The sequence below is a fragment of the Sulfurospirillum diekertiae genome, assembly GCF_002162315.1.
Taxonomy (GTDB): domain Bacteria; phylum Campylobacterota; class Campylobacteria; order Campylobacterales; family Sulfurospirillaceae; genus Sulfurospirillum.
On record NZ_CP021416.1, the window covers coordinates 2,189,462 to 2,247,132 of the forward strand.

At 37.2% G+C, this 57,671-nt stretch carries 57 protein-coding genes and 2 pseudogenes (2 of these 59 running past the window's edge); 19 read left to right on the forward strand and 40 right to left on the reverse strand.

Annotated features, from left to right (window positions below):
* The 3 genes and pseudogenes from trpS to Sdiek1_RS11180 all read left to right on the forward strand — a co-directional run.
* Window positions 1–25, forward strand: the 3' end of a protein-coding gene (gene trpS, locus Sdiek1_RS11170; RefSeq protein WP_087439187.1) for a tryptophan--tRNA ligase. It extends 941 nt beyond the left edge of the window; only the last 25 of its 966 coding nucleotides appear in the window; its start codon lies off the left edge, out of view; its stop codon occupies window positions 23–25.
* An 8-nt stretch (window positions 26–33) separates the two neighbouring features.
* A pseudogene (serS, locus tag Sdiek1_RS11175) lies at window positions 34–1,279 on the forward strand (serine--tRNA ligase).
* A 1-nt stretch (window position 1,280) separates the two neighbouring features.
* Entirely contained in the window at window positions 1,281–3,623 is a 2,343-nt protein-coding gene (locus tag Sdiek1_RS11180; protein WP_087439188.1) for a tetratricopeptide repeat protein, read from the forward strand.
* Between the two features lie 47 nt (window positions 3,624–3,670).
* Here Sdiek1_RS11180 and Sdiek1_RS11185 read toward each other — a convergent pair whose 3' ends face one another.
* The 29 genes and pseudogenes from Sdiek1_RS11185 to Sdiek1_RS11325 form a co-directional block, all read right to left on the reverse strand.
* Window positions 3,671–5,230 carry a 2-isopropylmalate synthase gene (locus Sdiek1_RS11185; RefSeq protein ID WP_087439189.1) on the reverse strand — a complete coding sequence of 520 codons (1,560 nt, stop codon included), beginning with the start codon at window positions 5,228–5,230 and terminating at the stop codon, window positions 3,671–3,673.
* Window positions 5,231–5,436: 206 nt separating this feature from the next.
* The gene (pssA, locus tag Sdiek1_RS11190) at window positions 5,437–6,177 is read right to left on the reverse strand and encodes a CDP-diacylglycerol--serine O-phosphatidyltransferase (RefSeq protein WP_087439190.1); all 741 of its coding nucleotides are present in this window, start codon (window positions 6,175–6,177) and stop codon (window positions 5,437–5,439) included.
* Entirely contained in the window at window positions 6,167–6,826 is a 660-nt protein-coding gene (locus Sdiek1_RS11195; RefSeq protein ID WP_087439191.1) for a phosphatidylserine decarboxylase, read from the reverse strand. Before Sdiek1_RS11195 ends, pssA begins: the two co-directional genes overlap by 11 nt.
* The gene (gene ftsH / locus Sdiek1_RS11200) at window positions 6,819–8,783 is read right to left on the reverse strand and encodes an ATP-dependent zinc metalloprotease FtsH (RefSeq protein WP_087439192.1); all 1,965 of its coding nucleotides are present in this window, start codon (window positions 8,781–8,783) and stop codon (window positions 6,819–6,821) included. Before ftsH ends, Sdiek1_RS11195 begins: the two co-directional genes overlap by 8 nt.
* Window positions 8,784–9,611, reverse strand: a complete 828-nt coding sequence (locus Sdiek1_RS11205) for a 50S ribosomal protein L11 methyltransferase (protein ID WP_087439193.1) — start codon at window positions 9,609–9,611, stop codon at window positions 8,784–8,786.
* Window positions 9,612–9,616: 5 nt separating this feature from the next.
* On the reverse strand, window positions 9,617–9,982 hold the full coding sequence (locus Sdiek1_RS11210; protein WP_087439194.1) for a chemotaxis response regulator CheY: 366 nt from the start codon (window positions 9,980–9,982) through the stop codon (window positions 9,617–9,619).
* Between the two features lie 69 nt (window positions 9,983–10,051).
* The gene (gene hisA / locus Sdiek1_RS11215) at window positions 10,052–10,774 is read right to left on the reverse strand and encodes a 1-(5-phosphoribosyl)-5-[(5-phosphoribosylamino)methylideneamino]imidazole-4-carboxamide isomerase (protein WP_087439195.1); all 723 of its coding nucleotides are present in this window, start codon (window positions 10,772–10,774) and stop codon (window positions 10,052–10,054) included.
* The gene (gene hisH / locus Sdiek1_RS11220; protein WP_087439196.1) at window positions 10,774–11,385 is read right to left on the reverse strand and encodes an imidazole glycerol phosphate synthase subunit HisH; all 612 of its coding nucleotides are present in this window, start codon (window positions 11,383–11,385) and stop codon (window positions 10,774–10,776) included. Before hisH ends, hisA begins: the two co-directional genes overlap by 1 nt.
* Complete coding sequence (locus Sdiek1_RS11225; RefSeq protein WP_087439197.1) at window positions 11,382–12,287, reverse strand: PDC sensor domain-containing protein; 906 nt, start codon at window positions 12,285–12,287, stop codon at window positions 11,382–11,384. The genes hisH and Sdiek1_RS11225 overlap by 4 nt, the downstream gene beginning before the upstream one ends.
* Window positions 12,288–12,440: 153 nt before the next feature.
* The gene (locus Sdiek1_RS11230) at window positions 12,441–14,594 is read right to left on the reverse strand and encodes an STT3 domain-containing protein (RefSeq protein ID WP_087439198.1); all 2,154 of its coding nucleotides are present in this window, start codon (window positions 14,592–14,594) and stop codon (window positions 12,441–12,443) included.
* Window positions 14,591–14,776 carry a sugar transferase gene (locus Sdiek1_RS15620; RefSeq protein WP_202819554.1) on the reverse strand — a complete coding sequence of 62 codons (186 nt, stop codon included), beginning with the start codon at window positions 14,774–14,776 and terminating at the stop codon, window positions 14,591–14,593. The genes Sdiek1_RS11230 and Sdiek1_RS15620 overlap by 4 nt, the downstream gene beginning before the upstream one ends.
* A gap of 57 nt (window positions 14,777–14,833) precedes the next feature.
* A complete protein-coding gene (locus Sdiek1_RS11240; protein ID WP_226372190.1) occupies window positions 14,834–15,838 on the reverse strand; it encodes a glycosyltransferase family 4 protein in 1,005 nt (334 codons plus the stop codon).
* A gap of 123 nt (window positions 15,839–15,961) precedes the next feature.
* Window positions 15,962–16,900 (reverse strand): glycosyltransferase, encoded by a 939-nt coding sequence (locus tag Sdiek1_RS11245; protein WP_087439199.1) that lies wholly within the window; start codon window positions 16,898–16,900, stop codon window positions 15,962–15,964.
* The gene (locus Sdiek1_RS11250; protein WP_087439200.1) at window positions 16,897–17,652 is read right to left on the reverse strand and encodes a glycosyltransferase family 2 protein; all 756 of its coding nucleotides are present in this window, start codon (window positions 17,650–17,652) and stop codon (window positions 16,897–16,899) included. Before Sdiek1_RS11250 ends, Sdiek1_RS11245 begins: the two co-directional genes overlap by 4 nt.
* Window positions 17,630–18,490 carry a glycosyltransferase family 2 protein gene (locus Sdiek1_RS11255; RefSeq protein WP_087439201.1) on the reverse strand — a complete coding sequence of 287 codons (861 nt, stop codon included), beginning with the start codon at window positions 18,488–18,490 and terminating at the stop codon, window positions 17,630–17,632. Before Sdiek1_RS11255 ends, Sdiek1_RS11250 begins: the two co-directional genes overlap by 23 nt.
* Window positions 18,491–18,789: 299 nt before the next feature.
* A complete protein-coding gene (locus tag Sdiek1_RS11260; protein WP_087439202.1) occupies window positions 18,790–19,455 on the reverse strand; it encodes a glycosyltransferase family 2 protein in 666 nt (221 codons plus the stop codon).
* Complete coding sequence (locus Sdiek1_RS11265) at window positions 19,452–20,759, reverse strand: MATE family efflux transporter (protein ID WP_087439203.1); 1,308 nt, start codon at window positions 20,757–20,759, stop codon at window positions 19,452–19,454. The genes Sdiek1_RS11260 and Sdiek1_RS11265 overlap by 4 nt, the downstream gene beginning before the upstream one ends.
* Entirely contained in the window at window positions 20,753–22,099 is a 1,347-nt protein-coding gene (rfbH, locus tag Sdiek1_RS11270) for a lipopolysaccharide biosynthesis protein RfbH (RefSeq protein WP_087439204.1), read from the reverse strand. Before rfbH ends, Sdiek1_RS11265 begins: the two co-directional genes overlap by 7 nt.
* Window positions 22,100–22,251: 152 nt before the next feature.
* Window positions 22,252–23,025: an NAD-dependent epimerase/dehydratase family protein gene (locus Sdiek1_RS11275; protein ID WP_238098951.1), complete on the reverse strand. Its 774-nt coding sequence runs from the start codon at window positions 23,023–23,025 to the stop codon at window positions 22,252–22,254.
* Complete coding sequence (locus Sdiek1_RS11280) at window positions 23,026–24,777, reverse strand: thiamine pyrophosphate-binding protein (protein ID WP_087439205.1); 1,752 nt, start codon at window positions 24,775–24,777, stop codon at window positions 23,026–23,028.
* A complete protein-coding gene (gene rfbG, locus Sdiek1_RS11285; RefSeq protein WP_238098952.1) occupies window positions 24,774–25,886 on the reverse strand; it encodes a CDP-glucose 4,6-dehydratase in 1,113 nt (370 codons plus the stop codon). The genes Sdiek1_RS11280 and rfbG overlap by 4 nt, the downstream gene beginning before the upstream one ends.
* Complete coding sequence (rfbF, locus tag Sdiek1_RS11290; protein WP_087439207.1) at window positions 25,871–26,644, reverse strand: glucose-1-phosphate cytidylyltransferase; 774 nt, start codon at window positions 26,642–26,644, stop codon at window positions 25,871–25,873. The genes rfbG and rfbF overlap by 16 nt, the downstream gene beginning before the upstream one ends.
* An 18-nt stretch (window positions 26,645–26,662) precedes the next feature.
* Window positions 26,663–27,532, reverse strand: a complete 870-nt coding sequence (gene rfbD, locus Sdiek1_RS11295) for a dTDP-4-dehydrorhamnose reductase (RefSeq protein WP_087439208.1) — start codon at window positions 27,530–27,532, stop codon at window positions 26,663–26,665.
* Window positions 27,525–28,100, reverse strand: a complete 576-nt coding sequence (gene rfbC, locus Sdiek1_RS11300; RefSeq protein WP_087439209.1) for a dTDP-4-dehydrorhamnose 3,5-epimerase — start codon at window positions 28,098–28,100, stop codon at window positions 27,525–27,527. The genes rfbD and rfbC overlap by 8 nt, the downstream gene beginning before the upstream one ends.
* Window positions 28,101–28,217: 117 nt before the next feature.
* The gene (locus Sdiek1_RS11305; RefSeq protein ID WP_087439210.1) at window positions 28,218–29,036 is read right to left on the reverse strand and encodes a DNA ligase; all 819 of its coding nucleotides are present in this window, start codon (window positions 29,034–29,036) and stop codon (window positions 28,218–28,220) included.
* Window positions 29,037–30,059: a dTDP-glucose 4,6-dehydratase gene (gene rfbB / locus Sdiek1_RS11310; RefSeq protein ID WP_087439211.1), complete on the reverse strand. Its 1,023-nt coding sequence runs from the start codon at window positions 30,057–30,059 to the stop codon at window positions 29,037–29,039.
* Entirely contained in the window at window positions 30,056–30,919 is an 864-nt protein-coding gene (gene rfbA, locus Sdiek1_RS11315) for a glucose-1-phosphate thymidylyltransferase RfbA (protein WP_087439212.1), read from the reverse strand. The genes rfbB and rfbA overlap by 4 nt, the downstream gene beginning before the upstream one ends.
* A gap of 1 nt (window position 30,920) precedes the next feature.
* A pseudogene (locus Sdiek1_RS11320) lies at window positions 30,921–32,292 on the reverse strand (phosphomannomutase/phosphoglucomutase).
* A complete protein-coding gene (locus Sdiek1_RS11325; RefSeq protein ID WP_087439213.1) occupies window positions 32,289–33,077 on the reverse strand; it encodes a 3'-5' exonuclease in 789 nt (262 codons plus the stop codon). The pseudogene Sdiek1_RS11320 and the gene Sdiek1_RS11325 overlap by 4 nt, the downstream one beginning before the upstream one ends.
* Window positions 33,078–33,253: 176 nt before the next feature.
* On the opposite strand from Sdiek1_RS11325, the gene waaC reads away from it, so the two are divergent.
* The 9 genes from waaC to waaF are packed head-to-tail and all read left to right on the forward strand — an operon-like array spanning window position 33,254 to window position 40,605.
* The gene (gene waaC / locus Sdiek1_RS11330) at window positions 33,254–34,108 is read left to right on the forward strand and encodes a lipopolysaccharide heptosyltransferase I (protein ID WP_238098954.1); all 855 of its coding nucleotides are present in this window, start codon (window positions 33,254–33,256) and stop codon (window positions 34,106–34,108) included.
* Entirely contained in the window at window positions 34,102–34,992 is an 891-nt protein-coding gene (locus Sdiek1_RS11335; protein ID WP_161492037.1) for a lipid A biosynthesis lauroyl acyltransferase, read from the forward strand. Before waaC ends, Sdiek1_RS11335 begins: the two co-directional genes overlap by 7 nt.
* The gene (locus tag Sdiek1_RS15010) at window positions 34,959–35,528 is read left to right on the forward strand and encodes a hypothetical protein (RefSeq protein ID WP_202819555.1); all 570 of its coding nucleotides are present in this window, start codon (window positions 34,959–34,961) and stop codon (window positions 35,526–35,528) included. The genes Sdiek1_RS11335 and Sdiek1_RS15010 overlap by 34 nt, the downstream gene beginning before the upstream one ends.
* Before the next feature lie 47 nt (window positions 35,529–35,575).
* Window positions 35,576–36,211 (forward strand): O-antigen ligase family protein, encoded by a 636-nt coding sequence (locus tag Sdiek1_RS15015; RefSeq protein ID WP_202819556.1) that lies wholly within the window; start codon window positions 35,576–35,578, stop codon window positions 36,209–36,211.
* On the forward strand, window positions 36,198–37,277 hold the full coding sequence (locus Sdiek1_RS11345; RefSeq protein ID WP_087439215.1) for a glycosyltransferase family 9 protein: 1,080 nt from the start codon (window positions 36,198–36,200) through the stop codon (window positions 37,275–37,277). Before Sdiek1_RS15015 ends, Sdiek1_RS11345 begins: the two co-directional genes overlap by 14 nt.
* A complete protein-coding gene (locus Sdiek1_RS15270) occupies window positions 37,265–38,008 on the forward strand; it encodes a glycosyltransferase family 2 protein (protein ID WP_192866746.1) in 744 nt (247 codons plus the stop codon). The genes Sdiek1_RS11345 and Sdiek1_RS15270 overlap by 13 nt, the downstream gene beginning before the upstream one ends.
* Window positions 38,005–38,814, forward strand: coding sequence for a glycosyltransferase family 2 protein (locus Sdiek1_RS15275; RefSeq protein WP_192866747.1), 810 nt, complete (start codon window positions 38,005–38,007; stop codon window positions 38,812–38,814). The genes Sdiek1_RS15270 and Sdiek1_RS15275 overlap by 4 nt, the downstream gene beginning before the upstream one ends.
* Window positions 38,804–39,664: a glycosyltransferase gene (locus Sdiek1_RS11355; RefSeq protein WP_087439216.1), complete on the forward strand. Its 861-nt coding sequence runs from the start codon at window positions 38,804–38,806 to the stop codon at window positions 39,662–39,664. Before Sdiek1_RS15275 ends, Sdiek1_RS11355 begins: the two co-directional genes overlap by 11 nt.
* Window positions 39,661–40,605, forward strand: a complete 945-nt coding sequence (gene waaF / locus Sdiek1_RS11360; protein ID WP_087439217.1) for a lipopolysaccharide heptosyltransferase II — start codon at window positions 39,661–39,663, stop codon at window positions 40,603–40,605. Before Sdiek1_RS11355 ends, waaF begins: the two co-directional genes overlap by 4 nt.
* Here waaF and gmhA read toward each other — a convergent pair.
* Genes gmhA through Sdiek1_RS11385 form a run of 5 tightly spaced genes read right to left on the reverse strand, consistent with a single transcriptional unit; the run spans window position 40,565 to window position 44,781 of the window.
* Window positions 40,565–41,137 (reverse strand): D-sedoheptulose 7-phosphate isomerase, encoded by a 573-nt coding sequence (gmhA, locus tag Sdiek1_RS11365; protein WP_087439218.1) that lies wholly within the window; start codon window positions 41,135–41,137, stop codon window positions 40,565–40,567. The two genes, waaF and gmhA, sit on opposite strands and share 41 nt — an antisense overlap.
* Window positions 41,134–42,552 carry a D-glycero-beta-D-manno-heptose-7-phosphate kinase gene (gene rfaE1 / locus Sdiek1_RS11370; protein WP_087439219.1) on the reverse strand — a complete coding sequence of 473 codons (1,419 nt, stop codon included), beginning with the start codon at window positions 42,550–42,552 and terminating at the stop codon, window positions 41,134–41,136. The genes gmhA and rfaE1 overlap by 4 nt, the downstream gene beginning before the upstream one ends.
* Window positions 42,545–43,555, reverse strand: a complete 1,011-nt coding sequence (gene rfaD, locus Sdiek1_RS11375; protein ID WP_087439220.1) for an ADP-glyceromanno-heptose 6-epimerase — start codon at window positions 43,553–43,555, stop codon at window positions 42,545–42,547. Before rfaD ends, rfaE1 begins: the two co-directional genes overlap by 8 nt.
* An 8-nt stretch (window positions 43,556–43,563) precedes the next feature.
* Window positions 43,564–44,076, reverse strand: coding sequence for a D-glycero-beta-D-manno-heptose 1,7-bisphosphate 7-phosphatase (gmhB, locus tag Sdiek1_RS11380; RefSeq protein WP_087439221.1), 513 nt, complete (start codon window positions 44,074–44,076; stop codon window positions 43,564–43,566).
* A complete protein-coding gene (locus tag Sdiek1_RS11385) occupies window positions 44,077–44,781 on the reverse strand; it encodes a tetratricopeptide repeat protein (protein ID WP_087439222.1) in 705 nt (234 codons plus the stop codon).
* Window positions 44,782–44,932: 151 nt separating this feature from the next.
* Between Sdiek1_RS11385 and Sdiek1_RS11390 the strand changes: the two genes are divergently transcribed.
* Window positions 44,933–45,232, forward strand: a complete 300-nt coding sequence (locus Sdiek1_RS11390; RefSeq protein ID WP_087439223.1) for a c-type cytochrome — start codon at window positions 44,933–44,935, stop codon at window positions 45,230–45,232.
* Window positions 45,233–45,320: 88 nt separating this feature from the next.
* Here Sdiek1_RS11390 and ccoS read toward each other — a convergent pair whose 3' ends face one another.
* Both ccoS and Sdiek1_RS11400 read right to left on the reverse strand, forming a co-directional pair.
* On the reverse strand, window positions 45,321–45,560 hold the full coding sequence (gene ccoS, locus Sdiek1_RS11395) for a cbb3-type cytochrome oxidase assembly protein CcoS (protein WP_087439224.1): 240 nt from the start codon (window positions 45,558–45,560) through the stop codon (window positions 45,321–45,323).
* Between the two features lie 2 nt (window positions 45,561–45,562).
* Window positions 45,563–47,983, reverse strand: a complete 2,421-nt coding sequence (locus Sdiek1_RS11400) for a heavy metal translocating P-type ATPase (protein ID WP_087439225.1) — start codon at window positions 47,981–47,983, stop codon at window positions 45,563–45,565.
* A gap of 452 nt (window positions 47,984–48,435) precedes the next feature.
* Between Sdiek1_RS11400 and Sdiek1_RS11405 the strand changes: the two genes are divergently transcribed.
* A complete protein-coding gene (locus tag Sdiek1_RS11405; protein WP_238099312.1) occupies window positions 48,436–49,626 on the forward strand; it encodes an EAL domain-containing protein in 1,191 nt (396 codons plus the stop codon).
* Here the strand turns inward: Sdiek1_RS11405 and Sdiek1_RS11410 are convergent.
* The gene (locus Sdiek1_RS11410; RefSeq protein ID WP_087439226.1) at window positions 49,623–50,507 is read right to left on the reverse strand and encodes a DMT family transporter; all 885 of its coding nucleotides are present in this window, start codon (window positions 50,505–50,507) and stop codon (window positions 49,623–49,625) included. The genes Sdiek1_RS11405 and Sdiek1_RS11410 overlap by 4 nt on opposite strands.
* Window positions 50,508–50,610: 103 nt before the next feature.
* On the opposite strand from Sdiek1_RS11410, the gene Sdiek1_RS11415 reads away from it, so the two are divergent.
* The 4 genes from Sdiek1_RS11415 (at window position 50,611) to tpx (ending at window position 55,060) form a co-directional block, all read left to right on the forward strand.
* Entirely contained in the window at window positions 50,611–51,846 is a 1,236-nt protein-coding gene (locus tag Sdiek1_RS11415) for an HD-GYP domain-containing protein (RefSeq protein WP_087439227.1), read from the forward strand.
* Window positions 51,847–51,995: 149 nt separating this feature from the next.
* Window positions 51,996–53,342 (forward strand): ABC transporter substrate-binding protein, encoded by a 1,347-nt coding sequence (locus Sdiek1_RS11420; protein WP_256363555.1) that lies wholly within the window; start codon window positions 51,996–51,998, stop codon window positions 53,340–53,342.
* Entirely contained in the window at window positions 53,260–54,390 is a 1,131-nt protein-coding gene (locus Sdiek1_RS15455; protein ID WP_256363586.1) for a diguanylate cyclase, read from the forward strand. Before Sdiek1_RS11420 ends, Sdiek1_RS15455 begins: the two co-directional genes overlap by 83 nt.
* Before the next feature lie 127 nt (window positions 54,391–54,517).
* On the forward strand, window positions 54,518–55,060 hold the full coding sequence (tpx, locus tag Sdiek1_RS11425) for a thiol peroxidase (protein WP_087439228.1): 543 nt from the start codon (window positions 54,518–54,520) through the stop codon (window positions 55,058–55,060).
* 3 nt (window positions 55,061–55,063) lie between these two features.
* Here the strand turns inward: tpx and Sdiek1_RS11430 are convergent, their stop codons facing one another.
* The 3 genes from Sdiek1_RS11430 to Sdiek1_RS11440 are packed head-to-tail and all read right to left on the reverse strand — an operon-like array spanning window position 55,064 to window position 56,594.
* Window positions 55,064–55,312, reverse strand: a complete 249-nt coding sequence (locus Sdiek1_RS11430; protein ID WP_087439229.1) for a hypothetical protein — start codon at window positions 55,310–55,312, stop codon at window positions 55,064–55,066.
* Entirely contained in the window at window positions 55,309–56,022 is a 714-nt protein-coding gene (gene pgeF / locus Sdiek1_RS11435; RefSeq protein WP_238098957.1) for a peptidoglycan editing factor PgeF, read from the reverse strand. Before pgeF ends, Sdiek1_RS11430 begins: the two co-directional genes overlap by 4 nt.
* Window positions 55,986–56,594, reverse strand: coding sequence for a riboflavin synthase (locus Sdiek1_RS11440; RefSeq protein WP_087439231.1), 609 nt, complete (start codon window positions 56,592–56,594; stop codon window positions 55,986–55,988). The genes pgeF and Sdiek1_RS11440 overlap by 37 nt, the downstream gene beginning before the upstream one ends.
* A 257-nt stretch (window positions 56,595–56,851) precedes the next feature.
* Here Sdiek1_RS11440 and Sdiek1_RS11445 point away from each other — a divergent pair, with 257 nt between their 5' ends.
* Window positions 56,852–57,671: the 5' end (the start) of a methyl-accepting chemotaxis protein gene (locus Sdiek1_RS11445; protein WP_238098959.1), read on the forward strand. 1,157 nt of this gene lie beyond the right edge of the window; the window shows 820 of its 1,977 coding nt (coding positions 1–820); it begins with the start codon at window positions 56,852–56,854; the stop codon falls past the right edge of the window.

Consider the following 57,671-nt stretch of genomic DNA (forward strand, 5'->3'; position numbering starts at 1 on the left):
TGATCTTGTTGGAATTTATCGCTAAGGGAAAGCATGTTAGATATTAAATTAATACAAAATGATTTTGAAAATGTGGCACAAAGCCTTAGAAAGAAAAAAAGTCGATGAGACTCTTTTAGAAGAGTTACGTCGTATTTCTTTGGAGCTTAAAAATGCTCGTCTTGTACTAGAACCCTTGCAAGCAGAGCAAAATACAAAAAGCAAACTCGTCGGTGTTTATGCCAAAGAAGGCAAAGATGTTCATGCCCTTAAAGCTGAGCTCTCAGAAAATAAAGTAAAAATAGCCGATGCAACAGAAATTGTACGGGCATTAGAAGAGAAACTTGAAGCTCTAGCAACCGTGATCCCCAATATGCCATCCCCTCTTGTGCCTGATGGCGAAGATGAAAATGACAATGTGGAGCTCAAACGTGTGTTAGAGCCTCGCACCTTCTCCTTTACGCCTAAAGAGCACTGGGATATTGACGCGCAACAAAACTGGATCGACTTTGAACGCGGTGTAAAGCTTGCTAAAAGTCGTTTTAGCGTTTTGAAAAATGAAGCCGCAAGACTTGAGCGCGCTTTGATTAATTACATGTTAGATTTTAACCGAAGTCGTGGCTTTCATGAAGTGGCAGTTCCTTACATCGTCAACCGCGAAACCCTTATGGGCACAGGTCAATTGCCAAAATTTGAAGATGATCTCTTTAAAATTGATGGCGAAGACCTCTTTTTAATTCCCACCGCCGAAGTACCTGTCACCAATCTTTTCAGAGATGAAATCTTAACCAAAGAAGAGTTACCCCTTAAAATGACGGCGTATTCTGCATGCTTTAGAAAAGAAGCTGGCAGTGCGGGAAGAGACACACGCGGTATGATCCGCCAACATCAATTCGACAAAGTAGAACTTGTTTGCATCACGACACCGGAACAGAGTGAAGCTGTTTTTGAAGAGATGCTGGCATGCGCTTCAGACTTGCTCACTTCATTGGGACTTCCACACCGTCATTTGATGCTCTGCGGTGGTGATCTTGGCTTTAGTGCTGCAAAAACGGTTGATCTTGAAGTCTGGCTTCCAGGACAAAATCGATACCGTGAAATTAGTTCTGTTTCTAATACCTTTGACTTCCAAGCAAGACGAGCCAAAATTCGTTTTAAAGATGACGGTAAAAACCGTTTGGTGCATACCCTTAATGGCTCTTCTTTAGCAGTCGGTCGAACACTGATTGCGATTATGGAGAACTACCAAAATGAAGATGGAAGCATTGCCATCCCTGAAGTTTTGAAAAAGTACATGTAACATGGCAGAAGAAGCAGTAGTTATACTTGAAGCAGATCCTTTATCCACTACGGATGAAGGTTTTGCTCCTATTGAGGAAGAGAACGCAACGGAAACAGCTGCTGCGGATTCTGCTGCTGAAAAAGAAGTAGAAGAGCAAAAGAACAAGTCTAAGAAAAAGTTGTTGATGTTGCTCATCCTTGGATCATTATTGCTTCTTGGTATGATAATTGCGTTTGTCGTCATTATTAAAAATAAACATAAAACTTCCGAGCCTATTGCCGTTGAGAAGGTCGTTGAAAAGCCTGTTATTAAAGAACAATTTTCCCCTTCGAAATTAGATGGGATGATTAAAAAAGCCCATCTCTTGTATGAACAAGGCAATAAAGATGAGGCCCTTAAAATTTATGAAAAAATTGCGACCTTTAATGAAGCTATCTCCTACTATAACATTGGTGTGGCAAAACTTAAAGAGCAAAACTTCCCTGAAGCATTAGAAGCATTTAAAAAAGCCATTCAAAATAAAGAGCATCGTACTATTAGCGCGATTAATGCAGCCGTCTGTGCCCTAGAAATGAAGGACAATAAACTTTTCACCTATTACATTGATCTAGCTTTTGCCTATTTGCCAGAAGAGAGCAATGCGCCTCTTTACTCTTATTATGTTGGATTAGTAAACTACTATAAAGATTTTTATTATGAGGCACTCAGTGCTATTTCACATCCTATCAATGACTATTATAAAGAAGATCAGGACTATTTAGCATCTAAAATTTTAGCCTCTTTGGATAACAACTCCTATGCACTCTCCACACTGGAAAAAATTGAAAAAGAGAATGACCACTTTACCGTTGGACTTTTACATGCAAAATTAGGTGAATATCCTAAAGCAAAAGCTTCATTGCTCAAAGCTCTACAAAATGATCATGAAAACCCAAAAATAAAAATGGCACTCGCTATGGTAGAAAATAAACTGGGTAATCTTGGAAATACTGCTTCATTGATGGGAGAAGTTTACAAGGTTCGAGACGCCGATGCAAAACCTATCTATAAAATGAAAGCCATCCTCAAACCTTCTTTATTTGATGTTGAAAAAGCACAAATTGAATTTGAAAAAGAGCTTTTTTTTGATGATGAAAATACTTACAGTCTCATTTTTTACTATGCGCCTTATAAAGTCTTTGATGCAAAACAAACCATTGACTATATTCGTAAAGGAAGCATGAATATCTTCATTGACGAAATTGGTCCTGCACTTTCATACCTCAAAGCCAGCTCAACCATTTCTAAAGTCAATATCGCCATCAGTAAAGGGATTAAAAAAGCACTGGATTTTCATGTGTATGAAGCCAATGATATTTTCTCAAAAATGGTTGAAGAGTATAAAAACCACTCCATTTTACACTATAACCTAGGGTTAACCTATGCCCAGATGGGTGATTATGCTGCTGCTTATAAAAATTTTTCAAAAAGCTATCATCTCGATAGTAACAACTATCTTGCGGGTGTCTTTGCCCTTATGAGCGGCAATTTGATCGGCAAGGACATTACAAAGCTCTCAGAAGATGTCAAAGACAGTATTAACAAAAATCAGACACTGGAAAAAGACAATCTTTATGCCTCACTCATTCATCTGACCGATGGCAATCATTTTTCTCTGACCCGTTGGCTCGAAAAAGAGAAAGAAGATAACCCTCTTAATCTGATGCTCAATATTATTGCCGCTCAAAAATTGGGCAATGAACGTATGTACCGCCTTGGATCTCAAAAACTTCAAGCGTTACTACCCAAAGATATTATTGCCAATCTTATTGCCTTTAACGTAAAGCATCAAAAGCAAAACATCAAAAATTATGCCAAAGCCGTTCAAATTGAATTCAATCATCTTCCTCTGGATTATGATGCGTTCTACTATGGTCCAAAAATTGTAAAAGAACAGTATATTAAACTCTTACAAGTCGGTGGTCTTCTTCATCAAAAACGCGATAGTGTTCGTAAAAAAATGGAAGAAGAACGTGTTGATATTCCTTCCATTATACAAACACTCGCTTATATGGAGATCTATACCAATAATTTCGAAGAGGCTTTTACACTGTACAATAAACTCATTGATGATTTTCAGAAAAAAGACACCCATACCATCTTCTTAGCTTCAGTATCAGCCATTGGGGCAGGACACAGTGATAATGCCATAGCACTTTTGGAACTCTCAAAATTGATTGATCCGAGTAATGTAGAAAGTAAATACGCACTTGGATTGTTATATCAAGAAATAGGGAATTTTGAAGCGGCGAATGCACAGTACCGAAGTATTGGAAATATTGGTTTTATCTCTCAATATTTTAGTTTTGCCATTCAAAGATAGTTTTACATGTAAAGGTTTGAATCTTTACATGTAAAAGGGTTAAAGCGTTAAATACTCTCTTCGGTATTACCACGAACGGTTCTAAGATGTTCTTTCATTGATGTATAACTGTTAAGTGCCCCAATATAGGCTTTCGCCGTTGCAAGCATGGTGTCAACACTTAAACCATGTCCCATAATCGCAGGTTTACTCTCATCAAAGACCACTTTAACTAGTACTCTTGCCATCGCATCTTTCCCTTGTGAAACAGCATCCACTTTATAGTCTTTAAGCTCACCACTGACACCACATACACGATCAATCACTTTAAAGATCGCATCCATCGTTCCATTGCCAATAGCAGCATCAGTAATCTCTTTTCCATTATGTAAAATGGTCACAGCCGCACTTGGAACACCTCCAGGTGCACAATCAGAAAGTTGCAAACGAAGTAAGTCAAAAATTTGAGGAATTTTAGTGATCTCTTCAGCAACAAGAGCACGTAAATCATCATCAAAAATCTCTTTTTTCTGATCTGCTAAGATTTTAAAACGATCAAATGCCTCATTAATCTCTTCGTCTTTAAGCTCATAACCTAATGTTTGAAGTTTGTCTTTAAAGGCATGCCTACCAGAATGCTTACCAAGAACAATCGAATTTTTATCCAAACCAATATCTTTTGCACTCATAATCTCATACGTTTGAGTATGTTTTAACACACCATCTTGATGTATACCACTCTCATGTGAAAAGGCATTCTTCCCTACAATAGCTTTATTGGGTTGCGGCTCGATGCCTGTCACAGACGAAACCAATTTACTCGTAGGATAAATCTCTTTAATGTTAATGTTCGTATCGTATCCAATGAAATGGTCTTTACGGGTACGAAGTGCCATAACAATCTCTTCTAATGCTGCATTTCCTGCACGTTCACCTAAGCCGTTGATCGTACACTCTACCTGACGTGCACCATTTTCAATACAGGCTAATGAGTTTGCAACAGCAAGTCCTAAATCATTATGGTTATGCACAGAGATGATGGCACGATCTCCTACAAAATCGTGTAAAGACTTAATAATAGCTCCCATTTCCGTTGGCAAACGATACCCTACCGTATCTGGAATATTTAAGGTACTCGCCCCTGCATTAATGACAGCGTCTAAGATCTCTTTCAAAAAGCTTACATCACTACGTCCGGCATCTTCACAACTAAACTCCACATCATCACAAAATGTTTTCGCATACTGTACAGCTTCCACTGCTTTTTTGATGACTTGATCGGGTGTCATTTTAAGTTTATATTCCATATGAATAGAGCTGGTCGCTATAAAGGTATGAATCCTGTTTAATTTTGCTTTTGCAACAGCCTCACCAGCAGCCTTAATATCACGCTCTAAGGCACGTGCGAGTGAGCAGATGCGACTTTTAGTGACAGCCTCACTAATGCGAGCAATCGCATCAAAATCCCCAGGACTAGCCGCTGCAAAACCTGCTTCGATGACATCAACGCCCAATTTTTGCAACTGCAACGCAATCTGTATCTTCTCTTCAGTGTTCATTGAAGCACCTGGGCTTTGTTCACCATCACGTAAGGTGGTATCAAAAATTATAATTTTAGTGTCATTCATAGGTTGTATTCCTTGTTACATTAATTTAAAAAGTTAGAAAATAAAATGGGGTTAGAAGGAGAGGAGATTTTGCAGGAGAGCGTTTTTGATCTCAATTTTTGGTAAAACTTTGATCGATTTCATGATGCCAACATCAACGCTATTCATCGCTTCTCCTTGATTCAATATACCGTGAGCTAAAATAGATATGCCCAAAAGTGGGCATATTATACTAAATTTTTATGCGATTTTGCAACGATGAAATTATAACATCCTCGAATAAGTCCATAGGCTAAATAAGCAGTCACTAAACTGGTACCTGCTTCAATCGGGTAGATGTATAAAAAAGAAAAAACAATGACTAAATAGACAAGTACTTTAATGATATGACCTTTTTTCATATCAATCTTTTTAAAGCTTGGATAACGAATATTGCTCACCATTAAAAAAGAAAGTACACCGATACCAATAAGCATGATCCACTCAAATCCTTGAAAAAATGCATGCTCCCGGTAAAACAAAATCCACATGGAAACAACAACCGCTGCCGTAGGAATAGGTACCCCAATAAAAACAGAAGGTTCTGACACGCCAATCATCACATTAAAGCGTGCTAACCTAATAGCACCAAAAACAACATACATTGCACATAACAAAGAGCCAAGTTTCCCATACATATGCCCGACACTAAAATAAAAAAGCATTGCAGGAGCGACACCAAAAGCCACAATGTCCGCTAAAGAATCAAACTCAGCACCAAATTTACTGGTCGCGTTAGTCATACGTGCAACACGTCCATCAAGGCCGTCAAAAATTAAAGAGAGTAAAATATAAACAGCCGCTTTTTCAAATTGTCCATTTGTTGAAGATATAATACTAATAACTCCCAAAAAAGCACTCGCTGCTGTAAAAAGATTGGGGAAAATATACATCAATTGGAGTTTATTATTACTGCTATTATTTGTCATCTTTATCCTTGTAGGCTAAATAGCCTAAAATAGTTGCACCTGCTTTTACTTCATCACTGAGTGAAACTTTCACGCGCGTATCAAGAGGAAGTAAAAGTGCCATCTCACCATCTCGTAAAAAGCCTATTCGTTCACCCGCTTTAAAGGCTCCAGCTTTCTTAAAAAGTGTCATTTTCTGGCTCCATAAACCTGCACTGATAACAAGTTTAATGGAAGCAAATTGACTTTTACATGTAATACTTTTTCGTTCACTTAAATTTGAAAATAAAGCAGAAGAGGAGTCCATAAATAGCCCAAAACGATTTTTAACATCACTAAGAGTCATCGCAAGAGGTGCTCTTAAAACACCTACCCCAAAAAGAGATTTTCGAATCACGATACGAAGGGCTTCACTATTATCATTTAAACTGATTTTTGATATATCCGTAACCACGCCATCCATAGGTGCGATAAGGCAGCGTTCATCATCTTCTTCAGCAATACGTTCAGGATTTCTGTAGCAAAAAACTGTGCCTAAAAAGAGTAAAAAGAAAAACCAAGCAAAGAAAGAAAAAGCATAAGCAATTAGGAAAACCATGAGTGCTAAAATGCTATAGATCCATCCTTCTTTTGCCAGAATATGCGTTGAAGTATAAGAATGATTACGCATCAATAGTTGGGTGCTCTTCTGTCGTTTTTGGCGCATGATGAATAGGACGTTTAAGTTTTGAAGGAATATTCAACTCTATTTCATAAGCTTCAATAATCTCACGTAATTGCTCACCATCAATCGTCTCTTTCTCACTCAATTTTGCAACAATACGTTCGATACATTCACGGTACTCTTCCAAACGCTCTTTGACGATTACATAGCGATCTTGAAGTGTATTTTTAATGTGTTCATCTAGATTTTCAGCCATTTTATCGCTGTAATCTTTGGTTGTTCCACCGTTTAAAAAGACATTGCGTTGTTTTTCAAGGACCATTAATCCAGCAACATCACTCATACCGTAAATACTCACCATAGATTTAATAATGTCCGTTGCACGCTCTAAATCATTACCAGCACCGGTTGAAATTTCACCTAAGAAAACCTCTTCTGCTGCGCGTCCACCTAAAAGGACATCCACTTCAGCAATCAATTCATGCTTTTGCATTAAAAATTTATTCTCTTCTGGTGTATTAAGAGTATAACCAAGGGCAGCCAGCCCTCTTGGAATAATCGAAACCTTAGAAACCCTCTTCGCTCCTGTGGTTGTCTCCGCAATAAGAGCATGACCACTTTCATGGTAAGCGACAATGCGTTTTTCTTCAGGATTGATACGACGGCTTTTTTTCTCAAGTCCCGCAATGGCACGTTCAACAGCTTCAATAAGATCAATTTGTTCCACATAATCTTTATTTTTTCGTCCACCGAGGAGTGCTGCTTCATTAATAATATTAGCCAAATCTGCACCCGCCAAACCTGCTGTTAGCCTTGCAATCTCTTCAAGATTGATATCTTTTCCCAGTTTAATATCGGCACTGTGTACTTTTAAAATATCACGTCTTCCTTGAAAATCTGGTTTATCGACTAAAACTTGTCTATCAAAACGACCGGGTCTTAAAAGTGCTGCATCCAAAACTTCTGGTCTATTGGTTGCAGCAAGAACGATGACAGGAGATTTATCAGAGCTAAAGCCATCCATCTCAGCAAGGAGTTGATTAAGCGTTTGCTCTCTTTCATCATTTCCACCCATCATGCCGTTTGCAGCTCTGCTTTTACCGATAGCATCAATCTCATCAATAAAGACAATGGCAGGTGCCTCTTTTTTTGCATTTTCAAATAGGTCTCTAACGCGACTTGCACCCACACCCACAAACATCTCAATGAAACTAGAGCCTGAAACGGAGAAGAAAGGTACACTTGCTTCACCAGCTACAGCTTTTGCAAGTAGTGTTTTACCTGTACCTGGAGGGCCTACAAGAAGAACACCTTTAGGAATTTTTGCCCCTAAATTCATGTAGCGCTCAGGAAATTTTAGAAAATCTACAATCTCTTTGACCTCTTCTTTAGCTTCTTCAACACCAGCAACATCATCAAATTTCACATTAGGTTTTTCAGAATTCACCAGTTTTTTACTACTCCCCATTCCTAAAATTCCGCCACCCATATTTTTTTGCATTTTATTTGCCAAAAACATCCAGATACCAAAGAATACAAATACGGGAAGAACCCATGAAAAAAGAATTTCAGTTAAGATATTGGATTCGTTATAGCCACCATAGCCCACTTTTTTTTCATCCATTAAAGGAATAAAAGTGCTATCTTCACCTACTTTTTTCACAATGTAAACGGTCTTTTGAGCACCTTCGGGAGAAAATGCTTTGATCGTCGTTTGTCCGATAGCAACATAACTGATTTGATTATTTTTAATCAACTCTTTCAGTTCATAATAACTAATGTTTTTAGTTGCACTGTTTTGAGCACTAAAACTTGATCCAATGCCTGCATCAGATACGGATGTAAAATTTTTAAATAAAACAATGACAATGATTGAAAAAAGAGCAAACATTAAAAGCGGATTTTGATTAAAAAAGTTTTTTTTATCGTTTTTATTGTTATCTTGATTGTTATTTTGACTCATCTAGTTCCTTTGTAACACGAGTGTAAACCACTCCTCTTTTTGATACTTTTCGACCAATTTCATCGAAGAAAATTTGTGTTCTACTTTATCTACATATTTATCTAAAATCCCAGAGAGAATCAACAATCCTCCCTCTTTGACAGCTTTTTGTAAATCAGAAGAAAGCATAATCAAAACATCAGCAATAATATTGGCTACAACCACATCATACTCTTGCTCGCGCTTCTGAACAGAACCTGTCCATATACGATGAAAACTTTCATGATTGAGTTCAAAATTTTGTGTTGCGCTATCCGTTGCTTGTTCATCCGTATCACATAGATCCACAATAGCACCACATTTTCGGGCCGCGATAGACAAGATACCGCTTCCACAACCCACATCTAAAAGTGTTGTACCTTCTTTAATATATTTTTGCAACAACAGTAAACAGCCATAAGTTGTTTCATGATGTCCTGAACCAAACGCAAGGGCTGGATCAATAATAATATTTTTTTTGCCTTCAAAATTTTCTACCCACGTAGGACGGATATAAAAATCGTTTACATGCAAAGGTTGTACAGAGTTTCGATACTGCGCAATCCAATCTTCATTTTCTTTGACTAAGAGCTTCGTCTCAAGGTGAATATCTTTACCAAGTACAGAAGAAAGCTCTTTTGCAAATGTTTCTGTACCGAAAAGGATCATTTCTAAATCATCTTCGCTTCGTAAAATAATCGTGCTTTCTTTTTCCTCAATAGCCTCATCACTGAGGCTCATAATAAAATCAAGGAAAAGTGGGTATTCACTACTAGGGGTTATTTGAAGTTCGTTATAGGTTTTTTCCATTCAAATTAGCCTAAAACATCCTCGAGTTTTTCTTTAAGAACTTGAGGGGTAAAAGGTTTAACGATATAGTTATTAACACCTGCTTTGAGCGCTGTAATAACTTCAGCCTTACCGCCTTCCGTTGTTACCATAATGATCGGCATATTCTCATATTTTTTTTCTGCTCTGACTTTGCGAACCAGTTCTAAACCATTCATCTCAGGCATGTTCCAATCAGTAATCAATACATTAATATCAGGTGTTCTTTCCATAATTTGCCAAGCTTCAACACCATGTTCAGCTTCTAAAACATCATCAAACCCTAATCTCTGCAGTGTGTTTTTTATAATACGGCGCATTGTCGAGCTATCATCTACTACAAGCAGCTTCAATGTCACTCCTTTTTGTCGTTAAGTTATTGCTATTGGTTAAATTCTAACCTAGTTTAGTTTGAACTTAGTTTAAAGCGTTTCTTTAGCGATATACGTAAACGCTTCGCGCAAATCTAAACTTCCTTCATAAAACGCTTTTCCTACGATAACACCAGCAACCTTTTGGCTCTGTTTCAACGTTATAATATCGTCTAAATTCTTTAATCCTCCACTCGCAATTGTGGCAATGCCTGAAGCTTCAGCAATTGAAAGTGTAAACTCAAGATTTACGCCACTGAGCATTCCATCACGTCCCACATCGGTGCAAATGATGGCTTCGACTCCAACATCAGCAAAAGCACGTGCAAGGTCCGTTGCTTTCATGGTGGATTTTTCAGCCCAACCTTCTACCGCGACATAACCATCAATAGCATCAATACCCACCACAACACGGTATTTTTGAGCCATCTCTTTCACAAAAGCGGGATTTTTCAAAGCGATGGAGCCTAAAATAACGCGATCAATGCCTAAATCCACATAACGGCGAATCGTCTCTTCATCGCGGATACCACCACCAAGCTCTAATTTCAAGTGACAGTTTTGACGAATTTTTTCAATCTGCTCAAGGTTTTTTGGCTCTCCCGCAAAAGCACCGTTTAAATCCACCAAATGCACCCATTTTGAGCCCATTGTTTCAAATACTTTTGCCACTTTCCATGGCTCATTGGAATAAATTTTAGCACTTTCCATCAGCCCTTTGGTTAGGCGTACGGCTTTGCCATCTTTGAGATCAATCGCTGGTAAAATATCCATTACAACTCCACAAAATTCTTTAAAATTGCCAATCCATTGGCGTGTGACTTCTCAGGGTGCGGCTGAAAACCAAACACATTCTTTTTTTGTACCGCACTGGGGAAGTCATACCCATAAGTTGTTGTACCAATGGTGTATTGATCATCACAGCGTGCATGAAAACTGTGTACAAAATAGAGATAAAATGACTCTGGCATCCCTTTAAACAAAGGGGTCTCTTTTTTTACATGTAATTGATTCCAGCCCATATGAGGGACTTTAAGACGTTGATCAAAACGAGAGGTATCAAACTTTACGATCTCTCCTTCAATCAGCCCAAGTCCTGCACACTCACCAAACTCAACACTGCTTTCAAATAACAGTTGCATCCCAAGGCAAATGCCTAAAAGCGGTTTACCAGAAGTAGCAAAGGATCTCACGGCTTCATCAAGATTTCGCTCTTTAAGGCAGCCCATCGCATCTTTAAAAGCACCCACTCCGGGTAAAATAATCTTATCAAATTTCGATACAGCCTCTGCATCTTTGACAATCTCAATGGCAACACCAAGCTTTTCAAACGCATTGGTGACACTCCTGAGGTTTCCCATATTGTAATCAATCAATCCTATCATGAATCTCTCTTTTGAGGTATGGATTTAAGATAAAACGCGAGTCCAAAAAGAAGCATTGTCACACCGCCAATCAGATAGACCGCATAGACAATGTGTGCCGCATCGATAATCGCGAATTTAAAGACAAGCATTAAGGCTTCAATGGCAAGAGCAATGATAATAGAGCCTAAAAAACGTACCATCGTTTTATGCATACCGCCACTGTCATCTCGCTCATTCCGCCCTAAAACTTCCTCTTCAAAAATCGTTTTCACCAGATCAAAAATCGCTAAGGAAAGGGTAATTAAAATGGTGGATTCAAACATCGCTTTAATATCAAGAAGATTAAACTCAAGTCCGTGCATAAAAAGACTGCGCATCCCATTAAAGAGTAATAACAGCGCAATTGCCAAGAGAGAGAGTGAAAAAATAGTGTAAATCAATTGAGATGTTTTTCCAAAAGCAGACTGTAATGATGATGGGTGGGCAATTTTAAGAATATGCTCCAAAGAGACATCAATACAAGCAATGAATTTTAGGATACCTTGCTCATCATAAATAGGATACGAAGCCGTAACCGTTAAATCGTTGGTCAAGGTTGAAGGATACGGATCACTTAACACACAGCGTTTTTCACGTACTGCACGGTAATAATAGGACTTTCCACTACGATTTTGCCCCAAACCACCTTTACGATGTGGATCATCTGTAATATTATTGATGACTTGATTACCGGATTGGTCAAGTAAATAAAGTGCTTCGAACTCTTCGACTTCATGGACAATTTTATCAAGACTTGCCGTAATGACATCTAGGTTTGGTTCAGGCATACGATTAGGAATATTGCGCGTAAACAGATAGCATAAATATGCCCTTGCCCTTGTCCTAACCTCAGCAAACTGCTGAATTTCACGAATAATCATATCAGGCCTTTTCTTTTTTTTATTCAATTTCTTGCAGAACTAACACGCTTTGAAAGCAAAGCTTTCAAAACTACGTTAACACTGAGTTTTCCTCAGCGGAAAGCTCGCACATCCTTGATGCTTTTAGTTTTTGCAAAAACTTTATTATTTTAGCTAAATTTTGAGCCGATACACTTTAGCATATGCCTCTAAACTAATCGGCTCGAAAAATCGTTCATCATAATTTTCTAATACAAAAAGTTGAATATAGGTCGAATTAAACATCGATTCATCCAGAATCAGAAACGTATTGTAGGCTTGCATATAGATAATTGAGAAAACACCATCTGAATGGATCATCGTTTGTTCTTTGACAAATTTAAATTCTGGTGTATACGATGTTTGAATAAAATATTTAATAGGAATATCCTGTGCCCCAAGTTTTAATACGCCTTTAGCTTTATCCAGTACAAGACCACTGCTAAAATCTAGCGTTGTACCATTATCTTTAAAACGATTTGTCTGAAAAAAGAAGGGCTGACGTACCATTTTGCCACTCATGACATCCAGATTACTAAACTGCGCCACCGTTGGGAAAATGCTCAACATACGGTAAGGCAGATAAAAATAGATTTCACGTGTTTTAGCAGGCATTGAGAGAGGTGTTTGCAAAGCATCCAGAAAGTCATTCGCATCATGAAAACCATAATCTAATGTCATTTGAGCCGTGTTGTTCATGATTTTTTTCTGCTCATTTTTAGCTTTTGTCTCATTTTGCTCTGCCACTAAAAATGCTTTTTCCGTATATTCAACTTCAAGTCGTGCTAGCCTTGCTGCACTCTCTTGGGGGTTAGTTAACATAAAGCTTACAGGGAAATTAACATTCCCATCATGTTTTGCTCCATCTATCAAGGTTTTTGCATCTGTATAATAACGAATAGGATACCCATAATCCCACCATGCAACAATATAGTCTTCTCGATCCGCTATTTTTCTAAGTGAATCCAGTTGTTCTACTTCTGTTTTGTTAAACACTGTGGGTACACGATATTCAATAATATGCAAAAGATTTGGATATAAAATCCCTAGGCTTGAGAGAATCACAAAACTTGATTTAACAATGCTTCCAAGCTTTTCATTCACAAACAATTGGGTGATATAAGCACTCCATGTAAAAAGTAGATACGACACACCTAATGCACATACGGGAACTGCATAAATCGTGAAGCGAAGTCCGCCCCAAAGGGCCAAAAACCCAAGCCCTAAAAGGGGAAGGCCTAAAAGTATTACAGGGTATTTTTTGGCCATTAAGACATAGCCAACAAGAGAGAGTAGGAAAGTAATCGTATGTCCACTAATGCGTTCAGCAAAGGTTACAAAATCAATTTGACCAGCTTCACGAACCGTTTGCATCACGGAAAAAAAATGCAATGGTAAAATATCCTTGCTTGTTTCTATTGCATCTTTAAAAACATAAAGTTTAAGTCTAAGCCAAATAGGATCTAGTCCTCCACTGAAGAGGAAAAGCGCTCCTGCCGCTGCTAAGAAATACCATACGTACTGTTTTAATCTTTCGTGTTTAAAACTGATATAAACGCCAATGACAATCAACAATCGTATGGTACTTGGTAAGCCCATCATTGCAAAAAGCATAATCGTTAAAAGCTTGAAATTAAACAGATTTTTGCGATCAAAGATTAAAGCATACGCCAAAATCAATCCAAAATAAGAAAATTCTAATGAGTAGCTTTGCGGATACCACCAGCGATAAGCAATAATTTCTAAAGCAGTGATTAAAAGGTATTTCTCTTCTTTCGTACGGAGTGCTAAAATCAATGACCACAAGAGGAATGTTGGCAATACAATAGTGAGCATATCCGTGTCATAGTACCCTACCATTGTTCGATTGTAATAACTTACCGCAATCGAGGCTAGAAGCGCTGCTAAAAAACCGACTTCTATCATTTTTAAATTAGAGGCAATCAAGATAATAGGAATAACGATTAACGATCCAAGTACGGCTGGCATATAAAATATAATTGTTTCAAAAGAAAAAGGCAATACCTTCGCTACGACGTAGGTAAGCCATGACGCTGCTTCGGTAATCGGAGAAAGATCATGTTGCTTAGTAAAACCACCTAATAAATCTCTAGCACCTTCAGCCCAGTAATACCCATCGTTGGTATTGATCATAAACTGCCCAGCAAACTTGAAACTCTCAAAATCATTAAATTGATAAACCCAAATCAAACGTATACTAAAGCTAAAAATAAAAGCAAAAATTATGAGCCCTACAAGGCGTAAATGATTTTGGTTGAGTGTGTTCAATAACTTCCCTTTCTACTAAGAACGACTAAAATGGTTTTAATTAAGATTTGTATATCAAGTTCTATCGACCAGTTGCGAACATACCAAACATCAAGCTGGATTCTCTCGTCATACTCAATGTCATTGTGCGCCCACTTGCTTGCTAGAGTCCTGTCATATCTAGTTTTACAGCCGTAAAACAATCACTATATTTGCTAATTTTATTTAACTGATATTATTGTTGTGCATTTGCACACATATTAATTTTTTCTTATTTTTTTTGGTGTTAGGCTAAAATAAAAAAAGACAAAACAAAGTATAAATAGAACAAGGATATAGGAATCATCTCTTACTTTAAATCCTAAGCCTATATAGGTAAATAGTATTTGCCATATACCTATTAACATCACTGTCTGAACCACATGCCTATTTTGCTGCTTAAGCACAATATGGTGCATATGTGTTTGATCCGCTTTGAAGGGATTTTGCTTATTGACAATTCTTCTAACCATTACAATAAGTGTATCTAAGATAGGTATTGCAGCCAGTAATAGCACAGACACTGCTGTAATGTAACTCTGTTTAATAGAATAAACGGAAAGAATAACAATGATAAATCCCAATGTTAAACTACCTGAATCACCCATAAAAATTTTAGCTGGATGCCAATTAAAAATGAGAAAACCTAATATGGCAGACATTAACACTAAGGCGACACCAAATAAAAAATCATCATGCCAACGAAACCCTAAATAAGCAAATGCACAAAGAATAACTAGTGATACCAAAGATGCCAAACCATCTAAACCATCGATCAAGTTGATAGAATTGATAAACCCAGCACATGCAATACCAAAAAATAGACACGAAATCCAAGTAGGCAAAATAATGTCATAGCCAACAAAACATCCATATTTGTCTATATCAAAACCTAAATAAAATAAAAGTATAGAAGACAAAAAAGTTATTAGAAGCTTTTTTTTAGAGGAAAGAGGATTGATATCATCATACAACCCTAGTGCAAATATAATAAATAATGGAAGAAAAAACCAATAATCATGGGCAATGTCTAATAAAAGCACTCCTAGTATAAACGCTATAAAAATACCCACACCCCCGCTGCGAGGAATAACTACAGTATGATAACTTCGTGCATTAGGTTCATCTAAAATACAAATAATATCTTTATATTTCACTAGCATAAATGAAAGGATTGTTGATACCAAAAAAACACTCACAAAGACACATACATTAAAAAAATTCAATTATACCCTCTCTTATATAGACAATAAAATACTTTATCATACCCATTTAATACTTTAGTTTTTTTAATAAAGGCTAAAAAATCTTTTGAGGATACTTATAGAAGGTTGGCTATGCCTTCTACCTCATTGTACTTGTAAAAAATCACAACGTTTAGATACTAATGTCGCTAAAATTAAACACGCAATAAAAAACAAAACTTTATCTTTAGTTTTTCGCCTACATTGAGGTGCATGAAAAACTAGTTTTATAAAGCTCCATCGAGTCAGTGCATGCCATTCTTTCACAAAAGAAGAATCTTTCATACCTATTAAAAAAGCTATATCTCTTGCTTGCTCAAGTGCTCCACCGTATAAAACTTTTTGAAAACGATGCAAAAATGCTTTCCATCCATAGTTTGCACCGACTTCATTATCGCTATGTTGGCGATACCGCATGCTCGGTTTTTCATCGATGACCCATGTATAGCCATTGGCACGAGCAAATGCATAACAAAACCAATCATGATACCATACATAATTCATGGCTTCTTTTTGATCTATTGCACATTGCTGAATCTTTTTTGCTAATGACTGCGTCATTACATAAGTACATCCAGGACCTGCTGCTTCAAACAAATAGTCATACTGACATTGTGGCTGCGACTTGACAATCAACTTTTCACGTCCATCTTCCCAAAAGGCTAAGACATTGCTAGAATATCCATCAGATTTTGTTTCATTTAATTTTTGGATTGCGTGACTTAACTTATCTTGGTACCAAATATCATCCTGATCTGCAAAAGCAATAAAATCATACGGCGTAAAATCAACATCACGAATAAGACGAAAGAAGTTTTTTGCGGCACCTCCAAATTTACCAACATCGTTTAAAATAGCAACATATGGATTGGTGCAATAAGTAGCTTCTAAAAGCTCTCTTGTTCCATCAGTCGAAGGATCAATGCTAATAAAAATCATTACCTCAACATTTTTTTGATTTAGAATGCTGCCGATTTGCTCTTGAATGTATTGTTTACCATTATAAGCAGCTAATAAAATGGCTATTTTATTTTGTTTTATCATCGTATTATAAACTGCCTAATACAACGTAAAATAATATAATACACTATAATTCCCCTAAAGCTAATTTTTTTGAAAATTGAGTACTTGGATTTTTCACTTGTCTGAGAAGCGTTTGTAGTATGACGTCTATAATACATCAATTTATCATTAGTGAAAACAACTGAACCAAAAATTTCTGAAATCAATCCAATCCACCAATCATGCATAGGTATATTCGTTGGTATAGGCATGGCTCTCTCATATATTTTGCGATTAAATGCCATAGCACATCCAATATAAGAATTATGCAGAAGATTGTTCAAAAATCCTCTTTTAGAATGATTGAGTTTATAAAAAGAGTCATTTAAAAGATGCTTAACTTCATCCACGATTATTACATCACTCATCACTAAGTCATATTTTTGGAGTAAAGGAATGATCGTTGCGAGCTTATAAGGGAACCATACATCATCTTGATCACACAATGTAATATATGGAGACGATGAAAACTGCATCAAATATGCAAAATTATTTTTTGCTTCACCCGTACAAATATCATCATCAATTAATATAATCTTTTCCGGATACTGTAACATATATTCTTTTATAATATATACAGTATTGTCGATTGAGCCATCATCATGAATAATTAATTTCCAATCTTTATAAGTCTGATTTACAATAGAATCAAATTGTTCAGAAAGGTATTTTTCTCCATTATATGTGGCCATTAATATATCGATTGTAGAACTACTTGGAGCAATATTTGCCATATTTCCCTCTAAAAAAATCTCTAATTCCTTCTAGTGTAGCTTTATTTTTAGCTATTTTATCTTTTTCAAGAACTATAATCTTAATCCATTCAAAGATAATCCATTTTATGATTTTAAATCCAAATAATGGAAACTCCCAAAAATATTTTTGAAAAAGGTAGAGCCGATTTCGTGTTATGTAGTATCTTCTTATGGGACTATGATTAGAATAGCGAATAGATTTAAACCCTAACTTAACCTCCCTAAGATCACCTAAGCAATGTTCTAATAGTGCAAATTCACACAACAATATTTTGTAACGATTATGTCGCAATCTTAAACAATATTCTTGATCTACGGCATCAATAAACAATTCATTAATAAACTCACCTATCTTTTGATAAATATGAAGATTAAGCAAATTCCCAGAAGTCATTACATCAAAGGTTTCAGATACCTTTTGAATTTGGACGGGTTTATTTATAGAATGTTCTAGTACATGTACGGGAGACATTATACCTATAGAAGTAATATCGCAGTGTAAAGCACATTGAATTAAATTTTCTAAATTATTACCTTCAAATCTACTGTCTTGATCCATAGTCAAAAGCCAAGAAGCACCGTCTTTAATGGCTAATTTAGCCCCAACGTTCAAAGCATGTGCTATACCTTGATTCCCACTGTTATTAATATAGATTAAATTTTTAAATTGTGCAAGACTATCAACAAATTGTCTATTAATAACATCTGAATTATCAACAACATAAAGTTTAGAAACGTTATTAATATAACTTTGAATATTGTTTATTATTGTTGAATTTGGATTATACAACACGATGATTGCAGAAATTGGATTCATATTACTTATTCCTTTTCAAAAATCGCCAAAAAAATCTTAAAAAATTATATGTTTTCCGTGGAAGTAAGCTGATAAATACGATAATGTATTTTGAATATGATATTGTAAAAGGGAAAATATAAGAGTATTGTTTATAAGTTTTATAGTTTAATATATTCATACTTCGAAGAAACAGCAAGTTATTAAAAGAAAAAATATTAGATTTTGTTCCATGATCTAAAATACACTTTAATTTTACATGTAAATCATATTTACATGGCAGAGAAAAAATAAAATTGGACCAAGCAACACAAGCAATATCAAAAACACACGCCTCTTGTGTCCATCCTCTTTTTTTTTAAACGAGTATCGTTTATCCCCATCACAGAAATACTATCACTCCAATAAATTGTAAAATTCTTTTCTGCTATATACTCAAATATAATCCCTGTCTGAATAAAAGAAGTATTATAATAACGTTCAAAATCAGCTTGGGCAACAAGTCTAGAACTATAAATTAAGCTTGATAAGCAAGTTAGATGCCACCCTAAGTCATTAAGAAGTTTATTAGGATTTTTATATCGTTGAGATGGTATATTTAAAACACGATTTTCTACATTACAAATAATTACTTCGTATTTATTGTTTTCGGGAAAAAGTCTTAAAAAGTATTCAATACCATTACTTGGGATTTGATACGTATCTCCCAACAACCAAATATATTCAGTATCTGGCAATTTTAGTCCAATTTCAAAATTTCTATCAGGCCCTACATTAGATGCATTTTGGTGATACTTTAATAACGGATATTCCTTCATCCATTTTGAAACTATTTCTCTAGTATTGTCTGTCGATGCATTATCAGATATAAAGATTTGTATATTGTATTCTCTTGCTAATGGAATATGAAATTCAAGGCAATAATCAAGAAAATCAGCACGATTGTATGTTGGAACCACAATAGACAAGAGACTATTATATATCAATTTTTCCCACCTCTATATTTTCTAAAAATTATTAACACCCAAGGAATACCCCATATATAACTACTCAAGAATCCTAAGAAAAAATACTCAAACGGCAAATACATAGCAACAAATAAAGTGGTTATAACTATATATACGCCTGTCACAAATGATGAGAGCATCAATGGCTCTTCTTTGTGAGCTCGCATATACATAGCATACCCATTTATGATAATTTGAAATAACCATCCTAAAGTTATGATACTGAGAGAAAAAGGGCTTACCAGCCTATTTGCAAATGGTAAGATATCTTTCAGAAATAGCACTATGATAAATAGCGTACCCACACTCAAGAGATATGTAATAACTGCTAAAATTAAATGTCGGGTAAAGATAGAATTTAGTGTATCATAGTCTTTATGGGCTACATACATATTTGTCTTAGGCGTTATTACTGTCATCCATATATTTGCTATCCCGAAAATTGCCGTACACATTGCAATACTAAATCCAATTTGTCCTGCTTCAACCACCCCATAATAATGAAAGGCAATTGGTGTAAAAGAAAAAAAGATAAAATATCCACTTATCCAACTTACCGCATATCTTCCCACCAAAGGCAAAATATCTTTTTCCCAATCATGTACAATATCTTTACTTAAAACAAAACATTGCTTTAACATATATTTATATCTATAAAAAATAATTATCGTGCCACTGGATGCTCCAATAACCAAAGAAATTGCTAAAGCATATAGTTTTAAACCGAGAACAAGAAGTATCGCTGTAGAAAGAGATGTAATAAAAGAGATAAGAAAACGAATTTTTTGAACTTCTCCAACACTATTGCACCCTTCTATAAAAGAAAGTAGCATACTGTTTATAAATACAAAAATAGAAGCAATGCCATAAACTATCCATGGAATTACCCACATCACATCTGTTTTTTTTTCATTTAATATTATAAAACCGACTATTAAAATGATAGGAAAAGCTAAGCATCCCATGCGGATAGACCATTTCATAGAAAACCTAAATAAAGTAGCTATTCTTTCTAAATAATGTTGATTACCAGATAAAGTTTTATTTTCTTCAAACTTTAAATGCGCAAATTCATGAGCAGAAAATTGAAGCAATATCGTCGAAAACCCCATATCAGCAAAAATTGCTAATGCAGCCAAACTGACAAATGTATACCAATACCCTTGTGCCTCTGCACTCAAGTATAATGGTATTAGTATAAGCATTAAAGGACCAGAAAACAACCGCCATATCTGATTTATAGCAGTATGACGAAAATCATGGCTTAAAAGAGTTTTTAACAAAAATACCCTTTTTTTGTAATAAGAAAATTCTTGATAATCTCAATCATATAGTCGATTGCTTCATCGCCCATTCCAGGGTAAAGTCCAATCCAAAAACTATCGTTCATGATCTTATCGGTATTGGGAAGTAAACCTACAGATCTATAGTCTTTATCTTTTTCAAGTGACTCAAATAGGGGATGTCGTAGCATATTTCCCGCAAAAAGATTTCGTGTTTGAATGTTGTTGTTTTCCAAGTATTCAACAAGATCATTTCTTGTGAATTTTGCTTCTTTTGTCAGGGTCATCATAAATCCAAACCAACTGGGATCACTCTGTATTTGTGCTTCTACTAACATTAACTCTTGAATGTCTTTAAGTCCATTGTAAAGCTTTTTAAAATTCTCTTTTCGTTTTTCCACAAAACTTGGAAATTTCTCTAGTTGTGCACACCCAACGGCTGCTTGCATATCCGTTGCTTTAAGGTTAAAGCCAAAATGGCTATAAACGTATTTATGATCGTACCCTTTTGGCAAACTGCCAAATTGTTGGGTAAAACGACATCCACACGTATTATCCACGCCACTTTCACACCAACAATCTCTTCCCCAATCACGCATGGAGAGCATAATCTTTTTAAGCAGTGGATTGTCGGTATAGGTGGCTCCGCCCTCACCCATAGTCATGTGATGTGGTGGGTAAAAGCTACTCGTTCCAATGTCACCCCATGTGCCTGTAGGTTTACCATCATACATAGAGCCAAGGGCATCACAGTTATCTTCAATAAGCCAAAGGTTGTGTTTATCACAAAAGGCTTTGACGGCTTTGATATCAAAAGGATTACCAAGGGTATGCGCTATCATCACCGCTTTTGTTTTGGGACTCAGTGCTTGTTCTAACTGTGTTACATCAATGTTAAAATGTTTAAGTTCCATATCGACAAAGACAGGTACGGCACCGTATTGAACAATAGGAGCTACAGTTGTTAGAAAACCTGCCGCTACCGTGATGACTTCATCGCCTCGTTTGACTTGTCGCTCTTTGAGCAGTGGTGAAGTGAGTGCATAAAAAGCCAACAAATTGGCAGAACTGCCACTATTAACTAAGAACGCCCATCTTACATGTAAAAACTTTGCTAACTCTTTTTCAAACTTTTTAGAGTAATCCCCATATGTCAACCAAAAATCAAGCGAGCTATCGACAAGGTTCATCATCTCTTTTTCATCAAAGACGCGCCCTGCATAATTAACGCGACTTTCTCCTGCTACAAACGGCTTAGTTTGATTTTTTTTATGCACAAGTTCATAATATTCTTTTGTTTTATCTAAAATCTCTTGTTTTAATTGTTCTTCTTGAGTCATCATTTCCCTTTCCACATTGTATCTATTGCGTTTAGATACGGATCTTCTTTGATTATTTTGGTATCTAATTTATCTAAATTCTCTTGAAAATAACATCTCATCTTTGCTATTGCATTTTTATGAGATTGTAAACTGAAAATCTCCAAGCTCTTTTAAAAGTAACGCTCATTATTCGAAGTATATTCGTTATTGAGTCCTTCATTGACAACTCTTATATCGGAATGAAAATCACTGACTTCATTCACCAAATTTGCTAAGGTGAAAAGGTCTACTTTGGTTCCTGTCGTTACATTATAAATCTTCTCTCTAACATCATTATGGATAAAAAAGTCGATCATTTTAACTAAATCATCACTATAAATATAGTCAAAATAGACATTTTTATTGATGGTTATAGGTAAGTGCAAAAGGTTTTTAACGATTGCATTTGATATAAACTTATAACGATAATTTTCATACTCACCGTATGCCCCAAAAATACGCAACTGCACTATATTATCAGATCTTTCAATATAGTGCGACGTAATAGACTTATAAAATCCATATTCATCAAGTGGTAATGCTTCTAAATAATCTTCTTCTTTTGCATGAACAATGGGCTTATGCTTGCCATACTCGGCCCCACTGCCAAAAGAGATAATTTTTATTACATTTTTTTCATGTTTGGCAATATTGAAAAAAATGCGTAAATTATACTCTGTAACGTTTTTCATATCAGTCGTATCACGTCCACCACCACGATTGGCAGTATGCACAATTACATCAATTTTGTGCTCATGAATATACCTATCAACTGCAGGCTCATCACTTAAATCAAGCTCTTTGCTGGATGGTGTAAAAAGTGTATGGTTATGATATTTTGAAAATAGGTATTCTTTAAGATGGGAGCCTATAAAACCGCTAACACCTGTGATAAAAATATTCATTTACTCTTTATCCAAAGGAGTGATAATCATTTGGGCATTTAATTCTTTTCTGTCTAAAAAAGGGTACATATCTTCAATAGGTTTATTGACAATGAGTTTTGGCTCAACCGTCGTCATCTGTTCTTGCAGACAAATATTAATAACTTCTGCCTCATCGCTTAAGAGTGTTTCTTGAATTTTGTGAGAAATCTCTTCCATGGTCGAAACTGTACTACTTTTGAGTCCATAAGCGCTTGCTATGCTTGCGAAGTTGGGAACACTGTAATCTTTTTGAGTACCAATATATCTCTTTTCAAAATAAATTTCTTGAAATTGTCTGACCATACCGAGATTGGCATTGTTCATAATAAATATTTTAATAGGTAAATTTCTTCTTTTGATAACTTCTAATTCTTGAATATTCATCTGAAATCCACCATCCCCTGCAATCACAAGAGCTCTTTTACCTGTAGCAATCGTTGCTCCAATAGCTGTTGGCAAGGCAAAACCCATAGCTCCCATGCCACCTGAAAAAAGAACACGTTGGTCTACTTTGGTATCAAAGGACTGAGCAACCCACATTTGATGTTGTCCCACATCAACACAAATTATGTCATTATCAGAAGAAGATTGAGCAATACATTTAATGATTTGATTCGGTATTTTTGCTTTGCCATCAATGCCAGTCGTTGATGAATATTTTTGTTTATATCCGATAAGTTTTTCAAGCCATTGATCAAAATTCAGTCTAAAATCATAGTGCGATAATTGGTTGATAAAATCAGCAATATCACAATGCAAAGCGATATCTGCCTTGATTTTTGAACCTAACTCATTAGCATCTATATCGACTTGTATAATCTTTGCTTCTCTTGCAAACGTTTTTAAATCAGTACCCGTTTGTCGTGTATCAAGGCGAGAGCCTAATACTACAATCAAATCAGCATTGGCTAGTGCTAAATTACTATATCGATTTCCGTAAGAGCCAATGAGTCCAAAGTTATATTTATAACCGTCTTTAATGACATCTTTTCCCATCAGCGAGTAAACAACTGGCAAATTGGATTTTTTCAACAAGTGATTAATGGCTTCTGGTGCTAAGGAAGAAAGGCGACTTCCCCCACCTATCAACACAATTGGACGCTGAGATATTTTTAGCATTTCTACAATTTTTTCAAAATCAACATTATCATCATGAATACACATCGTTTGATATTCATCACTCTCAAAAAAAGATTTTTGCTCGGATGGATTGAAATCAGTCCGTTGAATATTCATTGGGATATCGATAAGGACAGGACCTTTCCTGCCATTTTGTGTCAAGAAATAAGCTTTTTCAAGTTCATAACGAAGGCTTTGAATCGTATCAATCATAACCGCATATTTTGTAATAGGCTTAACGATACTGACAATATCCGTCTCTTGAAAACCTATCTGCCTTACAGGTGTATCGTATTTGTATTCATACGTATTGACCTGTCCCGTGATAAAGAGGGTAGGAATTGAATCAAAAAAGCAACTTCCAATCGGCGTTATCAGGTTCGTTGCACCAGGACCACTTGTTGCTGTTGCCACACCTGTTTTCCCAGTGACACGGGCATATCCCTCAGCGGCAAACCCTGCACCTTGTTCATGAATCGTATTGATAATTTCAATCGCTTTATTTTTATCAAGCGAATCATAGAGATGAGCAACGGCTCCGCCAATATATCCAAAAGCTTTGTCAATGCCTTGATCAACTAAAAACTGCACAATATAATCAGATGCTTTCATTTGATAGTCCATGCTATATTTTTTGCTTTTGCATCAGCAATATAACTTTCCAAATCTTCTTGACTCAAAATTTTACTGTTTTCGTAAAAGGCTTTATACCATTTGACAGTTTTCTCAAACGTTTTCTCACTATCCCATACATCTTTCCAATGAAGCTTTATATGCGCTTTTGAACAATCGAGCTTTAAAAGATTTGCTTCATGAAGTTGATTTGGATCACGATTGATCTCATAGTCAATTTTATCCCAATGCTGCTTTACATGTAAAACAACTTCTTCGACACAAATGCTTCCTTCATCACTCGGTCCAAAGTTCCAAGCTTCACCAAACTCCACTTTTTCTTCAAGCAGTTTTTGTCCCACCTGCAAATAGCCACTAAGAGGCTCAAGCACGTGTTGCCATGGTCTGGTTGCTTTTGGGTTGCGGATACTTACTTTTTTGCTTTGAGAGACAGAAAGTATAATATCACTCATCAGTCTATCTTGAGCCCAATCTCCACCACCAATCACATTCCCTGCTCGACATGTTGCTAAAAGCGTTTGATGTGATTTTTTATAGTCATTGATATTAAAATAGGAGTTTCGATATGAACTTGCTAGTAAATCTGCACATCCCTTTGAAGCGCTGTAAGGGTCATACCCACCCATCGGGTCATTCTCCCGGTATCCCCAAATCCACTCTTTATTCTCATAGGCTTTATCACTCGTGATATTTACAATCGCTTTAACCTGATGTTTACGACATGCTTCAAAGACTTTAAGCGTTCCTATCACATTGGTTTCATAGGTTTCTATTGGATTTGCATAAGAAGGTCTGACCAATGCTTGCGCAGCTAAATGAAATACGATATCGGGCTTATACGTTGCAAATGTTTTATCTAATGTTTCTAAGTCTCGAATATCACCAATAATAGAAATAATATCAAGATCAAGCAATGCTATATGATTCGGATGGGTAGGCGCTTCCAAAGAATAACCTATAACTTTTGCTCCCATAAGTTTGAGCCAATAAACAAGCCATGAACCTTTAAAGCCCGTATGTCCTGTGACTAAGACAGTTTTATCTTTGTAGATGCCTCCAAAAAGATGTTGCATTACCAGACTTTCCATGGAGCTTTATTTTCTTTCCAGAGTTTATTGAGCTTTTGGTTATCGCGAAGCGTGTCCATGGGTTGCCAAAAACCTTCGTGTTTATAGGCAAACATCTCACCATCTTTGGCTAAATTTTGTAAAGGAGCTTGTTCAAAAATGCAACTTTCATCTTCATCAATATAATCAAATACTTTTGGAGAACAGACAAAAAAGCCTCCGTTGATCCATCCTGCTTCTGTTTTTGGTTTTTCGATAAAACTTTTGATATTCAGTGTCTCATCAATAGCAAGATTCCCAAACCTAGCTTCTGGCTGAATAGCGGACATTGTAAGCGCTTTGCCATGTTGTTTATGAAAAGCTACTGTTTTTGCAATATCAATATCACTTACACCATCTCCATAAGTCAGTAAAAAAGGCTCGTTCCCTATATACTTCTGAGCGCGTTTAATACGACCTCCGGTCATTGTATCAAGCCCTGTATCGACAAGGGTCACTTTCCATGGTTCGCTGGTATTGTTATGCACTTCTATGCTGTTGGTTTGAAGGTCAATGGTTATATCACTTTGGTGAAGAAAATAATTTGCAAAATACTCTTTAATGTAATAGCCTTTATACCCAAGAAGCACTACAAACTCATTAAAACCATGATGAGAATAAATCTTCATAATATGCCATAAAATTGGCTTACCACCAATTTCCACCATCGGCTTTGGTTTGATGTCTGTCTCTTCTGCTATGCGTGTTCCATATCCACCTGCGAGTAGTACGACTTTCATTGTATCTCCATAAATAATTTATTCATTATTAACGTTTATTTTATGCAAACATTCTTCCAAACTATTTTTCCAGTAAGGAATTTCTATGCCAAACTCATTTTTGATTTTTGCTTTATTTAAAAGTGAATAATGAGGTCGTTTGGCTGGGGTTGGATATTGTGAAGTTTCGATGGGGTTGATTTTACATGTAAGCTTTGCCATCTGCATAATCTCTTGTGCGAAATCATACCAACTTGCAACACCCTCATTAGAATAGTTATAGATCTGTGTTTGAGTAGTGTTGATTTTTGGCAAAATATCTAAAATCACTTTTGCTAAATCTTTTGCATATGTAGGCGTTCCTACTTGATCGTAAATAACACCTAAAGCGTCTTTTTCTTTTCCTAAACGAAGCATCGTCTTTACGAAGTTAGCACCATAACTACTGTAAACCCACGAAGTACGGATGATAATGCTGTTTGGAAGATTACCCTGTAAAAGTGCATTCTCTCCATCCAATTTAGTTTTACCATAAACTGATTTTGGGTTAGTTGTGTCTATTTCTTGATAGGGCTTGTAACTCGTACCATCAAAGACATAGTCAGTTGAGATATGAATCAGTTTAATGTTTTTTTCTTTTGCAATACTTGCTAAATGCTTTACTGCTTGATGATTGATTTTATCGGCTAAAGCTTCTTCATTTTCAGCTTTATCAACTGCGGTATACGCTGCACAATTAATAATGGCATGAATAGCATTTTTTTCAACGAATGACTCAATAGTGTGTTTCTCCGTAATATCAAGTTGATCTTTACATGTAAAGAAAAATGTATAGGGGAAATGGGAAGAAAGTTCTTGTATCTCACTTCCTAATTGACCATTCGAGCCTGTCACTAAGATATTAAGCATAGTAATTTACACCATATTCAAAGAGTTCATGCATAGTTTCAAGTTTAGGTTGTTGGGTATCTTTAGTGGAGAGTTGAAACAAATCTGCACTCAGTTGCCAATCAATACCTAGTTTTGGATCATTAAATGAAATTCCTCGATCACACTCAGGCGCATAATAGTTATCGACTTTATAGGTAAAGGTACAGGTTTCACTTAGAACAACAAAACCATGAGCAAAACCTCTTGGAATAAACATCTGTTTTTTATTTTTACCATTGAGTTCAACAGCCACATAGTTTCCAAATGTCGGACTCCCTACACGAATATCCACAGCAACATCCAGAACTCTTCCATCAATGACACGAACTAATTTTGACTGAGCAAAAGGTGAAAGTTGATAATGAAGTCCACGCAAAACACCGTGATGACTTCGTGATTCATTATCTTGACAAAAATTCACTTTGAAACCTACAAATTCTTCAAACTGATCTTGTCTGAAGGTCTCTACAAAGTACCCTCGCTCATCACCATGCACTTTGGGCTCTATTATGATCACATCGGGTATATTCGTTCGCGTAAATGTCATCTCTTACTTCTTTCTTGTATCATTTTTCCCATAACACGCACTTTGACATATGAAGTTTTAAATCATTTTACTTTGGTTGCTATTACTATTTTCATAAGAGCACAATTTTTCAGTAACTTATATCTCTTCTTTAATTCTCATATAGATAGGGAATCGTGGTTTCCCACCTTTGGTCATCTCTTGAAATTTATACGTAATTTTAGAACCAATGGCAGGAGGATTTTTACGCTCGCTTTCACTAAAACCTGAGCCGATATCAAACATCACGCCATCATCCATCTTACATGTAAGCGAACCGAAGCTGTTTTTATACTTGCCTTCGCCTTTATGATGCTCTACTACTTCACATTCAGCATCTTGAAAACTTTTCACTTTGAGGCTGTTGGGATCGCGTTTGGCAACGTATTTGGTATCAGGATTGCGTACTACAACGCCTTCTCCACCGCCTTTTTCAACCTCAGTGAGAAAACGTTTCAAGTCATCGTTGTCTTTACATGTAAACTGTTTGGCTACTTTGAGATAATCCGCTTGATTGAGTTTGAGATAATACTCAAGCTTGACCAAACGTTGGATCAAGCCACCGTTTTCGGAAGGCACATCAAAGGCGTAAAAAGCGATATTTTTCCAGCCATCATGTAGCTCTTTTTTCTTAACAATGGAGATGATATTTTCAAAATCTCCCCGTTTACTCCAAAGCTCTCCATCCACAGCAAAAGGAGGGAATCCTTCGGTAAACCAAGCAGGAGCGGCAAGTTCAACGCCCCCTCTAGAAATCAGTTTTTGCCCATCCCAATAGGCTCGCACACCATCCATTTTTTCACTCATCAACCACCCTGAAACGTCTTGTCCATTCCATTCTTGCAAAAGCATCAATTCAGGCTTAGCGCCAAACATAAAACTTGTTAAAAGAAGCCAAAAGAGTATTAATCGCTTCATTTAAATCTTTGCCTTATATTTTTGAAGATACCAAACAACGGTTTTAAGAATACCACTCTCAAAGTTCTCTTCCGCTTCCCAGCCAAGCTTGGTCTCTATCTTGGTCGCATCAATGGCATAACGTCTGTCATGCCCTGCTCTATCTTCCACAAAACTAATCTGTTCTTTATACGATGATTCTTTGGGTTTTAGGGTATCGAGTATCTCACAAATCTTGTGGGCGATATAAAGGTTATCCCTTTCATTGCGTCCACCGATATTATAAGTCTCACCTGAGTTTCCTTCGTGGAAAACAAGGTCAATCCCTTTGCAGTGATCTAACACATAGAGCCAATCACGGATATTTTTGCCATCACCATAAATAGGAATTTTTTGATTATTTAATGCTTTTCGAATAATCGTAGGAATAAGTTTCTCATCGTGTTGTTTTGGGCCATAGTTATTGGAACAATTGGTAATGACCGTATTCATCCCATACGTGTGATGATAGGCTCGTACAATCATATCACTGCTTGCTTTAGAAGCTGAGTAAGGAGAGTTTGGTGCATAGCTTGTTATCTCTGTAAAAAGTCCCGTAGCCCCTAATGTGCCATACACTTCATCGGTAGAGATATGATGAAAACGACACTCTTCATAGCCCTCTCTCAGCATAAAAGGTTTTTCCATCCAGGTTTTATACGCCACATCTATCAGTGTAAAGGTACCATTGACATTGGTTTCGATAAACACCCCTGGATTTTTAATGGAGTTATCTACATGAGATTCTGCGGCAAAATGAATCACGCCCCCAATATTATATTTTTCAAACAAGGATTCTACTAATGCTCTATTGCAGATATCACCTTGTACGAAGGTATAGCGCTCATTTCCAGCTACTTCTTTGAGGTTGTCTAAATTACCAGCATAGGTCAAGAGATCCAGATTGACAAGATGATACTCTGGATATTTTTCTAAGAAATAAGGTACAAAGTTTGAGCCAATAAAGCCTGCACAGCCTGTAACGAGAATGTACTTTTGACTCATTTAACCAACTCCTTCAAATACTCTCCATACCCATTTTTACTGAGAGGTTTTGCAATCTCTAAGACTTGCTCTTTCGTGATCCAGCCATAATTATAAGCGATCTCTTCCAAACATGCAATTTTGAAGCTTTGACGCTTTTCAATCGTTTGGACAAACATTCCAGCTTCGAGTAAACTATCATGGGTTCCAGTATCAAGCCATGCAAATCCACGACCCAAAACTTCCACTTGGAGGTCACCTCGTTTTAGATAGGCTTCATTCACCGAGGTAATCTCAAGCTCTCCACGCTCGCTTGGCTTTACAGATTTGGCGATTTCAATAACACTATTGTCATAAAAATAAAGCCCCGTGACAGCAAAAGGGGATTTGGGATTTTTGGGTTTTTCTTCAATGCTAATCGCTTTTTGATTTTCATCAAACTCAACCACACCAAAACGCTGAGGGTCCTTGACTTGGTAGCCAAACACAATCGCACCTGATTTTAATTGTGCAGAACTCTGTAACAAGGGGGTAAAGCCTTGACCGTAGAAGATATTATCACCCAAAATTAAGCAGACACTATCGTTCCCAATAAACTCTTCGCCTAAAAGAAACGCTTGTGCCAATCCATCAGGACTTGGTTGAATTTTATACGAGAGTGAAAGACCCCAACGGCTACCATCACCAAAAAGATCTTCAAACTTCCCAATATCCTGAGGTGTTGAAATGATGAGTATCTCACGAATTCCTGCTAGCATTAGTACCGAAAGTGGGTAATAGATCATCGGTTTGTCATAAATCGGCAACAGCTGCTTGCTAATCGTTTGCGTGACAGGATAAAGCCTCGTTCCGCTTCCTCCTGCTAGGATGATCCCTTTCATGTTAGTGAAGCTCTGCTTTGGCAGTTGCTATAAGCTCGTTCAGTTTTTTTTTCGTACAATTTCGCGTTATCCGCATTGGTCGATTCAAAACGTGTGACTAAAACAGGCGTTGTATTGCTCGCTCGCACCAAACCCCAACCATCGTTAAAGATCACTCTGACACCATCGACATCGACAATCTCTTTAATGGCAGGAAAATCTTTAGGAGGGTTTTTAAGAAGCTCTTTTACTTTTTCAACGAGAGGAAATTTATCACTTTCATTCGTCTCGACTTTAAGTTCTTCAGTAGAATATACGGTTGGTAATTTTGCGATTTCAGCATCTACGTCCAAACCATTTTTCACCATTTCAATCATACGAAGTGTTGCATAAATCGCATCGTCGTAGCCAAAATAACGGTCATTAAAGAAAAGGTGACCACTGACTTCCGCTGCAAAATCAGCATTGGTTTTAGCGATCATGACTTTAAGATTGCTGTGACCCGTTTTGTACATAATCGCATGACCTCGCTTATTGATCTCATCGTACATGACTTGAGAACATTTCACTTCACCAATGACCGTTGGGTTTTTCATGGCACTGGAGAAAAGAATCGCCATGATGTCACCTTTAACATTGTTGTGTTTGGTCAAAAACGCCAATCTATCAGCATCACCATCATACGCAAAGCCAAGCGCATACTCGCCTTCAAGCTCTTTTTTAATGTCTTTAAGGTTTTTCTCTACGGTTGGGTCTGGGTGGTGATTTGGGAAAGTACCATCAGGATCTGTAAATAACCCTTTACATGTAAAGCCTAAAGCTTTGAAAACATCTTGCACCACAACGCCTGCTACGCCATTTCCACAGTCATAGACAAACGGTTGGTTGAAGCCTTTAAGATGGTCAAATTCTTTAATAAGATAAGCGATATAACGCTCTTTGGCATTAATGAAAGTGGAGCTCAAATCATCCTCAATTTCAAGATCATAATTTTGCATAATCTCTCGACCGACAGCATAAATATCTTCACCAAAAAACGGTTTTTTATCAATCGTGATTTTAAAGCCATTGTATTCGCTAGGGTTGTGAGAACCGGTGATCATAATCGAAGCGTTAGGACTCACGCCATCAAAATTTTGAAAGTTACTAAAGTAATTCACTGGTGTTGCAACTAATCCCATGTTAAGGACGTTACAGCCCGCCTTATTTAAACCACTCGTGAGATATTCACACAAAATCGGTGAATGCGAACGCGCATCATAGCCAATCGCAACATTTTTACCTACTTTAGCAATCTGTTTTCCTAAAAAATACCCAATTAATTTTACGGTTTGCTCGTTCAGCTCTTTTTCGTAAATACCTCTGATGTCATACTCTCTAAATATCGCTTTCAATGGTTCTCCTTGTACAGTTCTTCTTCAATTGCGATGCCAAAAACATCCGTATAGGATTTTTCAACCCGTAAATTTTCTTGCATTGTAACCAATGCACGCTGATAATCCTCTATAATGAGGTTGCCTTTTAAAAGTTCATACTTCAAAAAAAGCCAATAGGTATTAAGCACATCACTCTCGCAATACTCCTTAATCTTATCAATTTCGCCCGCATAATAAAGCTCCATTACTTGATCGCCATGGACATCGTATTTGCCAGGTAATCCTACCATCGAGCAAACATGGTCTAACTTCATCCCTCGCACCGCGCCAAATTCGCACAAATGGTCTAACAAATCCACATGAAAGCGATCTGAGTAGCGCGCACGGTAATTTTCCCATTTGTTTTTATTGAGCTCTTTGTTGTCTTGCTCAAAATAAGCGCTACATGTAAGGTTGTATTGCATTGCACGAAGCATCAAAAGGGGCATATCGAAGCTGCGCCCGTTAAAGCTGACTAGCTTTGGATTGTGTTTGTTGATGAAGCCTAGAAAACTTTTGATCATCTCATGCTCGCTGTTTCCTTCGATGCTACTCACTTTGCGAAAAATGCCAAAATCATCGGCAATGACGGCTGAAATAGCGACTATTTTATGGAAAGAGAGCGGCAAAAAGCTGCTACCACTCTTCTCCTCTTGTTCCTTTTGCGCTAAAAGTGAGACCTCAAGATCGTCTCCTTCAAGGCTCAGGACACTTCGAATCAGCTTGGTATCAGGGATGGTCTCGATATCGAACACACAGATCATTGAACAGCCTTTAAGTGACTTTTAGTTAAAATTATAACTTAACTCATTTAAAAAGGGATGATGCGGAATGAAAATTGCGATTGTAAAACTATCGGCACTGGGTGATATTATTCACGCCATGATTGTTTTGCAATATATCAAAAAAAAACATTCCCGACGCTCAGATTGATTGGTTTGTGGAAGAAAAATTTGTCGGTATCTTAGATAATAATCCTCACATCTACACCATTTATCCCCTACGTCTCAAAAACAATAAACTTCATTTTTTCAAAGAGTATCAAAAGCTCAAAACGATCTCAAAGCAAAATCAGTATGATCTTGTTTTAGACCTGCAAGGACTCATCAAATCTGCTCTAGTTGCTAGAATTTTAAGTCCAAACTGTGTTGGTTTTGATCAACACAGCCTTAGAGAACCTCTGGCGTCATGGTTCTATAACACCTCTTTTTATATTCCTTATGAAGAAAATGTCATTCTGCGCAATCTCAAGCTTACATGTAAAGCCCTGAACATTGAGCTTCCCGACATTCACACCAAAGAGCCTTTTTTGTTTTCAACGTATAAGAGCGGCATCACTCCAACACTCCTTGTCATTACAGGTTCATCGTGGAAAAGTAAAATTTATCCTAAAGAACATTTTGTGAACATCATCAATGCTTTACATGTAAAGAGTTTTGTCGCTTGGGGAAGTGAAGAAGAGAGGAACGATGCGCAGTTTATCTGTGAGCATACCAACGCAACGATGCTTCCAAAAATGAGTTTGAATGAACTCAAAGCGATCATTAAAAATAGCCAACTCATCATAGGGGCAGACAGTGGACCGACCCATATAGCATGGGCATTAGGTCGCCCTAGTATTACTATTTTCGGACCAACACCCAGTGCGCGAAACACCGTTACAACCCCAATTAATTTGACAATCGATTGCGAAAAAGCTATAAATGCACGAGATATCAACAAACATGATTTTTGCATTCAACACATTGATCCCCTAAAAATTATTGCATTGGCAAAGGAACTACTCCCGTGTTAGATTATTTTTATCTATCAGCTTTTTGGTTGTTTAAACTTTTTGTGACTAAACTGCCAAAACCTTTATTGACCTTTTTGATTAATCTTTTTGCAGCCATCGGCTATTTAGTTGATAAAAAACACACCAAAATTGCCAAAGTAAATTTAGATCTTGCTTTTGAAGATCGCATGAGTGAAGAGCGAAAAATAGAGATTATCAAGCAGTGCTATAAAAATTTACTTTACTTGCTCAAAGATTTTATAGAAAATCAAACCATCTCAAAAGAGAAGCTACTTCAAAAAGTGACTTTTCACAATGAGCACATCTATGTTGAAGCTTTAAAACTCAAAAAAGGGGTCATTTTTCAAACCGCCCATTATGGTAATTGGGAGATTATGTCCTTAGCGGTAGGCGCAAAATTTGGGCCAATCAGCATTATTGGAAGAGAATTAGACTCTAAAGTGATGAATTCCATTCTAGAAAAAAACAGGCAACGCTTCAATGTAACGCTTTTAGATAAAAAAGGTGCCATGCGAGGCATCCTCAAAGCCCTTAAAAACGGTGGAAGTGTAGGCTTACTTGTCGATCAGAATACTTCTGAAAATGAGGGAGTGCTTGTTCCTTTTTTTGGAAAACTGGTAAGGCACACACCAGCAGCTGCTCAATTTGCAAAAAAAACAGACTGTATTATTATCCCTGCATTTATTACAACCCAAGATCATGAGCACTTCGATCTCACTTTTTACGAACCGATTCTTGCGCCTCGTGATGACAACGAACAATCTTTGCTGAATAGCATTCAAGCACAAGCTGCGATAACACAACGCATCATTGAGAGCAAGCCAGATGAATGGTTTTGGTTTCACCGCAGATGGAAAAATCAATACGAGGAATGCTACAAGTGACGATTCATCATTTTTCATCATTTCAGACAAAAATCCCAACGATCAATAGCTACCTTTTGATCTTATTAGGATTCACATTCCCTTTATCCGTTTCCATTGGAACGGCTGTTATAGGGTGCATCATGCTTCTATGGTTAGTAGAAGGGAAGTTCAAAGAAAAATTCACCATCATCCAACACAATAAAATTACATACGCTTTTTTAGCCTTCTTCATGATTCATCTTATCGGCCTACTATGGAGTGAAGATTTAAAATGGGGTCTGCATATAGTGAGTAAAGAGTGGCGTATGTTGCTTCCTCTCATTTTCATTACAATTGTTAAAAAAGAACATATTTCTTATTATATCCTTGCCTTTTTGTTTGCGATGAGCCTATCTGAAGTATTGTCATATCTTATTTGGTTTGGGATCATTCCCCCCTTTCAAAGCGCAACAACACTCAATCCTACCCCGTTTATAAGCCATATTTCATACAATCCATTTTTGGCATTCAGTATTTTTTTTGTTAATTTACTTTATATTTTTCGTCAAAAATGATAAAAACAACTTCTCTAAAATCATTTCTTTATTTTTTTTTAACCACCATGACTATCAATATTTTTATCACAGGAGGCAGAGCGGGTCAAGTTGGCTTTTTTGTTATGTTGTCTTTAGCATTTATCTTATATTTTAAAAAAAATATTTTAAAATCTGCACTTTTGATCCTCATTGTTTTACCTACCATTTTTTTCATAGCCTACTCGTCAAGCACGCTCTTTAACACAAGGATTCACGAAGGACTCAATGACATTCACATGATTGATAAAAATCCAAACACGAGTGTTGGACTACGAATGACGTTTGCAATGAATACCTTACAAATTATCAAAACAAATCCTATTTTTGGTGTTGGGACAGGTGATTTTCCTAATGAATATGAAAAAGTAAATATGAAAAGATCGCCAAGCGCCCTTCCTACAGTCAATCCTCACAATATGTACTTACTGGTCTTAGCACAAACGGGTATTGTAGGTCTTTTACTGCTACTTTCAATTTTTTATATACAGATACAATCATTTTTTAAATCAAATGATTCACTCGCACCCTTGAGACTTGCACTCCCTCTTTTATTTTTAACCATTATGCTCAGTGACAGTTACCTTTTAGGGCATCATACAGCCCTTTTATTTGTTTATTTTAGTGCCATCCTTTACAAGGACTTTTCCGGTGAAAAAGTCTAAGATCTTAATTGTTATTCAAAGATCCAATGGGGATGTTTTTTTAAGTTCTCCTCTCATCAATGCCTTATATCACCATTATGACAAGGCTGAAATTGATTTATTGATTAATGATGATACGCTAGGCATTGCCAAGACGTTGGAGCATATCCATACGATCCATCTTTATAAATATTCTTGGCGAAAACTCTCAGTCATACAAAGGCTCAAAGAAGAATTTTTGTTAATAAAATCAATTTTTAGAAAGTATGATTTAGCCATTAGTTTGACATCCAGTGACCGAAGTGTTTTATATGCTACCTTTGCGGCGAAACATTCTATTGCTGCTGTTGAAAAAGATGCCAAAAAATCATGGTGGAAAAAACTTTTATTAACACAACACTACTTTTTTGATACCTCAAAACATATTATTATGAACAACGTATCACCTCTTAATTTACTCAAAATTAACTCTTCTAAAGTGGAAATACCCGCTAATCCAAAAGCAGAAGATATAAGGAACATAGAAACTATAGTGCAAAAAGGAGGCATTAAAGATTTCATTATTTTTCACCCATCTGCTCAATATAGATATAAAATGCTCAACAATGAAACACGTAACACGCTTCTAAGACTTTTAAATAGTTTAAACATTCCCATCATTGTTACGGGAGGAAAAACACCCATAGATGAAGAAATTTCTCAAAGCCTGCCAGAGCTTGCTAATATACACAACTTCATAGGCAAAACCTCTTTGGGTGAATATATAGCACTCTCACACCTCTCTCAAGCATATATTGGGATGGATACTCTTAACATGCATATCGCAGCAGCCCAAAATAAGCGTATCTTTGCTATTTTTGGTCCAACCCTCACCTCCATGTGGTCACCATGGGATAATCTAAGTGGTACTTACATGACAGGGACTCCACCTTTTTATACCTATGGAGCTATTACGATTTTTCAAGCCAATCTGCCCTGCGTGCCTTGTGGAAAAGCAGGATGTGATGATAAGCATGGTAAAAGTGACTGTTTAGCAATCATCAATCCAAACACTATTTTTCAAGAAGTTCAAAAATGGTTAAAATAAGCGTTACGATACTCACAAAGAATTCTGAGGAGCATATCAAGAAATGTCTTGAAGCACTTCAATCATTTGATGAGATTATCATTTTAGATAATGGTTCAACCGATGACACTTTAAAAATTGCACAGCAATACCCTAATGTTAAAATTTTCAAACATGAATTCATTGGTTTTGGTCCCTTAAAAAATCTTGCCATTTCCTATGCTCAAAATGATTGGATTTTTTCCATAGACAGTGATGAAATTGCAACACCCGCCTTAATCAATGAAATACAATCCATAAAATTTGACAAAAACACCCTTTATGCGATCAAGAGATCTAATTTTTACGGCACCAAAAAAATGCAATGCTGTGGCTGGGATAATGACTTTGTGAAACGTATTTTTCATAAACAAAGCACAAAATTCAGTGATGATTTAGTGCATGAAAGCCTTTTGAACAATGGTTTAAAAATTAAAAAGCTCAATAACGAATTGGAACACTACTCTTTTAAAAGTGCTGATGAGTTAATCGATAAAATGCAGAAATATTCCACTCTTTGGGCACAAGATAAAAAAGGTAAGAAAAGCGCATCTCCTTTACAAGCTGTTGTAAGAGCCTTCTTTACGTTTATAAAATTTTATTTTTTAAAAAAAGGATTTTTAAATGGCTATGAAGGACTTGTCATTTCGATCTCAAATGCCAATGGTACCTTCTACAAATATATCAAGCTCTATGAGAATAACAAACGATGACATGTAGCCTTATCATTACAACCTACAACTGGGAAGAAGCACTGCAACAGGTTCTTTTTAGTTGCGCGACACAAACACTTTTACCCGATGAAATCATTATCGCCGATGATGGAAGTTCTGAAAAAACAAAAAAAGTTATCGAAAATTTTGCACACGAAAACCCTACTCTGCCTATTATCCATTCGTGGCAAGAAGATCTTGGGTTTCGCGCTTCCATGAGTAGAAACAGAGCTATTGCAAAAGCAAGCGGTGAGTATATTATTTTAATTGATGGGGACATCTGCTTGCATCAAAACTTTATTCAAGATCATCTCTCTTTTGCAAAAAAAGGCTTTTTTACACAAGGAACACGCGTTTTAGTTGAAAAGCACCTGACACAGAAAATATTTCAGGCAAAGAAACTCGCCTTAAATTTTTTCTCACAAGGAATTAAAAATCGCAAAAACACACTTCATTCTAAATTCTTAAGCTCTCTATTTTCAACACATAAAAACCATCTCAAAGGCATTAAAACCTGCAATTTAGCCTTTTTTAAAAAAGATTGTCTTGCAATCAATGGCTTTAATGAGGACTTTGTTGGATGGGGAAGAGAAGATAGCGAATTTGCTGTTAGACTTCTCAATTATGGTATCAAAAGACACGATATACGTTTTAATGCCATTGCTTACCATCTCTATCACCCAGAGAATACGAGAGCCAGCCTTCCACAAAATGATGCCATTTTAAAAAATACCATTGAGCAAAAACTCGTTTGGTGTAACAATGGAATCAATAAATACCTCAAAGGGTTAGACAATGACAATTAGTGCGTTTACCTTCATCAAAAATGGCGAAATACTAGGATACCCTTTTGTAGAATCTATCAAATCTATTTTACCGATTGTCGATGAGTTTGTTGTCAATGTCGGACAAAGTGAAGATGACACACTCAAAATCATCCACGCGATTGATAGCCCCAAAATCAGAATTATAGAATCCCAATGGAACAATCATATGAAAGACCGTGGCTATGTTTACGGTCAACAAAAAATGATAGCTCAATTTAATTGTACAGGCGATTGGGCTTTTTACCTTGAAGGTGATGAAGTGGTTCACGAAGATGATTTAGATAAAATTTACGCATGTATGAAAAAATACAAAGATGACGCAGATGTCGAAGCGATCGTTTTTGATTACTATCATTTTTATGGCAATGCCAATAGCTATCTTTGGAGCCCTGCTTGGTACCGAAAAGCTCCTCGTATTATCAAAAATTCCATTCGTAGCTATGCTCCCGATGGGCTTTTTTGGCTTGTTTTAGATAAAAATAAAATAGGCAGATACCCCAAAGCGGTGGAGTGTGGCGCTAAAATGTACCATTATGGGTGGGTAAGAAGCGAAGCACAGATGAATCTAAAAAGCGAAAAAGTGCAACAATACTGGAATAAAGGGCATAAAACTATCAACTATGCAGACATTGATGGTCGTATCATCCAAGAATTCACAGGCACTCATCCAAAAATTGTACAAGAGTGGTTGCCTAAAGAAAAAGGTGTTTTTCAAGCAGATAAACATCATATTTTGACAAGCAAAGAGAAAAAACACCGAATGATGCTCACGTTAGAAAACTTGTTTGGGTTAGAACTGAGTAAAAAACACTACAAACGTATCAAATGAGACTTTTTATTGAACTTCCCACATGGTTAGGCGATGCTATCATGACAACGCCTGCCATTGAAAATATCATCGAACACTACCCCAATGCAGACATTACCCTCTTTGGTTCTTTTGTCTCCACAGAGGCACTCAAGAGTCATCCAAACGTTTCTCACTGCATCGTCGATGAAAGTAAAAAAGCATTTTCAAGGTTTTATTGGCTTTACACCCTAGCACATACTTTAGGAGCTTTCGATATAGCCATTAGTTTTAGAAGCTCATTGGTGTCATCATTTTTATTAAGGTGTCTTGATGCAAAAAAGAAATTTCACTATCAAAAAAATGTCTTTGCGGGACATCAGGTTGAAAAGTACACTCAATTTATTGCAAAATCTTTACATGTAAAGACGAAGGCTCTTCCTTTAAAGCTTTATCAAACGCCTTTTCACTTTGAGCGACCAACACTGGGGATTAATCCTGGGGCAACGTATGGAAGCGCCAAGCGGTGGTATCCAGAAGAGTTTGCCAAAGTGGCGATTCATTTTGCAGATCGCTATGATATTGTCATTTTTGGTGGACCAAATGAAATGGATATTGCACAAGAAGTTGAAGAACAACTCAAAAAAAGCAAGATTACCAATGTCACCAATTTAGCTGGTAAAACAACGATTCAAGCGTTAATTCAAACTATTGCAGGACTGAGTCTCTTTGTCACCAATGACAGTGGACCGATGCATGTAGCAGCAGCGTATCAAATCCCCACGGTTGCTCTGTTTGGACCAACACGGTATAAAGAGACATCTCCTTGGCAAAATCCAAACAGCACGATTCTTTCACACGATCTTGTCTGTGCCCCGTGCATGAAACGAGAGTGCCCCATCAAAACACACGCGTGTATGCGAGGCATTAAAGCAGAAGAAGTTATTTTACGCTTAGAGCATCATCTATCGCTTGACAGATAATATGCCCAATCATAATGTGCACCTCTTGAATGCGAGGGGTATCGTCACTTGGAACAACAATATTAATATCACAAAATTCATTCATCACACCGCCATCACGTCCACTAAGACCTATCGTTTTGCATCCCATATTACGAGCAAGGCTAAGGGCACGTACGACATTTTTGCTATGCCCACTCGTAGAGATACCAATCAGCACATCCCCTTCCCTTGCCAATGCTTCGACTTGGCGATCAAAAATACGATCAAACCCAAAGTCATTGCCAACAGCAGTGAGAACCGAAGTATCGGTGGTTAATGCAATGCCTGGAAGTCCTCGTCGTTCACTCTTATAACGCCCACTAAGCTCCGCTGCAATATGCTGTGCATCAGCCGCACTACCACCATTGCCACACAGAAGTATCTTGTGACCGTTTTTAAGCGCTTCGGTTGCAATGATACATGCTGTGTAAATATGGCTTTGCAAATGCTCGATTGTTTTTGCGATCACTGCTTGATGTGAGAGCATCTCACGCTGTATCATTTCCATCATTTTTGTTGTGCCCTCTCAATAATTTTTGTGGTACTTTTACCTTCAACAAACTGAACGAGTCGTACCTCTTTAGCAATATCACTTCCCACAACTACTTTACCCTCGTAATCCGCCCCTTTGACCAAGATGTCTGGTTTGATGGCAGAGATAAGCTCCAGTGGTGTATCCTCTTCAAAAGGGACAACATAACTGACCGATTCTAAGCTCGCTAAGATATACGCTCGATCTTCCAGTGGATTAATTGGACGACTTTGCCCTTTAAGACGTTTGATCGAATCATCGGCGTTGAGTCCAACTATGAGTATATCTCCAAAACTTTTCGCAATTTCAAGGTACTTCACGTGTCCTACATGTAAAATGTCAAAACAGCCATTGGTGAAAACTATTTTTTGGTTCTTGGTTGCTTTTAAAAGAGCAACCATCTCTGTTTTGGTTTTAATTTTACTCTCCGCTGTAGCGCCTCTAAGGCTATGAGAATAGGCATCTATTTCATCCAAAGTCACGATAGCACTTCCTAGTTTTCCCACAACGACGGCTGCCGCTTTATTGGCAAACGAGGCAGCTTCCTTCATGCTAAGACCGCAAGAGAGTGCGTAACCAAGGCTGGCTAAAACGGTATCGCCCGCACCTGTGACATCATAGACTTCTCGTGCGACCGTTGGCATCTTCATAAAATTATCGCCAAAAATAGCCATTCCATCTTCGGAGAGTGTGATGATTGCGTACTCTAAACTCAAACTCTCTTTCAAAAGAGTCCCTGCTTTTTGCAAACTTTCATCATCTTTGATGACGATCTTTGTGGCAATACTCGCCTCTTTTTTATTGGGCGTTAGTAATGTTGCGCCACTGTATTTTCGGTAATCATCCCCTTTTGGGTCTACTAAAATGCATTTTTGATGTGATTTTGCAAGCGCTATGACGTTACATGTAAAACTTTGTGTTAAAACACCTTTACCATAATCAGAAAGCACAATAATATCTACTGTATCGAGATAGTTTTCACATTGCGCTAAAAGAGCCTTAACTGAAGCTTCCGTAATGTCTTCTTTGGATTCACTATCGTAACGCACAACTTGTTGGTGCGACGCAATCACACGGCTTTTTTTACTGGTTTTACGTCCCGTTTGTTTCACGATACCTTTAATATCCGCCCCTAAGGTTTCGAGCATACAGAGTAACTCTTTGCCGTTCTCATCATCTCCCACAACACTCAAAACGCTGACGTTAGCCCCTAAACTTAAAAGGTTGTTGACCACATTGCCCGCACCTCCTAAAACCGTGCTCTCATTTTGAATATCCACAACTTGAACAGGAGCTTCTGGAGAGATACGTTCGCATTTTCCCCAAAGGTAGTGATCGAGCATTAAATCACCAATGACTAAAATGGAAGGCTGATACGTTCTTAATCTATCCATGGTTCACTTCGCATTTAAAAATACGTTGAATCTCTGGCACATAGGCTTTAATGCCCTCTTCTAAACTCACACGTGGCGCATAGCCCAAATCTTTACATGTAAAAGAGATATCCGCTTCCGTGTGCATCTGATACGCACGGTAAGGGTTAGTAAAATACGCTGTGCCTAAAGCAGTTCCAAGCTCTTTTTGTAAGATGTCGGCAATATCTTGAAAACTTCGTGGATTGCCCGTTCCAACATTGTACACACCGCTTTTACCTGAAACCGCTGCTTTGATATTGGCTTGAACGACATCGTCAATGTAAATAAAATCACGTACAATTTTATCGGAGCCATAAAAAAGACGGGGTGTTTTACCACTTAAAATTTGTAGTCCTAGTTGCAAAACCATCGAAGCTGTTGTGTTTTTAAAGTATTCTCTTGGACCATAGACGTTGAAATAGCGTAGCCCTATCACGCTCATAGTAGGGTTTTGAGCACAAAATTCACGGGCTAAATGATCCATAGAAAGCTTACTAAACCCGTACACATTTTGAGGTTGCTCATGCCCTACACGCTGTGGTGAAGCGGCATCACCATATGTCGCCGCACTGGAAGCATAAACCACAACGGAATGGTTCACTTTGGCAAGTTCTAAAATAGTTTTAAACGCATTGACATTGGTTTTTACCATAATGCCCTGATCTAAAACCGTTGTATCCGAAATGGCTGCTTCATGAAAAATATAATCAAAGCGATACGAAGAGAGTTTGTTGAGCGCTTCATCATCATTGATGTCGCCACTAATGACTTCACCCTTGAATCCTATGAGATTTTTAAAGTGCCCAAAACTCTTGAGATTGCCATTGGAAAAGGTAGCTTCACTTCTAAAAAGATCAAAGACAACGACGTTGCACGTAGGATAATTTTCTTGAAAATAAAAAGCAAGATTACTACCGATAAATCCTGCTCCACCTGTAATTAAAATGTTTTTTTGGTTGAAATCTGTTTCGCTGTAATGCATGCTTAACCCTATTGTTTAATAAGATTAATTGTATCCAAAAGAAAATTAACGCAATATTTAGCTTGAGTGCTAGAAGGGATAGGATGAAGCAGAATTGTTTGTGTAATGCCAGCGCCAAATGCGGCTTCAATATCACTGGGTTTATCGCCGATCATCCATGATTGTGACACATCGATGTCAAATGCTTCAATCGCTGCTTTAAGCATACCACTTTTGGGTTTGCGACACGCGCAGTTCGCTTCTGGTGCATGCGGACAGTGGTAAACGGCGTCGATTTTAATGTTTACATGTAAAAGCTCTTGAAGCATCCACGCGGTTAATGTTTCAAAATCTTTTTCGCTGTAATAGCCTCGTCCAATGCCCGATTGATTGGTCACAATAATCAGCAAATACCCTAAAGATTGAAAATAACGTAAAGCTTCAAAAACGCCATTACAAAACTCGAAATCTTCCACCCTTGATACATATGCTTTGTCAACATTAATGACACCATCGCGATCTAAGAAAATTGCTTTTTGCACTTATTCTCCAAGCTCTTTGGTGATATCACTGAGTAAATTGGTGTATTCAAGGTAGCCAAACGTATCTTTTTGCGCTATCAAAGAAGCTTTTGCTCTCACAAAAAAGTCTCTTGCTTCTTCACGATTTCGTAAGTCATACGCTAAAAATTTACCCATGTAGTAGTTGGCATAAAGGTGTGTTGGCTCTTTGATCAAGACAATCTGCACCTCTTCAATCGCTGTATAAATTTGTGCATTTTTTTGAAGAGCAAGTGCACGTTTCAGGCGAATCATATGTTGCATATCATCCACAGCAAGGCTTTTTTGGTACATCTTTGAAGCTTCATTAAAAATGCCCATTTCAAAATAACCATCGCCCAATTTGTTCCAAATATCTTTGTCATTGGTTTTGGCCGCTTGTTGTTTTAAATTGGAAACTTTAAGTGCAAAGGGAAGAACAGTAGCAATACGGCTCTTTTGAACATTGTGTGGATCAATCGAATACGCATCCACCAAGATTTCAAATCCTTGAGCAATTTTCCCCTGTTTAAGATAGATATTGGCAAGTTGAAGCATACACTCTGTATTGTTTGGCTCTGTGCTTAAAATCGCTTCAATGGCTTCTTTTGCTCTTGCTGTATCTGATCTTTCGGTTACACAGACACTATGTGTTGCCCCAAACAGAGTCACCGCTAAACATAATAAAGCTATCGCACTTCGAAACAAATGAACCCCTACTCAGATTAAGATGGACTAGATTATATCCAAGTTTTACCGAAATGAAAATAGAACACCAAGGGCGCTTAGAAAACCTAAGCAGGGTTAAAGTCTGGTTAGTTATAATTTTTCTTACACAACTCAAAAAGGGGTATTTCGTATGAAAAAAGTTTGTACAATTTTAGCAATTGCAGCAGTATCTAGTTTGATGGCAGCCGATGGCGCAGCAATCTACCAATCAAAATGTTTTTCCTGTCATGGAGACAAAGCTTCTAAAGCAGCCTTGAATAAATCTCAAATCATTGCAGGTTGGGATGCCGCTAAAATCACAGCAGCTGTTACAGGTTATAAAGATGGCAGTTATGGTGCAGCAATGAAAGGCGTCATGAAACCTATCGCTTCTGGACTTAGCGATGAAGATCTTAAAGCAGTCGCTGCAACAATCGCTTCATATAAATAAGCCTATCATTACGTAGCTACAAGGAAAGTTCTTATAGCTACGTTGCATTAGGTACTGAAGCTTGCCTCTTTGAGGCAGAAAAGTTTCGTTAATCAGGTGGGGCGTATCCCACCTCTCTTTCTTTCTTCTCTTTTAAGACTTTTGCTTTTTTACGTTCCATATTGACAGCATCATTCAGTGCTTCTTCACTGTCAAACTGTGCACCATCCAAAAACTTTTGATGATCATCAAATTGCCCACTACGGATTCCCCACAATAATCCCCATAAACCAAATGCTCCCAGCAGTGTTGAAGCACCCAACATCATCGCAATAATCCACCCATCCATAGCTACGACCTTTTTAAAACATTTTTAATGCGCATCGAATTACCGACAACAACCAACGAACTAAGTGACATGGAAAGGGCTGCAAATAAAGGTATCACATGCCCACTCATGGCTAAGGGAATTGTAACAATATTGTACAGCAACGAAAAGAATAAGTTCTCTTTGACCACACGTAGACTTGCTTTTGCGATAACAAACGCTTCATACAAACTTTGCATACTATCATTGGTCAGAACAATATCACTGATATCTACCGCAACATCAGCTCCATTCCCCATTGCAATCGCAATTTCGCTTTGACTCAACGCTAAAGTATCGTTAATGCCATCACCTGCCATCACTACTCTTTGGCCTTTTTGACGGAGCGTTTCAATATATGCAGCTTTTTCATGAGGAAAGAGCCCTGCTTCGTACGTCTTAATGCCCACTTCTTCGGCAATTTCTTGGGTTACTTTTGCATGATCGCCACTGAGCATGACAATTTCTAACCCCAAAGCTTTAAGTGCCTCAATGCTCTCTTTAGCACCCTCTTTGAGCGCATCTTTAAGCCCAAATATCGCCATAAGTTTGCCATCAATCGCAAAGAAATAGTGACTGAGTGATTCAAATCCTTTCGGCAAAAGCACTTCGATGCCTGCCTCTTCCATCATTTTGGCATTGCCCCCAAGAAGCTCATAGCCCTCAGCAATGGCTCTGACTCCTTTTGCCTCTACCGTTTTTATCTGCTCTAAACTCTTTACATGTAAAGTGGTTTCATCTTCTTTTAAAAAGCGTGCAACCCCTTGGCTGATAGGATGATTGGATGAATTGACAAGGGCATACAACAAAGATCGATCAAAAGTGTACGCATACTCATACATGACAACTTCGGGTTTGCCTTTCGTGATGGTGCCTGTTTTATCCAAAACAAGCGTATTACATTTTGCCATGCTCTCTAAAAATCCTGCCTCTTTAAACAAAATCCCTTTTTTCGCAGCAAGCCCAATCCCCACAATCGTTGCTACAGGGGTAGCAAGACTTAAGGCACAAGGGCAGGCAATGACGATGACAGAGATCGCAATAATCAAACCCTTTTCAAAGGAACCGCTCTGGTAAAACCAAAACAGCAATGTTGAAAACGCTAAGAGCAAAATGGTTCGTGAAAAATAGCCCGAAATTTGATTGGCAAGTTTTTCTATTTTGGGCTTTTTATTCATGGCATCTTCAAGCAAACAGACCAACTTAGAGAACATCGAAGAGGAAAAAGTGTTGGTCGCTTGGTAGTGAATAACGCTGTCTAAGCAAATGGAGCCACTCAGAATTTTATCGCCTTTTTGAGCTAAAATAGGAATGGATTCACCATTTAAACGTGAAAGATCAAACGAACCTTCCCCTTCGGTAATGACACCGTCGATGGCCACTTTATCACCGGCACGCACTTCGATGATCTCGCCAATTTCAACCGACTCAACGCTGGTTAAAATCTTTTCATCGCCTTTGATCAAGGTGACTTCTGTGGGCATCGAACTTCCAAAAGCGTCGAGTGTGTCTACCGCTTTTTTCTTGGTTAAAACTTCCAAATATTTACCCGCAAAGACAAAGGTAACGATCATCGTTACTGAGTCAAAATAGACCTCAGCATTATGTGAAAACATCGCGTAGAGAGAAAAAATATAGGTGAGTGTTGCTCCCGTAGCGACGAGAAAATCCATCGTAATATAGCGATGTTTGATGCCATAATACGCCCCTTTAAAATAAACCGAACCGGTGTAAAACAGCGTTGGAGTGGCGAGAACAAACTCGGCGAAATTGAGAATATTTTTGATATTGCTCTGCATGCCTGTAAAATAGCCTGCATATTGCGCAATGGCGATCCACATTACATTCATCGTCGCAAAAATACCTACAAGCAGTTTGGAGTAATACTCTCTACGTTGTGCCGTCGCTCGCTCTTCTCCGCTTTTAGGATCATACGGATAGGCGTTATACCCAATGCTGCGAATGGTTTCAATAATCTCTGAAAGTTTGATCAATGATTCATCCCACACAATTTTGGCTTTATGATTGGTATAACTAATGGAAACTTCAACAATCCCCTCTTGCCTAGAGAGCACTTTTTCATTGAGCCATACACACGCACTACAATGAATCCCTTCGATAATAAGTGCGATTTCGCTAAATCCTTCTTTACTTTTTTTCACATATTTGGAAACAAATCCATCCAAATCAAAACGATTAACATCGTCTAAAGTAGCTTTGGGAGGTGTGAGGGTCGTTTCTCCCATTTTAGTATAAAACGTACTCAGTCCTTCATCGCTCAAAAGGTGAAAAACACCTTGACATCCTTTACAACAAAAAAATTTAGGAGGGTTAAAACTTGTATCAGGCAGTAACATTGAGGTTTCGTATTCTAAGTGACAATGATCGCAACGTTGTTTGCTCATATTAATCTTTCATCTAAAGTTACATCTTAGAAAACATTATAGCGTGACTTTTTTGTGATGAACCTGATACTCATCTAAGCATAGTAGCTTTTTTTAAATCTCCTCTCAATTTAAGACTCTAGCCAAAAAAATCACTTAATTTTTTTTTTTAAAACCTTTGTGCTAAAGTGCTACCCCTACATGTAAATGTAAGCATCTATAGGCTCAAAGGAATACGTTGGAGAGTAGTAAAAAATTCTATCTTAAAATGGTATTCTTTCTTTTGCTGACGCTATGCCTTACCTATCTTTCTCTTTGGTATCAGTTGCCAGAGATCGCTTATCTACTCTTCGTTCTATCTGCGATTTTAAACCTTATAATTGTTACAAAATTATACAAAAGTAATACAAAACTGAAAAACGAGCTCCGTAAAAAATTTTTATATCGATCTGAATACCAAATTACCAAATCGCCTGAAATTACTTAAAGACACGAAAGAACTTGATCCTGATATTGAGTCAACTCTGATTATTATCAATATTGACTCCTTTCAAAATACCAATAACTTTTATGGACATAATTTTGGTGATAAATTTCTTAAAGTGATTGGTGAATGGCTTCGCCAAAATCTTCCGCCTATTGATGCGACACTGTATAAGTTTGAAGCCGACATTTACGCCATTTTGATCCGTGTGCCTTTCAACGACTACAATCTCAAAAAATACCTCAAAAAAATCTCGATGAAAATCACCAAAGATCGCATTATTTGCGATGATGTCGAAGTCGATACCACCCTTTCCATTGGGGCACATCAAGGCAAAAAAAGTCTTTTGAAGCTCGCGTCCATTGCTTGTAAAGAAGCCAAAAATAAGCGTTTACCATATATTATCTATGATAAAAGTAGTCATAAAGAAGCAGAATACCATCACAATATGATGATGAGGCATACCCTCAAAGAGGCGCTTGCAAAAGATTATGTCGTTCCTTTTTTCCAACCTATTTTAAATCTCCATACCAATGAGATCGAGAAGTTTGAAACCTTAATGCGCATCAAAAAGGAAGATGGAACGTATTACCTTCCCGTAGAATTCTTAGAGGTTGCCAAACATTCTAAAATCTACTCTAAACTCTCCATGTCTCTCATTCAAAAAGCATTTGAAACTTTTCAAATCTCTTCAAGTAGCTTTTCTATCAACCTCTCTTACCTCGATATGACGAACATTGTTACCACAACATTTATCCTCGAAAAGCTTGAAGAGTTTAACGTTGGACCATGGGTTATTTTTGAGATCTTAGAGAGCGATGGTATTGAAAATTATGAAGCCATCGCCAAATTTATTGACCAAGTGAAATCGTATGGAGCCAAAATTGCCATTGATGATTTTGGCTCAGGTTACTCTAACTTTGAACGGCTGACCGAACTTAGAGTTGATTTCATTAAGGTTGATGGAAGTTTGATTAAAAATATTCATCAAAATGAAGAGACGAAAATCATCGTTAAAACGATTGTCAACTTTGCTAAAGAGCTTAATATCAAAACCATTGCAGAGTATGTCCACGCTGAAGAGGTTCTTGCGTGCGTTAAAGAGATCGGGATTGATTATGCGCAAGGTTTTTATATCGGGAAACCAAACCCACAACTTCCACCTACTGCTTCACATTAACACTTTTTTTTGACAAATAAACAGAGATAAATTCCTCCAAAAATCAAAAGAATACCGCCTAAATGGTACCATTCTAAACGCTCTCCTAAAAAGAGATACGCCAAGAAACTTCCAAACAGTGGCATCAGATGAGTAAATTGTCCTGTTTTTCCAGCACCAATGTGAGCAATGCCATAATGCCACAAATAGTAACAAAGAATGGATGTAAACAAAACAACATAAGCAATCACCCACGTGTAGTGTGTTAGGATCATCACTTCACGTTCCCACGTATACCCTTGTGCAAGGTAAAAAGGGAGTAACATAACTAAACCTAAGCTCACTGTCGTTATAAAAAACTCAAAACTACTCAAACTCGAAGGTCTAAATTTAACCAAAACACTGTAACTTGCCCAACACACAGATGAGGCGATCACCCAAAAATCACCTGAATTGAAACTCAACGTAACAATGCTTTGGACATCGCCTTTGAGCACTAAAAAAATGACACCCAGCGTTGAGAGAAGAATGCCAGAAACCTGTATTTTAGCAATACGTGTTTTTAAAATGACAAAGGAGAGTAAGACAATAATGATTGGAATGGAAGAGTTAATCAACAATGCGTTCGTCGCGGTTGTTTTTTGAAGCCCAATATATAAAAGTGTGTTAAATGCCGCGATACCAAGTGCTGAGAGCACTACTAAAATGCCAAAATGCTCTCTTAAGGCACGCCAAATTTTCTTTACATGTAAAAGTAAAAAAGGCAAGGTGACCACAAAAACACCTAACCATCTAAAGAAGGCTAATTCCCAAGGTTCAATGGCTCCTGCAACAAATCGTCCGAGAACAAAATTAGCAGACCAAAAGAGCACGCATAACACTAAGAGCACATAGACTTGCATTGATGTCCTTTATTTAGAAGCGTGATTATAACAAATATAACGCCGTTGCAACAGTTGCACTCTATAATTTAAACTGTAAAAGGGATTGTAAGGAGATTTCAGTATGTACTATCAGCTTAATCTACGAGAAGTGACTTATGTACTCACGGAAGCACTTGATTATGTAGGCATCAATGATATACATCATGGTAAACGCGCTGCCTACATAGCGTATGAGATAGGCAAAAATATGGGGTGGAGACAAGCCAAATTAGATAAATTGATGCTGATGGCAATGTTACATGATTGTGGGGTCTCATTAACCGATGTCCACAACTCTATTGTTTGTAATCTTGATTGGGAAGATGCTCAAATCCATTGTGATCGAGGAGCAAAACTACTTCAAAGCGTCCCTATTTACAGTGAATTTTCAGACATTATTGCGTTGCATCATACGCATTGGGACCAATTTTTACCCCAAATTGATGAGGAGATAAAACTTTATGCAAATCTTATCTACTTAAGTGATCGTATCGATGCCCTTCGTTCACAGTTTGGAGCCCATTTATCTCAAGAAAAAGAGTATATTCGCTCCATCATCCGTAAATACACTCCAGAATTATTTGCACCCAAACTATGTGATGCCTTTATAGAGCTTTCTCATACGGATTTCTTTTGGCATTATTTAGAATCAGATCCACTGCATTACTATTTTAAGGAATGGGTTGAAAAAGGAAAAATAGAAACGGTACCTTTTAGTTTACTGAAAAGCATTGCCAGTATGTTTGCCAACATTGTTGATGCCAAAGACCAGTCAAACAAACATCAATCTTTGATGGTTGCTTCTTTAGCTCGCAATATCGCTGAATTATGCCATCTGTCGATTGGAGAGCAAGATGAAATTGAGCTTGCCGCTTTATTTCAGAATCTAGGCAAACTCAGAATTCCCGATGCCATTCTTGAAAAAAGTACCTCTTTAAGTGATGACGAGCAGATTAAAATCAAACGACAAGGATTTGACACACAGATTATTTTGCGCCAAATTAAAGGATTTGATTATATTGCCAAAATTATCTCATTTTACTATAAAGAGATGATGTCACCGCCGCAAGAAAAATCATATCAAGCAAAAGAAAACACTCTCATTCCTTTAGAAGCATCTATTTTAATGATTGCAAATACGTTTCAAACACAACTGCATGGCTCGACTAAAGAGACCATAACATCTGTAGAAATAGATACTATTTTAGACACACTCATCACTAAATCCCATCAACTTGAAAGAGATACGAAAGAAGACATAGCCTCCTATCTTAAGTGCTATTTAGAAAAAGGAATCGAGCCCATTTTTTACATGTAAAACTATTTTCCCATCACACTTCTTTTAGTGGGATTATGATAAAATTAAATCCGGTTGTATTCAAGAGGAGTTGTCGATGCGGGCACTTATCTTTTGTTTTTTTTTTCTCCACAATACTCTTTGCAAATCATAATCATGAACCTATTTCATTGCAACTCGCATGGTTGCACCAATTCCAATCTGCAGGATTTTATGTTGCACACGAAAAAGGTTTTTATGAAAATCTTGATCTTAATGTAACTATTAAGGAGTATCAAAAAGGGCTCAATGTTGTCGATGCCGTTCTTGCGAAGGACAGCACGTATGGTATTGGAACCTCTTCACTCATTATTGACCGTAGCAATCATAAACCCGTTGTGGCACTTATGGCACTTTTCCAACATGACCCTTCTATTCTTATTACCACCAATCCCACGATTCAAACGCCACAAGATCTTTTCAATCGCACCATTATGATGAGCCTTGATAAATTAAATTCTGTGTCAGTGATTTCAATGCTTTTAAGCCATGGAGTAAAAATTGAAGATGTCTTTGTTCAAGAGCCCTCTTTCAATATTGAAGATCTCGTACAACATAAGATTGATGCTATGGCATGTTATCTCTCTAATGAGCCTTTTGCTCTTTCTAAACGAAATATTCCCTATACTATTTTAAATCCAAAAGACTACGGCTTTAACTTTTACGGTGATATTCTTTTCACATCTGAAGATGAAATTATTTTACATAAAGAGCGTGCAAAACGCTTTTATACAGCAACAAAACAAGGGTGGGAATGGGCATTTGAACATATTCCTGAAACAGCACAGTTGATTTATGAAAAATACAATACCCAAAATAAAAGTTTAGAAGCACTGATTTATGAAGGGGAGACGCTCAAGAAACTTGCTTTTGATGATGACAAACCTTATGGAACACTAGAACCTGAAAAAATTGAAGCTATTAGTAATGTTTATAAAATAAGCGGCATGATGCAAAACATCCACTCAATAGAAGGCTTTATTGACCCTCTTCATTTTGCCAAAGATATCGTAAAAATAGGTGTTTTAGCAAGTCGAGAAGACCAAGAAATTATGCCAAAAATATGGAGTAATAGCGAACAATACCTCAGTAATCTTTTTACTTCCCATCAATTTACGATCATACCCCTTTCATTTGAAGAGATGGAAAAAAAAGTTCATCACGGTGATTTAGACTTTATTATTACCAATCCAATGTTCTCCATTCAACTTTCACAAACCTATGGAATCAGTCAAATTGCGACAATAAGCCCTCGCTACAAAGATCACTTCTACCGTGAATATGGCAGTGTCATTTTCACCAAAGCGGATACCACTATTGAACAATACAATGACCTTCATGAAAAAAAAAATAGGTGCCGTATCGCCACGCTCGCTTGGTGGGTATCTCATAGGTATGAAAGAGATCGGTATGCCCTCGTTAGAAAAAAACATTATCTTTTTGGGCACACATACCAATGTAGTCAAAGCTGTTCTTGATAGTCGTGTTGACGCGGGCATTATTCGTACTGATGTATTAGAAAAAATGCAGGAAGACAATCTTATCTCGTTGAGCGATATTAAAGTTCTCAATACAAAGAAGCATTCTGATTTCCCTTTCCTCGTCAGCACAGAACTCTATCCAGAGTGGATACTTGCCAAAACACCTCACACTTCAGAATACCTCACCAATGAAGTGCTTAGTACCCTTTTGAAACTCTCCACAAGACCAAAAACTAATCAAGAATTCCGATTGACAACTCCCATAGATAACTCAAAAGTCCATGCGTTGATGAAAGAGTTTAATATCTATCCTTACCAAAAAGAACCCTATACCTTCATAGATGCTCTTTTAAAATACAAATACTTTTTTTTAGGGCTTTTTATTCCCTTTATAATGGCGATTTTCTTCATAATGCATATCCAACGACTTAACAAAAAATTACGTGAACATGCCATAGAGATTGAAAATTTTAATGCAACCTTAGAACATGAAGTAGAAGAGAGAACCCATCAGCTCACCTTACTCAATTCAAAACTTAAAGAACTTGCCAATACGGATGAACTGACCAGAATAGATAACCGCAGACATTTTTTCCTTCTTGCAACACAATATTTTTATTCATCTAAGCGTAACAACCTAGAACTTTATATTTTTTCCTTAGATATAGACCTATTCAAACAGGTTAATGACACCTACGGTCATGCGATAGGAGATGAAGTGCTCAAATCTTTCTGCCATACGATTAAAGAGATCATCAGGCAAAGTGATCTTTTTGGTCGTATTGGTGGAGAGGAATTTTGTATCTGCATTCAAAATACAACGCTTGAAGGGGCAACAACCCTTGCCGAAAAAATTAGAGAAAGCATTCAAAATACAACCACAATCGTCGGCACTCAAGAACTTCCAAAAATTACCGTCAGTATTGGTATCAGTAGCATACAAAAGGGGGATAACGAAATTTTTGACATCATTAAACGCTCTGATGAAGCGCTTTATCGGGCAAAACGCAATGGCAGAAACCAAGTACAAATCATCTTAAAATAGATTTTGATCGATATTTTAGGTTTCCGTTTATAATAAGAGTTGAACTTCTTGAGTTTAACTTCTTTAATTAAGAGTTTATTTATCCGAGTTGGCTATAATTTTCATATATTTTTAAAAAAGGACACACATGTCATCAACCAAACTCAAAGGCAATCCAGTCGCTCTTGCAGGTAAAGAAATTAACGTCGGAGACAAAGCTCCAATCGTTAAAGTCGTCGCAAAAGATTTAAGTGAACTTACTATCGGTGGACCAAGTGATAAAACACAAATCATTGTCATCGTACCTTCTTTAGACACGGCTGTTTGTGCACAAGAGACACGTACCTTTAACACAAAAGCTGCTGCGATCAAAGATGCAACAGTTGTTGTTGTTTCTATGGATCTTCCTTTTGCAATGGGACGCTTTTGTACCACAGAAGGCATTGAAAACCTTCAAGTAGGCAGTGACTTTAGAGAAAAAGCAACAGCAAACGCTTACGGTGTTCTAATTGCAGATGGTCCACTTAAAGGATTAAGTGCAAGAGCTATTTTTGTTGTCGATAAAAGTGGTAAAGTTGTTTATAAAGAGATTTGCCCAGAAATTACGGAAGAACCAAACTATGAAGCAGCATTATGCGCGCTTAAAGAGACAGCAGCTCCAGCACATCACTGCGGCTGTGGTGCAAAATAACGCTTAACTCATTCCTGCTCCTTCTTGTGTCTGTGAAAGCCACAAGAGGAGTTCCTCCATTTTTAAAATCATCTTTACATCAACACTCTTTTCAGGAAAATCCAAGATCGTCTCCATCAAAGCTCTATTTTGTAAAAAAGCAATGTCATAGAGTGCTGCTTTTTCAATAATTTTTTCTAAAACAGTATTATGCTCAAGTGTTGTTGCGCTCTTCTGTACAGCTTGATACTGCGATAATCCTTGTCGCATCATAGTGCAATGACTCCTGCAAAACGTCCTGTTATTTTATCTCTTCGGTACGAAAAATAATTATGATTACTGCAACTGCACTCTTTTGAAATTTCAAGATGCTCAGGTTTAATGCCAAGTTCCAAGAAGACGTCACGATTGTAGTGCTGTAAATCTAAAAAATACTTTTTATCTTGGATATGTACAAATTTTTCAAACCCTTTGATGACTTCTTCACCCACTTCATAGCAACACGCATGAATTGAAGGACCCATAAAAATACGCAGCTCGTGCATATGGGTGCCAAACGCTTCTTGCATAGCCAATGCACACTTTTGTCCTATGTTCAACTGGCTACCCGCACGTCCCGCATGTGCGACACCAATGGCTTGATGAACTGCATCGTAATATAAAATTGGAATGCAATCTGCAACCATAACACACAGGGCAATATCAGGGTGCTCAGTAATCATCGCATCACAGGTTGGCATTTCTTCATCACCATGTTCAATCAAGACCACTTTATCGTCATGGATTTGATCCATAAAAACCAGTTTGGAAACGCCCATATTTTCTTGTAAAAGTTCTCTATTTTTTTTTACATGTAAAGGATCGTCACCCACATGTAAAGCGAGATTAAGACTATCAAAGGGCGCTTGACTGACGCCTCCAAACCTCGTTGTAAAACGATACTGCATCAGTAGATCGCCATAATACGATCGACTCCGTTCCAATCAAGCGCATCTTTTTTTTGAAACATATGGTAAAGATACCGTGCAAACATATCGGTTTCAACATTAACTTTACGTCCGATTTTATAACTCCCAATCAATGTTTTTTCGAGAGTATGAGGAATAATCGTTAGCCGAAAACTCTTTTTGCTGACATCATTGACCGTCAAACTCACACCATCAATGGTAATACTTCCTTTAGGAATCACAAACGTGATCTGTTTTTCAGGAATGCTAACTTCGATATCAAGCCCATTTTCTCTTTGGTTTAAATGCTCTATCACACCCACGCAATCCACATGCCCCTGAACCATATGGCCATCAAGACGATCACCTAGGGCAAGAGCTGGCTCAATATGCACTTTCCCTTTCAGGTTTTCAACGGCAAGTAAAGACCTACTTTCCAAAGAGAGTTCCACACTAAAACCACCTTCAAAAAGCTGGATAACGGTCAAACATGCACCATTAACGGCAATGCTGTCACCAATTTTAGGCTTATAGGTCGCACAAAGCGTTAAAATGTTACTAGAATAGCTTTTGACTTCTGCAAACTCGTGAATGAGACCTGTAAACATACTTAACCTTTTTATATTTCTATGATTTTATTATAACGCTTTTAGTATTGAACTTGCCTAAGGAAAAAGATTCATATCCACTCAAAACCATGGACGTTTTATCGCCAATGAGATTTCAGATATAACTGAGTTAAATTTTGCTCTTCCCCCTTTTTTCCCCTTCTTTTCCTGATAGTATGTATTTCAATAACCAACTTGTATGTAATAAGAAGCTATTTAACCTTAAAAATGCGGTGGTTTTAGTATAATGATCTAAAATGACATATGGAGATTTGACGATGGGCAACTGGACAATTTCGCAGAAAATCTACGTTCCTCTCTTTGGAGGGCTAGTGATTGGCTTTATTCTTATTCTTTTTTCCTCATATTTGAGTATTAAAGATATTGAAAGCAATGTCTATACGAAAGAAAAAAACAACTTGGACGTTTACATCGCCAACCAATTAGATACCAAAAAAGAAGTCTGCCTTACGAATGCCATTGTACTTGGAAGTAATGACAATGTGCTCAATGCCCTTGAAACAGGGGATCGTAAATCTGCCCTTAAAGGGCTCAATGATATTGTCAAATCTTTTACAAGCAATGCTGGCAGTAAAAATCCTCAAATTCATATTCATACCAAAGATATTAAAAGCTTTTTGAGACAATGGAGCCCCAACAAATTTGGTGATGACCTCTCTTCCTTTAGACCCAGTATCAAAAAAGTCAAAGAGACTAAGACACCTATGTATGCTATTGAAATGGGTGTTGCGGGTATGTCAGCGCGAGGACTTGCTCCTGTGTTAAATGAAGGAGGCGAGTATATCGGTTCAGTGGAATTTATACTTGGATTTGATGATATCGTTCAAATGGCAAAACACGACCTTGATGCCAGTATTATTTTCTTGACTGATAAAAAACATCTTGATCTAAGCGCCAATGCCAAAAATGCTCTTTTAGCAAAAGACACTGCCTTATCACAACCAAAAGAGATTACCGATATGGCTCTTTTTAACGAAATTAAAGATTTAAATTTAGAAGCACAAGGGCACTCTTTTTCAACACCTAACTTTTTCATTGTTCGACAAGAGATCAAAA

Bases quoted from the DNA above. Each gene is read 5' to 3' on its own strand.
- Sdiek1_RS11390 (WP_087439223.1), top strand. From the start codon at position 44,933: ATGAAAAAAGTTTGTACAATTTTAGCAATTGCAGCAGTATCTAGTTTG.
- Sdiek1_RS11275 (WP_238098951.1), bottom strand. From the start codon at position 23,025: ATGAATATTTTTATCACAGGTGTTAGCGGTTTTATAGGCTCCCATCTT.
- ftsH (WP_087439192.1), bottom strand. From the start codon at position 8,783: ATGAGTCAAAATAACAATCAAGATAACAATAAAAACGATAAAAAAAAC.
- Sdiek1_RS11185 (WP_087439189.1), bottom strand. From the start codon at position 5,230: ATGAATGACACTAAAATTATAATTTTTGATACCACCTTACGTGATGGT.
- Sdiek1_RS11325 (WP_087439213.1), bottom strand. From the start codon at position 33,077: ATGATCTGTGTGTTCGATATCGAGACCATCCCTGATACCAAGCTGATT.
- Sdiek1_RS11400 (WP_087439225.1), bottom strand. From the start codon at position 47,983: ATGAGCAAACAACGTTGCGATCATTGTCACTTAGAATACGAAACCTCA.
- Sdiek1_RS15010 (WP_202819555.1), top strand. From the start codon at position 34,959: ATGGAAAAATCAATACGAGGAATGCTACAAGTGACGATTCATCATTTT.
- Sdiek1_RS11430 (WP_087439229.1), bottom strand. From the start codon at position 55,312: ATGATGCGACAAGGATTATCGCAGTATCAAGCTGTACAGAAGAGCGCA.
- Sdiek1_RS11255 (WP_087439201.1), bottom strand. From the start codon at position 18,490: ATGAATCCAATTTCTGCAATCATCGTGTTGTATAATCCAAATTCAACA.
- rfbA (WP_087439212.1), bottom strand. From the start codon at position 30,919: ATGAAAGGGATCATCCTAGCAGGAGGAAGCGGAACGAGGCTTTATCCT.
- gmhA (WP_087439218.1), bottom strand. From the start codon at position 41,137: ATGATGGAAATGATACAGCGTGAGATGCTCTCACATCAAGCAGTGATC.
- Sdiek1_RS11415 (WP_087439227.1), top strand. From the start codon at position 50,611: ATGTACTATCAGCTTAATCTACGAGAAGTGACTTATGTACTCACGGAA.
- Sdiek1_RS15455 (WP_256363586.1), top strand. From the start codon at position 53,260: ATGAAAGAGATCGGTATGCCCTCGTTAGAAAAAAACATTATCTTTTTG.
- hisA (WP_087439195.1), bottom strand. From the start codon at position 10,774: ATGGATATTTTACCAGCGATTGATCTCAAAGATGGCAAAGCCGTACGC.
- waaF (WP_087439217.1), top strand. From the start codon at position 39,661: ATGAGACTTTTTATTGAACTTCCCACATGGTTAGGCGATGCTATCATG.
- Sdiek1_RS11440 (WP_087439231.1), bottom strand. From the start codon at position 56,594: ATGTTTACAGGTCTCATTCACGAGTTTGCAGAAGTCAAAAGCTATTCT.
- Sdiek1_RS11195 (WP_087439191.1), bottom strand. From the start codon at position 6,826: ATGCGTAATCATTCTTATACTTCAACGCATATTCTGGCAAAAGAAGGA.
- rfbF (WP_087439207.1), bottom strand. From the start codon at position 26,644: ATGAAAGTCGTACTACTCGCAGGTGGATATGGAACACGCATAGCAGAA.
- Sdiek1_RS11280 (WP_087439205.1), bottom strand. From the start codon at position 24,777: ATGAAAGCATCTGATTATATTGTGCAGTTTTTAGTTGATCAAGGCATT.
- ccoS (WP_087439224.1), bottom strand. From the start codon at position 45,560: ATGGATGGGTGGATTATTGCGATGATGTTGGGTGCTTCAACACTGCTG.
- rfaD (WP_087439220.1), bottom strand. From the start codon at position 43,555: ATGCATTACAGCGAAACAGATTTCAACCAAAAAAACATTTTAATTACA.
- Sdiek1_RS11180 (WP_087439188.1), top strand. From the start codon at position 1,281: ATGGCAGAAGAAGCAGTAGTTATACTTGAAGCAGATCCTTTATCCACT.
- rfaE1 (WP_087439219.1), bottom strand. From the start codon at position 42,552: ATGGATAGATTAAGAACGTATCAGCCTTCCATTTTAGTCATTGGTGAT.
- Sdiek1_RS11245 (WP_087439199.1), bottom strand. From the start codon at position 16,900: ATGATAAAACAAAATAAAATAGCCATTTTATTAGCTGCTTATAATGGT.
- Sdiek1_RS11305 (WP_087439210.1), bottom strand. From the start codon at position 29,036: ATGAAGCGATTAATACTCTTTTGGCTTCTTTTAACAAGTTTTATGTTT.
- rfbG (WP_238098952.1), bottom strand. From the start codon at position 25,886: ATGGAAAGTCTGGTAATGCAACATCTTTTTGGAGGCATCTACAAAGAT.
- Sdiek1_RS15270 (WP_192866746.1), top strand. From the start codon at position 37,265: ATGGTTAAAATAAGCGTTACGATACTCACAAAGAATTCTGAGGAGCAT.
- pssA (WP_087439190.1), bottom strand. From the start codon at position 6,177: ATGACAAATAATAGCAGTAATAATAAACTCCAATTGATGTATATTTTC.
- rfbC (WP_087439209.1), bottom strand. From the start codon at position 28,100: ATGACATTTACGCGAACGAATATACCCGATGTGATCATAATAGAGCCC.
- rfbB (WP_087439211.1), bottom strand. From the start codon at position 30,059: ATGAGTCAAAAGTACATTCTCGTTACAGGCTGTGCAGGCTTTATTGGC.
- Sdiek1_RS11355 (WP_087439216.1), top strand. From the start codon at position 38,804: ATGACAATTAGTGCGTTTACCTTCATCAAAAATGGCGAAATACTAGGA.
- Sdiek1_RS15275 (WP_192866747.1), top strand. From the start codon at position 38,005: ATGACATGTAGCCTTATCATTACAACCTACAACTGGGAAGAAGCACTG.
- Sdiek1_RS11410 (WP_087439226.1), bottom strand. From the start codon at position 50,507: ATGCAAGTCTATGTGCTCTTAGTGTTATGCGTGCTCTTTTGGTCTGCT.
- rfbD (WP_087439208.1), bottom strand. From the start codon at position 27,532: ATGCTTAATATCTTAGTGACAGGCTCGAATGGTCAATTAGGAAGTGAG.
- rfbH (WP_087439204.1), bottom strand. From the start codon at position 22,099: ATGACTCAAGAAGAACAATTAAAACAAGAGATTTTAGATAAAACAAAA.
- tpx (WP_087439228.1), top strand. From the start codon at position 54,518: ATGTCATCAACCAAACTCAAAGGCAATCCAGTCGCTCTTGCAGGTAAA.
- Sdiek1_RS11250 (WP_087439200.1), bottom strand. From the start codon at position 17,652: ATGGCAAATATTGCTCCAAGTAGTTCTACAATCGATATATTAATGGCC.
- Sdiek1_RS11205 (WP_087439193.1), bottom strand. From the start codon at position 9,611: ATGGAAAAAACCTATAACGAACTTCAAATAACCCCTAGTAGTGAATAC.
- hisH (WP_087439196.1), bottom strand. From the start codon at position 11,385: ATGATAGGATTGATTGATTACAATATGGGAAACCTCAGGAGTGTCACC.
- Sdiek1_RS15015 (WP_202819556.1), top strand. From the start codon at position 35,576: ATGACTATCAATATTTTTATCACAGGAGGCAGAGCGGGTCAAGTTGGC.
- Sdiek1_RS11225 (WP_087439197.1), bottom strand. From the start codon at position 12,287: ATGATTATTCGTGAAATTCAGCAGTTTGCTGAGGTTAGGACAAGGGCA.